Here is a 57,671-nt window from a genome sequence, read left to right on the forward strand (position 1 = left end):
TACGAGCCATCGCATCGATGATGATTACCTCATCAACGCTCTGTGGTTCGCGCAATTCGAGGTGTTCAAGCACCGCCAAATTAATGGCCGCAATATCAGTAAAGCGAATTTGCCCCTCAAGGAAAGCCGCAACCGAAACCTCGTTTGCCGCATTCAGTGCGGTGGTCGCCGCTTGCCCTTGCTCAAAGGCATCCATCGCCAGTTTCAAACAAGGATAACGAGCATAATCCGGTTCACTAAAACTCAGAGAACCCATCTTGCAGAAATCCAACGGCTTCGCCCCAGAAACCACACGATGGGGCCATGCCATAGTGTTGGCAATTGGCGTTCGCATATCGGGTTCACCCAGTTGCGCCAGCACACTACCGTCCTGGTATCGCACCATTGAGTGAATAACCGACTGAGGATGAATCAGTACTTCCATCTGCTGCGCGGATGCATTAAACAGCCAGCGGGCTTCGATGTATTCCAGACCTTTATTCATCATAGTGGCCGAATCGACAGAGATTTTACGCCCCATCGACCAATTCGGATGACGACAAGCCTGATCCGGCGTCATTGCGCTCAGCTCAGAAACGGGCGTCTCACGGAACGGGCCACCAGACCCGGTGAGCAGAATGGAAGACACTCCATGCTGCGACAGGTCAGCGTACCCTAAGTCGCGCTGAAAACTTTGCGGTAAACTCTGAAATATAGCGTTATGTTCACTATCAACCGGCAATAACTGCGCATTATTCTGCTTCACGGCTTCCAGGAATAAGCGCCCGCAGGTCACCAGCGACTCTTTATTCGCCAGTAAAATCGTTTTGCCCGCGCGGATAGCCGCCAGCGTTGGCACTAAACCCGCCGCGCCAACAATAGCCGCCATGACCTGATCAACCTCGTCCAGCGCCGCAACATCACACGCCGCCTGCTGCCCGCAAAGCACTTCAGTATGGCTACCGTGCTCACGCAACGCCAGTTTCACGGCCTGTGCGCTGGATGCATCATCCATCACGGCATAACACGGCGCGAACTCCAGGCACTGTTCGACCATCCGATCGACATTTTTGCCAGCTACCAGCGCCGTTATGGCAAAACGTTCGGGGTTATGGCGCACCACATCCAGCGTATTGCAGCCAATAGAGCCTGTTGAGCCAAGAACAGTTAATCGCTTCATGAGAAATCCAGAATAGATAAAAAGCAAAACGCCGCCAGCGAAGCGGTTACGCTTCCTGTACGGCGTTTATCACACAGCCTATACAAGCTTAGAACTGCATCAGCTCAGCTTCTTTCTCTGCCAGCGCCGCGTCAACTTTCTTCACCGCAGCATCCGTCAGTTTCTGAACGTCGTCCTGGGAACGGCGATCGTCATCTTCGCTGATTTCTTTGTCTTTCAGCAGTGCTTTTACTTTGTCGTTTGCGTCGCGACGAACGTTACGCACGGAAACGCGCGCCTGTTCTGCTTCACCACGAACGACTTTAATCAGGTCTTTACGACGCTCTTCCGTCAGCGGAGGCAGCGGAACGCGGATGTCAGTACCCGCAGAGCTTGGGTTCAGACCGAGGTCAGACGCCATAATTGCTTTTTCAACGGCCGGGCCCAAAGAGCGGTCGAATACGTTGATTTTCAGGGTACGAGTATCTTCTACGGTTACGCTCGCTAACTGACGCAGCGGCGTTGGCGTGCCGTAATATTCAACGACAATGCCGTCCAGCAGGCTGGGAGAAGCACGACCCGTGCGAATTTTGCTGATTTGGTTTTTGAACGCTTCAACGCATTTTTCCATGCGTACTTCAGCATCTTTTCTGATATCGCTAATCACGTTACGAATCCTTGAAAACTAGTCTCAGTCAGACCAGACGGTCACACACTACACGTTCTCCTTCAAGCAACCTCTCGCGGCAGCTCGAAGGTTTTCGTGTATATCAAGTGTGCTAAGTATAGTCTCGTTTAATTCATGCCACCGAGTATATCACTCACCGGATAAAGGCGAATCTTACCCGTATTTGGCGCTCACGGAAATTATTCCGTAATTAAAGTGCCTTCTTTTTCGCCCATGACAACGCGACGCAGTGCGCCAGGCTTGTTCATGTTGAATACGCGAATCGGCAATTTGTGGTCACGGGCCAGCGTAAAGGCCGCCAGATCCATAACTTTCAGTTCTTTATCCAGTACTTCGCTGTAGGTCAGCTGCTCGTACATGGTTGCAGTTGGGTCTTTCGCCGGGTCAGCGGTGAACACGCCGTCAACTTTGGTTGCTTTCAGCACGACGTCGGCTTCGATTTCGATGCCGCGCAGGCAAGCTGCGGAATCGGTGGTAAAGAACGGGTTGCCAGTACCGGCGGACAGAATCACGACGCGGTTATTACGCAGCAGGCTAATCGCCTCTGCCCAGCTATAGTTATCGCACACGCCGTTCAGCGGAATAGCCGACATCAGGCGAGCGTTCACATAGGCGCGATGCAGTGCGTCACGCATTGCCAGGCCGTTCATTACCGTAGCCAACATGCCCATGTGGTCGCCCACAACGCGGTTCATACCGGCTTTCGCCAGACCCGCACCACGGAACAGGTTGCCACCACCAATGACGACACCCACCTGAATGCCCAGCTCTACAAGTTCTTTAATCTCTTGCGCCATGCGGTCGAGAATACTTGCGTCAATACCGAAGCCTTCAGTCCCCTGCAATGCTTCACCGCTAAGCTTAAGCAGAATACGTTTGTAGACAGGTTTTGCGTTGGTAGCCATTTTCTTTCCTGAGAGTGTCACGAATGGGATGGTAAAAATTCAGGTGACATCATGCGTTCCTTGCCCATAAACCCCTATAGGAGCAGGCTGATATCCACATGACGATTTTTTCTTTACGACACAAAAGAGAGCCGCCCTCAGGCGGCTCCTTTACAGCAATTAAGACTGCTTGGACATTGCAGCAACTTCTGCTGCGAAGTCAGCCTCAACTTTTTCGATGCCTTCGCCCACTTCAAAGCGGATGAAGCCAGTCACGTCAGCGTTGTGCTCTTTCAGCAGCTGGCCAACGTTTTTGCTTGGGTCCATAACGAAAGGCTGACCAGTCAGAGAAACTTCGCCGGTGAATTTCTTCATGCGGCCTTCAACCATTTTCTCTGCGATTTCTTTCGGCTTACCAGACTGCATCGCGATGTCCAGCTGTACCTGGTACTCTTTCTCTACCACTTCAGCGGATACGTCTTCTGGTTTAACGAATTCTGGCTTGCTTGCAGCAACGTGCATTGCCAGGTGTTTAACCAGCTCTTCATCAGCGCCTTTAGCAGCAACCAGAACACCGATGCGCGCACCGTGCTGGTAGTTACCCAGAACGTCGCCTTCCAGGATTGCAACGCGACGGATGTTGATGTTCTCACCGATTTTAGCAACCAGTGCAACACGTTCTTCTTCGAACTGCGCTTTCAGGACTTCAACGTCAGTCACTTTACCAGCAACAGCTGCGTCCAGAACTTTGTCTGCGAACGCCTGGAAACCACCGTCTTTAGCAACGAAGTCAGTCTGGCAGTTAACTTCCAGAATCACGCCGAAGTTGCCTTCGATTTTGGTTTTGATCACGCCATCAGCAGCAACGTTGCCTGCTTTTTTAGCTGCTTTGATCGCGCCAGATTTACGCATGTTTTCGATTGCCAGCTCGATGTCGCCGTTAGCTTCAGTCAGTGCTTTTTTGCAATCCATCATGCCTGCGCCAGTACGTTCACGCAGCTCTTTTACCAGGGAAGCGGTAATTTCAGCCATTCTAAAATCCTCGGGAGGTGTTACCTGCCTGGCCTAAAACCAAACAGATTTAAAAGTAAAAAAGGGGGCCATAAACAGGCCCCCTAACCAAACTTGATACTACCTGGTTTATAAGGGCTCTAACGAGCGTGCCTTATTACTCAGCTTCTACGAAGCTTTCTTCTGCCTGGGAAGCCAGATCAGAAGAACGGCCTTCGCGAACGGTAGCCGCTACAGCGCTCAGGTACAGGGTCACAGCACGGATTGCGTCATCGTTACCCGGGATAACGAAATCAACGCCATCTGGATCAGAGTTGGTATCAACGATAGAGAATACTGGGATACCCAGGTTGTTCGCTTCTTTGATAGCAATGTGCTCGTGGTCAGCATCGATTACGAACAGTGCGTCCGGCAGGCCGCCCATGTCTTTGATACCGCCCAGGCTGTTTTCCAGTTTCTCAAGCTCACGAGTACGCATCAGCGCTTCTTTCTTGGTCAGCTTGTCGAAAGTACCGTCCTGAGACTGAGTTTCCAGATCTTTCAGACGTTTGATGGACTGACGAACGGTTTTCCAGTTAGTCAGCATACCGCCCAGCCAGCGATGGTTCACGAAGAACTGGTCGCAGCTGTTAGCAGCTTCTTTCACAGCTTCGCTTGCAGCGCGTTTAGTACCAACGAAAAGGATTTTACCTTTGCGAGAAGAGATCTTGTTCAGTTCAGCCAGAGCTTCGTTGAACATCGGTACAGTTTTCTCAAGGTTGATGATGTGAACTTTGTTACGTGCGCCGAAGATGAAAGGCTTCATTTTCGGGTTCCAGTAACGGGTCTGGTGACCGAAGTGAACACCAGCCTTGAGCATGTCGCGCATGGAAACAGTTGCCATGGTTTAAAACCTCTATAGATAAAGTTGGGGTTAAGCCTCCACGCATCCCATATTACCGACCCCTAAGGGCACCCCGGAATATGTGCCGATACGTGTGTGTTATTACACAAAGTGAGATTTGTCGCTTCCGACCAAAACAATGAACGGAAGTTCGGCGCGCTTTATACCATAAATTCACCGCAGACACCAACAGTTGTTGTCATATCCTGCGAGGCACGAAAGGCGAAGTTATGAATGATTCTCAGTTTGGCAGGGGATGCTCCTGGCTGTTAACATTGACATCACTAATACTCAATTATTGTCGAAACAATCGACACTGATGGACAAAATCCATGGCTATTTCTCTTAAAACACCTGAAGACATCGAAAAAATGCGCGTTGCTGGCCGTCTGGCGGCAGAAGTGCTGGAAATGATCGAACCCTACGTAAAGCCAGGTGTGACCACTGGCGAGCTGGATCGCATCTGTAACGACTATATCGTTAACGAGCAGAAAGCGATTTCCGCCTGCCTGGGCTACCACGGCTATCCGAAATCGGTCTGCATCTCGATTAACGAAGTGGTTTGCCACGGCATCCCTGATGATGAAAAACATCTGAAAGACGGTGATATCGTCAACATCGACGTGACCGTCATCAAAGATGAATTCCACGGCGACACCTCCAAAATGTTCATCGTCGGCAAACCGACTATCCTGGGCGAGCGTCTGTGCCGCATCACCCAAGAAAGCCTGTATCTGGCGCTGAAAATGGTGAAACCAGGCGTGAACCTGCGTGAAATTGGCGCGGCGATTCAGAAATTCGTCGAGGCCGAAGGCTTCTCTGTGGTGCGCGAATACTGCGGTCACGGCATTGGTCGCGGATTCCATGAAGAACCGCAGGTGCTGCACTATGACTCGCGCGAAACCGACGTAGTACTGAAACCCGGTATGACATTCACCATCGAACCGATGGTGAACGCGGGCAAGAAAGAAATTCGCACCATGAAAGACGGTTGGACGGTAAAAACCAAAGACCGGAGCTTGTCTGCACAGTACGAGCATACTATTGTGGTGACAGACAACGGTTGCGAGATTCTGACCCTGCGCAAGGATGACACCATCCCTGCGGTTATCACGCACAGTGCATGAATTGCCTGATGGCGCAGCGCTTCGTTAACGCAAGCCGGATAAAACCGGTAAAGGCTGATGAAGCCGCACCCTCATTAAACTTAAGCCGGCGCTCGCCGGCTTTTTTTATAGGTGATAGTTTTTTCTTATGGGTGGCACGATGACAAATCCCTTACCTGAACTGGCTTGCACCTCCCTTCCCGCGCTGGCAGGCCAGCCGGAAAACCCGGTCACCTGGCCGCAAAGCAGCCTGAACTGCGCTGAAATAAAAGCCCGCCTCGATGATTTTCAACGCTGGCTGGGCGAGGCGTTTGATAACGGGATATCTGCCGAACAGTTGATTGTGGCGCGCACCGAATTTATCGACCAACTCCTGCAACGCCTGTGGCTGTTATACGGATTTGGTGATGTCGAAGATGCCGCTCTGGTGGCGGTTGGTGGCTACGGACGCGGAGAGCTACATCCGCTTTCAGACGTTGACCTGCTAATTTTAAGCCGCCAAAAACTATCCGATGAACAGGCGCAAAAAATTGGCGAGTTGCTAACCCTACTGTGGGATCTCAAACTAGAAGTCGGCCACAGCGTGCGCACGCTCGAAGAGTGCCTGCTCGAAGGACTATCGGACTTAACCGTTGCCACTAACCTGATTGAATCGCGTCTACTGATTGGCGACGTGGCGCTATTTCTTGAGTTGCAAAAGAATATCTTCAGCGAAGGCTTTTGGCCGTCAGAAACTTTTTTCCCCGCCAAAGTGGAAGAGCAAGAAGCGCGCCACCAGCGCTATCACGGAACCAGTTATAATCTGGAGCCGGACATCAAAAGCAGCCCCGGCGGCCTACGCGATATTCACACTATTCAATGGGTTGCGCGTCGCCACTTTGGTGCAACGTCGCTTGATGAAATGGTCAGCTTTGGTTTTCTTACCGAGGCCGAACGTAACGAGCTAAATGAGTGTCTGCATCTGCTGTGGCGGATTCGCTTTGCACTGCACCTTGAACTGACCCGTTATGACAACCGTCTGCTGTTCGACCGTCAGCTAAGCGTTGCCCAACGGCTGAAATATGCCGGTGAAGGCAATCAGCCCATCGAACACATGATGAAGGATTTCTACCGCGTCACCCGACGGGTCAGCGAGCTGAATCACATGCTGTTGCAGCTATTTGATGAAGCCATTCTCGCGCTCACCGAAGATGAGAAACCCCGGGCGATTGACGATGATTTCCAGTTGCGCGGCACGCTTATCGACCTGCGGGACGACACCCTGTTTATCCGCGAGCCGCAGGCGATTCTGCGCATGTTCCACATCATGGTGCGCAACAGCAGCATTACCGGTATTTACTCCACCACGCTGCGCCATTTGCGCCATGCCCGACGTCATCTCAGCCAACCGCTGTGCTATATCCCGGAAGCGCGTGAGCTGTTTCTGAGTATGCTTCGCCACCAGGGCGCCGTCAGCCGTGGCCTGCTGCCCATGCACCGCCACAGCGTGCTGTGGGCATACATGCCGCAGTGGTCATACATTGTGGGGCAAATGCAGTTCGACCTGTTCCACGCCTACACCGTGGATGAACACACTATTCGCGTGATGCTCAAGCTGGAGAGTTTTGCCCACGAGGAGACGCGTCCACGCCACCCGCTGTGCGTCGATTTATGGCCGCGCTTGAATCATCCAGAGCTGATTCTGATTGCCGCGCTGTTCCACGATATCGCCAAAGGGCGCGGCGGCGATCACTCGATTCTGGGTGCGCAAGACGTGCTCAAATTCGCCGAGCTACACGGGCTAAACTCGCGCGAAACGCAGTTAGTCGCCTGGCTGGTACGCCAGCATCTCTTGATGTCCGTCACTGCTCAGCGCCGCGATATTCAAGACCCGGAGGTGATCAAGCAGTTCGCCGAAGAGGTGCAGACCGAGCACCGTTTGCGCTTCCTGGTGTGCCTGACCGTAGCGGATATCTGCGCCACCAACGAAACGCTATGGAATAGCTGGAAGCAGAGCCTGCTGCGCGAACTGTACTTCGCCACCGAAAAACAGCTTCGCCGTGGGATGCAGAACACCCCAGACATGCGCGAGCGTGTGCGCCACCACCAGATGCAGGCGCTGGCATTGCTGCGCATGGACAATATTAATGAGGAGGCGCTGCACCAGATCTGGAACCGCTGTCGCGCCAACTATTTTGTCCGCCACACACCAAACCAGCTCGCCTGGCACGCCCGCCACCTGCTCAAGCACGATCTGGCGCAGCCGATGATCCTGCTTAGCCCACAGGCAACGCGCGGGGGGACGGAGATCTTTATCTGGAGCCCGGACAGGCCATATCTGTTCGCCGCCGTCTGCGCCGAGCTTGACCGTCGTAACCTCAGCGTTCATGACGCGCAAATTTTCACCACCCGCGACGGCATGGCAATGGACTCCTTTATTGTGCTGGAGCCAGATGGCAGCCCGCTCTCCGGCGATCGCCATGAAGTTATCCGTTCAGGTCTTGAGCAAGCCATTACCCAACGCAGTTGGCAGCCGCCGCAGCCACGTCGTCAGGCAGCAAAATTACGTCACTTCTCGGTCGATACTGAGGTGAATTTCTTGCCGACGCATACCGACAGGCGCTCATTTCTTGAGCTAATCGCACTCGATCAACCCGGCCTGCTCGCCCGCGTAGGCCAGGTGTTCGCAGACCTCGGCATTTCGCTCCACGGGGCGAGAATTACGACAATTGGTGAACGAGTAGAAGATTTATTTATAATCGCCACCGCCGACCGACGTGCCCTTAATAATGAGCTACAACAAGAAGTGCAACAACGGTTGACAGCAGCCCTCAATCCAAACGATAAAGGGTAACGAATTTTTTTAAGTGAATGGAAAGAGTTAACAATGCAGCAATTACAGAACGTTATTGAGTCCGCTTTTGAGCGTCGCGCCGAAATTACTCCGGCCAATGTGGATACCGTAACTCGCGAGGCGGTGAATCAGGTTATTTCTCTGCTGGATTCCGGTGCGCTGCGTGTCGCTGAAAAGATTGACGGTCAGTGGGTTACTCACCAATGGCTGAAGAAAGCGGTTCTGCTCTCTTTCCGTATTAACGATAACCAGGTTATCGACGGTGCGGAAAGCCGCTACTTCGATAAAGTGCCAATGAAATTCGCCGACTACGATGAAGCGCGTTTCCAGAAAGAAGGTTTCCGCGTGGTTCCGCCTGCGGCTGTTCGTCAGGGTGCATTCATTGCCCGTAACACCGTACTGATGCCGTCCTACGTCAATATCGGCGCTTACGTTGATGAAGGCACGATGGTAGACACATGGGCTACCGTGGGTTCCTGTGCACAGATTGGTAAAAACGTTCACCTGTCCGGCGGCGTTGGTATCGGTGGCGTTCTGGAGCCATTACAGGCGAACCCAACCATCATCGAAGACAACTGCTTTATCGGCGCGCGTTCTGAAGTCGTTGAAGGCGTTATCGTTGAAGAAGGCTCCGTCATCTCGATGGGCGTTTACCTGGGCCAGAGCACCAAAATCTACGATCGCGAAACCGGCGAAGTCTTCTACGGTCGCGTTCCGGCAGGCTCTGTAGTCGTTTCCGGCAACCTGCCGTCGAAAGATGGTAAATACAGCCTGTACTGTGCGGTCATCGTGAAGAAAGTTGACGCCAAAACCCGTGGCAAAGTGGGCATCAACGAGCTGTTGCGCACCATCGACTAACAAGATGCAAAAAAGCGGGGGCAACCCCGCTTTTTTTTATTCACAGGCTGGCGGAAATAGATTTTTTCGTTAATTATTCAATAGTTAAATTAGATCGGGGATACCGCTATGTACGACAATCTGAAAAGTTTGGGCATTACCAATCCTGATGAAATCGATCGTTACAGCCTCCGGCAGGAAGCCAATAACGATATCCTGAAAATCTATTTCCAAAAGGATAAGGGTGAGTTTTTCGCCAAGAGCGTGAAGTTCAAATACCCACGCCAGCGTAAAACTATTGTCGCTGACGGCGTAGGTCAGGGCTTTAAAGAAGTACAGGAAATCAGCCCGAATCTGCGTTATGTGATTGATGAACTTGATCAACTCTGCCAGCGCGATCGCACAGAAGTTGACCTGAAACGTAAGATCCTCGACGATCTGCGCCATCTGGAAAGCGTCGTCACCAACAAGATCAGCGAAATTGAAGCCGATCTGGAAAAACTAACGCGTAAATAACCGCGCGTGGATACATTCGTAAGCCGGGTAACGCAAAGCCGCCACCCGGCTTTTTTGTCTGCTGGCGGCGTTGTTTATCAAGACTACAGAATTTATCTCGCCAGGCGATGTGCCTATGCACTAAGCGCAGTAGCAATCTATGGCGTTGTGGAGAGCTTTATCTTACGGCGGGAGAAACCCTTTCCCCGCCTGGGGAAAGGGTAAGGTCACACGATTACTGCATCAGCAGGTAGATAGAGCTATCACCACGCTGAATATTCAGCGCCAGCACTGACGGCTTGCTGTCGAGGATTTTGCGCAGCTCAGCAATGTTTTTCACTGCCTGCTGGTTCGCCCCAACAATGACATCCCCTTTCTTCAGGCCAATTTGAGCGGCAGGAGAACCGGCTTTAACGTTGTTAACGACAACGCCTTTTTCCTGGCCTTTATTGCTCATTTCCGCCCCTTCAATACCATTGAAGATGCTGCTGGAATCTACCTGATTCTGGTTACTCTGTTGCAGTTCCAGGTTCACCGTCAGCGGCTTGCCATCACGCAACAGACCCAGGCTCAGCTTGCTCCCCACCGGCATTGTGCCTACCTGCGCACGCAGCGCAGCGAAACTGCTGATCGGTTTGCCATTCAGAGCAGTAATTACGTCACCGGCTTTAATGCCCGCTTTCGCCGCAGAAGAATTTGGCATCACCTGGCTTACAAACGCCCCGCGCTGTGCATCGACTTTCATCGCTTTCGCCAGCTCAGAGTTCAGCTCCGTACCCAGAATCCCCAGCTCACCGCGTTTCACCTGGCCAAATTTCACCATCTGTTCGGTCAGGTTTTTCACCATGTTGCTTGGGATAGCAAAGCCGATACCAATGTTACCGCCGTCCGGCGCGAGGATAGCGGTGTTAATACCGATAAGCTCGCCGTTCAGGTTAACCAGCGCGCCACCGGAGTTACCACGGTTAATTGCTGCATCGGTCTGGATAAAGTTTTCATAGTTTTCAACGTTCAGCCCACTACGTCCCAGCGCCGAAACGATACCGGAGGTCACCGTTTCACCCAGACCAAATGGGTTACCGATGGCCACGGTGTAGTCACCTACGCGCAGCGCATCGGAGTCTGCCAGCTTAATCGCGGTCAGGTTTTTCGGATCCTGAATCTGGATAAGCGCAATATCAGAACGCGGGTCTTTGCCGACCACTTTCGCGTCGAACTTACGACCATCGCTCAACTGCACTTTAATGACGTTGGCGTTATCCACCACGTGGTTGTTGGTCACAACGTAGCCTTTCGCCGCGTCAATCACCACCCCAGAACCCAGGGCCATAAATTTCTGTTGCTGTGCGCTGCCGTTACCGCCATCCGGGCCTGCGCCCTGGCAGAAAGGCGAGCCCTGGAACGGTGAACCGTCCTGGCAGAATGGCGAATTATCGCCGAAGAATTGCTGGAAGTTACGCGGCATACGCGGCGTATTTACCGTTGTGCTGCCTTCAACATTAATGCTGACGACAGACGGCATCACTTTTTCCAGCATAGGCGCCAGACTTGGCATAGGCTGCGCGGCAGATGCGGAAGAAGATGCCGTCTCGGCCGCGCTAGCGGACAACGGAGACAGAGCCAGACTTAAACTAAGAGCCAGTGCACTCATTGCTAACGTGGTTTTTTTCATGTGTTTCAATCTCAATTTCAGATTATGCAAAGTTACGGTGTACGTGACTATCAGAGTCATTTTATTGCACTAAGTTCCGCCCAACTATACTTTGTAAAAGTAAAAATTTATTGAGCGTCTTTACAAAACTTCTGATTATTCCACCGCCATCAGCCGACGATATTCATCCCATGCGTAGAGGTCAGTCATTCCGCTGATATAATCCTGAAGCAAGCGGCAACGATAATAATACTCCATTATCGGGAACTCGACGGAATCACGCGAAACCTTATTAACCGCCTCAACGTAAGCTAAACGATGGCGCGTTGAAAGCTTGCAAAACAGCCGAGATTCAATCGGCAAGTGGCGCACTCTCTCCCGCTCCACCAGCTCGCTAAAATCACTCAGCGACAATTTTAGCAGTGGCGCGTAAATATCCAATAACCCACCAATAACCCGATAGCCTTGCAATTCTAATTGCTCGACCTCTGGATGACTAAATACATGTTTTATTGCTATATTTTTATAAAGCTCCAGCAATCGACTACAGTCGCTTTCATCTTCAAGCAGTGCATGATTAAAATCACCGTCGTAGATCTGCGACAAATTATCAATAAAGCGCTGGGCTGCATACGGTACTAGTTTATTTAATGTATTGACTCGCAAATACATAAAGAACTGATCTTCAGTGCTTCGGCTTAATGAATTAGCGCGCGATTTATCCCATGCGTTCTCGACCACCTGGCTGAACAACGAACCTTTGCTGTGATCCGGCCAGGCATCATATAAATGCTGGTATAATTGCTCAACACTGAATATGTGTTTTTCTACGGCATCTTCAAGGTCAGCCACACAATAAGAAATATCATCCGCCGCTTCCATAATCCACGTTAATGGGAATCGATTGTAAGGGGCTAAATCAAGTTCTTTACGTAAGCGCGCAATATAGTGCTCTTCGGCCAAGTAGTAGCCGGGTTTTTTCATTAAATAACTGTGCGTTGCCGGTGGCTCATCAGCCCACCAGGCCGGGCGGGTATATTTTAAAATGCAGCCCACCTGCGCCCAGGTCAGGTTCATGCGCATCAACGTATGCACCAGACGAATACCTTGCGCGTTACCCTCAAAGTGGCACAAGTCCTGGCGCACCTTACTGCGCAGCGTGTTGAGCGCCTCCTCCCCTTCGCGTAGTTGTAGGGCGATAACTTCGCAGCGATCGTGGCTGAGCGGCTGACGTAAGGCGTCTTTTGGTGCCAGACGCTGGCTAAACCAGTCGTTGATTGCCGCCTCGCCAAAATGCCCAAACGGCGGGTTGCCGATGTCATGCATCAGGCACGCCATTTCAACAACGCTTTCAAACGGCCCGGTTAGCTCATCCAAACCGTAGGCCGCCAGCAGGTTCTTTTGCTTCAAGCGGCTGAGAATTTCTTTGGCGATATAGCGCCCAACTTGCTGAACTTCAAGAGAGTGGGTCAAGCGCGTGCGCACGGCGGCGTTACGTTCCAGTGGGAAGACCTGCGTTTTCTGCTGCAAGCGGCGAATCGCCGGAGAGTTAATGATACGTCCGCGATCGCTTTCAAAAATCCGCAGGATCTCATGCTCGGAGCTGACCCCCTGTGGTGAACGATAGCGCCGACGCCAGTTAATTTTGTTGCGAAAATCAATCTTAGCCATAGCCTCTCCGTCGCGAGAAATGCGCTTCCCCTGAACCGCATGATAGACTATGCCTTTAAACATGGCATATCGCGAGTAAATCTATGAAAATCGGCATTATTGGCGCAATGGAAGAAGAAGTTACGCTGCTGCGTGACAAAATCGAAAATCGTCAGACTATTACGATCGGCGGCAGTGAAATCTACACTGGCCAGTTGAACGGCGTTGACGTCGCGTTACTGAAGTCCGGCATTGGTAAAGTCGCAGCCGCTATGGGCGCAACCCTACTGCTGGAACGTTGCCAGCCAGACCTCATCATCAACACCGGCTCAGCGGGCGGCCTGGCACCAACGCTGAAAGTGGGCGATATCGTTGTCTCCGATGAAGCGCGTTACCACGATGCCGACGTCACTGCATTCGGCTACGAAATCGGCCAAATGGCGGGTTGCCCTGCGGCGTTTAAGGCAGACGACAAGCTGGTAACAGCGGCGGAAGAGTGCATCAAAGCGCTGAATCTGAACGCCGTTCGCGGCCTGATTGTCAGCGGCGATGCCTTCATCAACGGTTCCGTTGGCCTGGCAAAAATCCGCCACAACTTCCCACAGGCGATTGCAGTAGAGATGGAAGCCACGGCGATTGCCCACGTTTGCCACAGCTTCTCCGTACCATTTGTGGTAGTACGCGCTATCTCTGACGTTGCAGACCAACAGTCGCACCTGAGCTTTGACGAGTTCCTGGCGGTTGCGGCGAAGCAATCGACCCTGATGGTTGAAACGCTGGTGCAGAAACTGGCACGTGGCTAAACGGTTCATTACAGGGCTACTGGCCCTGCTGCTTAGCGCCCCGGCGTGGCTTTATGCCGCGCCGAGAGTCATTTCCCTTTCCCCTGCGAATACCGAACTGGCCTTTGCCGCTGGGATCACCCCCGTTGGCGTCAGCGCCTGGTCTGACTATCCCGCTGAAGCGAAAACCATTGAGCAGGTCGCCTCCTGGCAAGGCATTAACCTGGAACGTATTGTCGCGCTGCATCCCGACGTGGTGCTGGCGTGGAAAGAGGGCAACGCCGAGCGTCAGGTAAATCAACTACGCTCACTGGGCATTACCGTGCTGTGGATTGATACGCACAGCATTGAAGACATTGCCGCCACGCTACGCCAACTGGCGCAGTGGAGCCCACAGCCACAAAAAGCGGAACAGGCGGCTGCCGCCCTGCTGCACGATTATGAGCAGCTTAAGGCGAAGTATGCCAAAGCAGCCAAAAAGCGGGTGTTCATGCAGTTTGGCTTCAACCCTATTTTCACCAGCAACAAAGCGGCGATTCAAAACCAGGTGCTGGAGATTTGCGGTGGTGAAAATATCTTTGCCGACAGCCGCGTTGCCTGGCCGCAGGTTAGCCGCGAACAGGTGCTCACACGCCAGCCACAGGCCATTGTTGCGGCGGGTGATAAGAGTCAAATTCCGAAAATTCAACGTTACTGGGCAAGCCAGCTCACAATCCCTATCATTCCTCTCAATAGCGACTGGTTTGAACGGGCAAGCCCACGTATTATCCTCGCCGCTCAACAACTCTGTACTGCGTTAGCGCAGATTGATTAACTGGATAATTCGTCATGCTTGTCTATTGGCTGGATATTGTAGGCACTATTGTTTTCGCCGTTTCTGGGGTGCTATTAGCGGGAAAGCTGCGTATGGACCCTTTTGGCGTGCTGGTGCTGGGCGTGGTGACCGCTGTGGGCGGCGGGACGATTCGTGATATGGCGTTAGCGAATGGCCCGGTATTTTGGGTAAAAGACCCCACTGACCTGGTCGTGGCGATGGTGACCTGTATGCTAACCATCGTGCTCGTGCGTCAGCCGCGTCGTTTGCCGAAATGGGTACTGCCCGCGCTGGATGCCGTGGGATTGGCGGTGTTTGTCGGTATCGGCGTCAACAAGGCGTTTATTGCCCACTCCGGGCCGTTGGTTGCGGTCTGTATGGGCGTTGTCACTGGAGTTGGCGGCGGGATTATCCGCGACGTTCTGGCACGAGAAGTGCCGATGATCCTGCGTACCGAAATCTACGCCACCGCCTGTATTATCGGCGGTATTGTCCACGCCACGGCTTATTACACCTTCAAAATCCCGCTGGAAAACGCCAGCATGATGGGAATGGTAGTGACGCTGGCAATTCGTCTGGCGGCGATTCGCTGGCGGTTGAAACTGCCGACCTTTGCGCTGGACGATAACGGTCGCTAAAACGCTGGATGGCAGCGTCGCCTTCTCCGGCCTGTTATCAGTAAAAAAATGGCCCGCCAAACGGCGGGCCATTAAATTTATCGCACCCGGCTTAACGCATTAGATGCTGAACGACGAACCACAGCCGCAGGTGCTGGTCGCGTTCGGGTTGGTGACGATGAAACGAGAACCTTCCAGCCCTTCGGTATAGTCAACGGAACCGCCCACCAGATATTGCAGGCTCATCGGGTCAACCACCAGGCCTACGCCCTGTTTTTCGATGGTCATATCGCCTTCGTTGATCTGGTCGTCAAAGGTAAAACCATACTGGAAGCCGCTGCAACCGCCGCCCGTGATATACACGCGCAGTTTCAGGTTTGGATTCTCTTCATCCGCAATCAGGTTTTTCACTTTTTTGGCTGCGGCGTCGGTAAACTCCAGCGGCAGCGCTACGTCATCACTCATTTTTTGCTCCCATTAATACAGCAAGCCTGGGTATAAATTAACCCGACTGTTTGAGGCATTATCTAATACCCTGGTAAATCGTTCAAGTATTCTCCGGTGCTGCAGATTGGGCTTTTGCCTGTTGTTCGGCTTCTTGCCTGGCGAGCGTTCGCGCCAAAATCGTCGCATAGAGCGGCTGGCCGCCGAGGAACTGAGCTAATAGCGTGGCACCGAGTCCGGTAATAATCATTGGCAAAATGAGCTGATAATTATCGGTCATCTCCAGCACCAGCACGATACCGGTGAGCGGCGCACGTACCGATGCCGCCAACAGCGCGCCCATTCCGGCGATGGCAAAAGTCCCTGCCTCTAAATGATAGGCCGGAAACAGGTTCATCGCCGCCATCCCGAACGCCGTCCCCAGCAGCGTACCCAACGCCAGCATTGGCGCGAAAATCCCACCCGGCGCACCGGATGAGAAGCACAGCAGCGTGGTGATGACGCGGGCGACAAACAGAAACAGCAGCGCACCGACGCTGAAATTGCCCGCCGCCGCGATAGGAATCAGGTTAAACCCACCGCCAGAGGCCGCCGGTTGAATAAGGCCTAAAATGCCACAGCTACCGCCAATCAGCCCGCCGATCAGCACCCATTTTTTTATATCACCGCCATGAATGCGAAAGAACATATCCTGGGTTTTCAGCACCAGGGTATTAAACAGCGGCCCGACGCAGCCAAAAATAATCCCCAGCACCAGATACAGCCACAGCGTATTGACCGGCGCATTGGTCAGCTTGCCGACTTCAATCACCGGCGTTTCACCGTTAAAGATGCGAAACACGATGCTCGACATAATCACACCGGTAAACACCGCTTTGATGGAAATCAGGCTGTAGCGGAACTGCGGGCGCATCTCCTCGATGATAAATAAAATGCCGGCCAGCGGGGCATTAAACGCCGCCGACAGCCCCGCCGCCGCGCCGGTCGCCAGCAGCGTATGGCGGGCTTCGTCGCTGCGCAGACGGAAAATATCCAGCACCATGCGCCCGATATTGCCACCAATCTGTACCGTTGGCCCTTCGCGCCCCAGCACCATTCCCGCGCCTAACGTCCCCATGCCGCCGATAAATTTCACCGGCAGCACGCGCCACCAGCGTACTGGGCGTAAATCTTCCAGTGCGCCTTCAATTTCGGGAATACCGGAACCACCGGCCTCTTGCGCAAAGCGGCGCACCAGCCAGTAGCCAAGCATCGCCAGCAGCGCAGAGAGAATAAACGCCAGCGGCCAGACGATAAACCAATGGTTAGCCACCTGAGCCAGCGTGCCGATACGCGCGTTCTGCACCCAGCTCACCGCATGTTCAAATGCAACGCCAACCAGCCCAACCAGAATGCCGACGACCGCCGCCATCAACAGCACTATCAGCGGTGTTTTATCCCGATTCAGCAATTTACGCACCGTATCACGACGACGCAAACGGACGATTCGTTGTGCTTCTAAAGGAGGTATTTCTGCTTTCATACCGTCATCACTAATTGGTAGTACAAATAGAAAGGGGGGCATTTTACTCGCCCTCACCCGCTTCGTCGCCAAAAAATTGTCCAATAAAGGTACTGTTGCAATTAGGCAAACATTTCATAACCTCTACGGAATAACTTAGAATAACCGGCAAAACATTTTTCACGGACCAGGACTCTACCCATGAGCAAATCTGAAAATCTCTATAGCGCTGCGCGTGAACTTATCCCCGGCGGTGTGAACTCACCGGTACGAGCCTTTACCGGCGTGGGCGGCACGCCGCTGTTTATCGAACGCGCCGACGGTGCGTATCTGTATGACGTCGATGGCAAAGCCTATATCGATTATGTCGGTTCCTGGGGGCCGATGGTGCTGGGTCACAACCACCCGGCGATTCGCAATGCGGTCATCGAAGCCGCAGAGCGTGGTTTAAGTTTCGGTGCGCCAACCGAAATGGAAGTCACGATGGCGAAACTGGTCACCGAACTGGTTCCGACGATGGATATGGTGCGGATGGTGAACTCCGGTACTGAAGCCACCATGAGCGCCATTCGTCTGGCACGCGGCTTTACCGGTCGCGATAAAATTATCAAGTTTGAAGGCTGTTATCACGGCCACGCCGACTGTCTGCTGGTGAAAGCAGGTTCCGGGGCACTGACCCTCGGCCAGCCAAACTCGCCGGGCGTACCGGCAGATTTCGCCAAGCACACCCTCACCTGCACCTATAACGATCTGGCTTCTGTGCGTGACGCTTTCGAGCAGTTCCCGCAGGAAATTGCCTGCATCATCGTAGAGCCGGTTGCGGGCAACATGAACTGTATTCCACCGCAGCCAGAGTTCCTGCCAGGCCTGCGCGCGCTGTGCGATGAGTTCGGCGCGCTGCTGATTATCGACGAGGTAATGACCGGTTTCCGCGTGGCACTGGCGGGCGCACAAGATTACTACGGCGTTGTCCCCGATTTAACCTGTCTGGGTAAAATCATCGGTGGCGGGATGCCGGTGGGCGCATTCGGTGGACGTCGCGATGTGATGGATGCTCTGGCTCCGACCGGCCCGGTTTACCAGGCGGGTACGCTCTCCGGTAACCCAATCGCTATGGCGGCAGGTTTTGCTTGTCTGACCGAAGTCGCCCAGCCAGGCGTTCACGAAACGCTGAGCGAGCGCACGAACCAACTGGCGCAAGGCCTGCTGGATGCGGCAAACGAAGCCGGTATTCCGCTGGTTGTGAATAACGTGGGCGGCATGTTCGGTATTTTCTTTACCGACGCCAAAGAAGTGACCTGCTATCAGGACGTACTGAAATGTGACGTTGAGCGCTTTAAACACTTCTTCCACCTGATGCTGGAAGAAGGCGTGTACCTTGCGCCATCGGCGTTTGAAGCAGGCTTTATGTCTATCGCCCACAGCGAAGAAGATATTAACAACACTATCGACGCTGCGCGCCGAGCGTTTGCCAAACTGTAATCGGTTTTGCCGGGTAGCAGTTTCGCCCTACCCGGCAATTCTGTAGGCCGGGTAAGGTGTAGCCGCCACCCGGCTCATTTTATCGGCTCTGTTTTCTCAGCAGATAGATAAAGTAAGGTGCACCGATAAAGGTAGACAGCAGCCCCGCCGGAATCTGATACGGGAACATCATCATTCTTCCCGCCCAATCAGCAAACACCAACAGCAGCCCGCCGATCAGCGCCGACATCACCATGTGTGGCATAGTGCGACGGAACCCCAACATGCGCGCAATGTGCGGAGCCATCAGCCCGACAAAGCTCAACGGCCCAATCGTCAAGGTGGCCACTGCGGTCAGGCACGCCGCCAGCAGTAACAGCACAATACGCGTCGGCGCCAGCGCCATCCCCACCGCTCGCGCGGTATCTCCGCCTAAAGGCAGAATCGTCAGCCAACGGCGGCACAGCGGAACCAGCAGGAACAACACACCCATTGCCGCGCCGGACTGCACCACCTGAAGCCCCGTGGCGTTATAAGTCGAGCCAGAAATCCACGTGAGGATTTGTGCCATGCGGGGGTCGCCGCTGGCCTGGAGCATCATCAGCAACATGGTAAACGCAGTGCTCAGCGCCATCCCCGCCAGCAGCATACGGTGCGGTGAAAAGCCGCCGCGCCCCGCCGCCAGCAAAATCACCAGTAACGTCACGGCAGCGCCAATACTACCGGCAGGCAACAACCACCCAAAGGCATTGCCAGGCACGATAAAGAGCATCAACACCACGCCAAACGCCGCGCCGGAGCTAATACCCAGCACTTCAGGGCTTGCCATCGGATTACCGGTCAGACGCTGAATAATACAGCCCGCTACCGCTAACATCATTCCGGCAATCATCGCCGACATCACGCGCGGCCATCGCCACTGAAGCAACTCATCCAGCAGCGTACCCGACGCCCAATGCCAGCCCTGTGCATCTCGCCCAAAGGAGAGCGCGGCAAACATCACCGCCAGGAGAATGGCAAGCCCCGCCAGCGCAAACCACTGCACATGGTAACGCTCACGGGCGACGCTCTCGCCAGCGTTCATCGACGGCGCACTCATGCTGCGCAACCGTGGCAGCAGCCACAGCAACAGCGGTGCGCCGATTAACGCAGTCACCGAACCGGTAGACACTTCCATCCAGACACGCGCCAGCCACAAAATCAGTTGGTCAGAAAGCCAGAGGATCAGCGCGCCAATCAGCGGAGCCAGCATCAGGCGCGCCAGCAGGCGGCGAGCGCCGAGCATTTTCGCCAGCAGCGGCGCGAACAGGCCGATAAAACCGATAATCCCGACCGCATTCACTAACAGCGCGCTGATGACAATCGCCAGCGTTAGCGCCGCCAGACGCGCCAGCGATAGCGCCAGACCCAGATTGCGCGCCACGCCATCATCCAGCCCCATCAGAGTGAGAGGACGCAGCAGCAGCAGCGTCAGCATCACGCCGCCCAGCAGTTGTGGCCACAGGCGCTGGACAATGCTCCAGTCGGTTTGCGTCAGTGTGCCGGTGCTCCACAGGAACATACTTTGCAGTTGGTCGTGGTGGAAAATCACCATTAACTGGTTGATAGCCCCGCAGTACAAGCTCACCACCAGCCCTGCCAGAATCAGCGTTACCGGCGACAGACGTTTCCCCCAGGCGACGCCAAACACCAGCGCACCGACGATACACGCCCCCGCTAAGGCAGCAAACTGTGAGGTTAACACACCGGGAATCGCCCACAGCGCGGTCACCGTCATACCCAACTGGGCGCCCGTCGCCACGCCTAACGTGGTTGGCTCCGCCAGCGGATTACGCAGCACCTGTTGGAATAGCACGCCCACCAGCCCTAAACCCGCTCCTACCAGCAACGAGATAACCAGGCGCGGCATCAGGCTGTAGTGGAACAGCATTTGGTCGATAGCGTCGATATTCGGCTGGCGCAGCGCCGTTAACCACTGTGCGCTCGGTAGTGCAACGTTGAAGTTAAACCAGGTTAGCGCCAGCGCAGCCATAAACAGCGCCAGCAGCAGCGCGGCGGCGAAAGGTGAAATCTTGCTTTTCACGCTTTGCCTCCCAGAGCGTTATCCAGAATGCGGCAAAAATGCATAGCCGAGAGCGTCGCGCCGTAGAACCACGCGGCAGGTACGCGATGCACGCGCCCTGCACGTACAAAAGGCATCGCCTGCCACAACGGCGTAGCCATCAAGCTGCGCATCTCCTGGTCATTACCGTGGTCAAAGCACAGCACATCAACGTCTTTGTATTCCGCCAGCCGGTCAATGCCCACTGCCACGCTGCCCCAGAAACTGGTTTCACCATGCCAGGCGTTTTTAATGCCGAACTCGTCCAGCACTTCCTGGAACAGGCAGTTAGGGCCAAATACCAGCATGTGGCGCGGGTCGAGCAGCGTAATCATCAGCAAGGGTCTTTCGCCGCGCCCGGCAAAGCGCGGTTTCAGGCGTTCTATCGAGGCGTCAAACTCATGCAGATGGCGTTGCGCCTGCGGCATTTTATCCAGCAGTTGCGCCATCTCCAGCAGTGATTTCCGAGCCTGAGCCAACGGTTTTTTGCCATCGCTGAACGCAAATCCACGTCCCGGCGCAATCTTCGCCAGCGTCTTCTCCGACGGGCCATAGCCTGCCGACCAGAAGAGATACGACGGTTTCATTTGGGTCAGCAGTTCAAGGTTCGGTTCCGTGCGCAGGCCGACATCAATCACCGAGTCCGGTAGCGCTGGCTCGTTCACCCACAGTTTGTAGTTGGGGATGTCTGCCACACCGTACGGCGTTACGCCCAGCGCCAGCAGCAGCTCAATCGGCAGCCATTCCAGCGCGACCACGCGGGTGGCATCTATAGCGACGGCCGCCTGCACCTGACGCATTTGCCAGAGCAACGGTGAAAGCGCCATCGCCGTTAATAAACGGCGACGGCTAATGAAAGGAGAGGAACCCATCAGTAGACAAAACTTACCGGCGCAGCACCCGCCGGATGTGGAAGGATGCCCATTGGGATGCCGTAAATCTGCTCCAGCGTGTCGCTGCGCATCAGTTCATCCGGTGTGCCCTGAGCAATCATCTCACCACCGCGCAACGCCACCAGGTAATCACAGTAGCGAGCAGCCATGTTGATATCATGCAGGACGGCAATAACCGTTAGCCCGCGCTGCTGGCTTAGGCGATGCACCAGCGCCAGCACGTCAACCTGATGCGCGATATCCAGCGCGGATGTTGGCTCGTCGAGCAGCAGGCAGCGGCTGTCTTGCGCCACCAGCATCGCAATCCACGCGCGCTGACGTTCGCCGCCAGAGAGGCTATCAACCAGACGATTCGCCAGCGGCTTCAGGCCGACCAGGTTAATCGCCTCTTCGACTTTTTCCCTATCTGCCGCGCCAAAACGGCCTAACGCACCGTGCCACGGATAGCGACCTATCGCCACCAGTTCACGCACCGTCATGCCTTCGGCCTGCGGCAGTTGCTGGGGTAAGTAAGCCACTTTTCGGGCAAAGGCTTTGCTGTTCCAGCTTTCCAGCGGCTGGCCATCCAACAGGATGTCACCTTCCGACGGCGGCTGATGACGCCCGAGCATTTTAAGCAGTGTCGATTTGCCCGAGCCGTTATGGCCGATAAGCGCGGTCACTTTTCCCGCCGGGAAAGTTAAAGAGAGTGGATGTAACAGGGTGCGACCAGGCACGCGGAAAGAGACCTGATCAAGAGAAAAGGTGGTATCGGAACGAGTTGTGTTGTCCTGCATAACCGTCAACATGTCAAAGGGCGCGGAAAATCCGCGCCCGAGAGGTGGTTAGAAACGGAACGTTGCGGTGGCAACAACCTGGCGCTCAGCGCCCCAGTAACATGCATATTCGCTATAGCAACTGGAGACGTATTCGCGGTCAAACAGGTTATTGACGTTAACAGCAACAGACGATCCCGGCAGGCCAAAGCGCGCCAGATCGTATTTCACCATTGCATCCGCCACGGTGTAACCGGCGACGTTAAACTGCTCGTTTTTCTTGCCAGTCGATGTGTCGTTTTTGTAGTAGCTTACCGTTGAACCGGTATAACGCACGCCAGCCCCGAAAGTCAGGCCGCTCAACGCCGTGTCGTAGAAGGTGTAATCCGCCCACAGGGAAGCCTGGGAACGCGGAACTTCTGCCGGACGTTTGCCTTTAAAGATGGTGTCGTGAGTATATTCCGCGTCGGTGTAGCTGTAGGCCGCCGTAACGTTAATATTTTCGTTAACCGCCGCTTTCGCTTCCAGTTCAACACCACGAGAACGGATTTCGCCGCCCTGAATGCTGTACAAGCCGGTTGAGTCGCTCGGATCCGCCGTCAGGTTCTTGTTCTTGGTCAACTGGTAGACCGCACCTGTCAGAACGACTGGCATATCTTTCGGTACATACTTCACGCCAGCTTCATACTGTTTGCCACGAGAAGGGTCAAACGGCTTGCCGTCTTTTGTGGAACCAGAGGTCGGCTCGAAAGACTCGCTGTAGCTGATGTACGGAGAAACGCCGTTATCGAACAGGTAGTTAAGACCGCCACGCCATGTAAACTGCTGATCGTGGTTCTGTGCCAGCGTATTGCTGGAGCGGGTCAGCGTTGATGCCATCGCGTAATCGTAGCGGCCACCCAGCGTCAGTACCCACTTATCCCATTCCATCTGATCCTGTGCATACAGGCCAGTCTGTTCCATACGGTTAAGTACCGCATACGGGAAGGTAATATTGATATTTGGATTGCCATACTGAGGATTCTGCATGCTTAATGCATCAGCATCACCATATTTGGCATCAATATCGTTGCGCAGGCGAGAATAGTCCACGCCGGTCAGCAGGGTATGCTGCACATCACCGGTGGCAAACGCGGATTGCAGTTGCGTATCAACGGTAAAGGCATTGAGGTTTTCGTCAGAGCGAACGTACTTGCGCGTGATTTTACCCGGCGCTTCGTAGCCAAAACCATACACCGAACGATACAGCGTTTTCACCTGGTCGTAGCGCAGGTTCTGGCGCACGGTGAAGGTATCGTTAAATTCGTGCGAGAAGCTATAGCCCACCATCTGCTGACGGCGCGCCATCTTGTTGTCTTTCTCACCTTCGTTGAAATCGGTCGGCAGCTTGTGCGCGTTACCGTTCGCATCAATGTACGGCACAACCGTACCTTCGCGCGGCAACCAACCGTAGTAGCCCGCGTTCGGGTCACTCTGGAAGTTGCTCAGGAAGGTGAAATCCGTTTTGTCATCAGGACGCCAGCTAAAAGAGGGGGCAATAGCGTAGCGGTCAGATTTCGACATCTTCTGCTGTGTATCCTGGCTGCGGCCTAAGCCCGTCAGGCGGTAAGACCACACGCCTGCGTCATCAATCGCATCACTGAAGTCGAAGCCCGTCTGCCAAAGATTATCAGTGCCCATTTTGAACTGGATTTCACGCAGCGGTTCAGTGGTCGGGCGTTTGCTGACCATGCTGACAATCCCGCCGGGATTGCTGTTGCCATACAGCACTGAGGTTGGCCCGCGCATCACTTCAACACGTTCCAGGAAATACGGGTCCATTGAAATTTCAGAGTAGTTGTTCCCCTGAAGTTTCATGCCATCCAGATACTGGTTGGTATTGACAGTCGTCGGTGCGGTGAAGCCACGAATAGAAACCACATCGTAAGTCGTCGAGCTACCACGAGTCGAGAAAACACTAGGCGTATAGGCCATAGCTTCTTTAACGGTCGTCGGCTGGTGAATATCCATCTCCTGACGAGTGATCACCGAAATCGACTGCGGGGTCTTTTCGATCGGGGTATCCGTTTTGGTTGCCGTGGCAGAGCGCTTCGCTGCAATCGTCGGCGACGGCCCCCACGCGCTTTCCTGTGATGCAGGAGCGGCGGTGACGGTGATGGTTTCTTCTTTCGGTTGTTCTGCAGCCTGTGCATAAACAGACATGCCGCTAACCGCTGTGGCTACTACGACTGCGAGTTTACGCAGCGAGAGGTTTGGCTGAGCAGTTTTAAGACGCGCCATTGGTATATCTCTGATGAAGTGAATGATAACGTAAACGAGAATTATTATTATAACCAAAGCATGATAGGGCAGCTGATGGACGCATAGCAAGTGATATACGTCCCTACTAGAATTAAGGGGTTAAGAAATAAACAGATGCAAGAAAGGCGTTAATAAAAAGAAAAGTATTCGATAAAAAAAGCCCCTATACGAATAGGGGCTTTGTTGACTCGGTGAAGTGAGATTAATTACCGCCGAACATGTCCTTAATCCAACCGGCTACGCCATCGCTGTCTTTCTTCTCCTGCGCTGGCGGTTGTTGCTGTTGTTGTTGTTGCTGCTGCGGCTCTGAGGACGACGAGCTAAACGGATTCGCCGCCTGCTGCTGCTCAATCGCCTGCTGGCTTTGCTGGCACAGCGAATCTGGGTCAGTTGTCCAGACCGGCAGCATACGCATACCGCCATCGCCGCAGATGAAGTTACCGCCTTCATCGACGCTCATATTCACCACATCTTCCGGCGGAGTCAGATCCAGCGCGATAGGCGACTGGCTCGCCAGGTAACGCTGATAAATCGACATCGCCCCGCTCGCACCGTACAGCTTCGTCGGCTGGTTGTTGTCGCGGCCTACCCAGGTTATCACCACTTCACGACCATCAATCCCGGCAAACCAGGTATCGACGTTGTTGTTGGTCGTACCGGTTTTCCCTGCCAGATGCAGGTTCGGGTATTTCGCGCCCAACTGACGGCCCGTACCGCGTTGAATAACCTGCTGCATTGTCCACAGCGTCATATACGCCGCCTGCGCCGGAACCGCACGCTCAGCTTGCGGGAAGCTCTGATACAGCACCGTGCCGTCTTCCGCGATAACGGAACGCAGCGCGGAAAGCGTGGCCCGATTACCGCCGCTGGCGATAGTCTGGAAGGCCTGTGCCACTTCAATCGGCGTCAGGTTTAACGCCCCGAGGATCATTGCCGGAACCGGCTGTAGCTGATCTTTCGGTACGCCCAGTTTCTGCCAGGTTTCGGTAATTGCCGGTAAGCCCAGCGCCATCCCGAGGTTAACCGTTGGAACGTTCATTGAGCGCGTTAACGCATCGACCAACATCACCTGACCGCTGAAACGACGATCGTCATTCTGCGGTGACCACACCTGGCCATTCGGCTGGCGCAGAGAGATTGGCGCATCGGCAATCCAGGTGTTCAGGCGGTACTGATTCGGCTGGCTTAACGCCGTCAAATAGGTCGCGGGTTTCGCCAGAGAACCAATTGAACGACGCGCCTGCATCGCACGGTTATAGCCCGCAAACTGCGGCTCCGCCCCGCCGACCATTGCGCGGACTTCGCCGCTGAAGCGGTCAACAACCACCATCGCGGTTTCGAGGTCGCTCAATTTACGCTGTTTCTTCAGTACCGGAATACCTTCGGTTGCCGCTTTTTCAGCCGCATCCTGGGCCACCGAGTCGAAGGTGGTGAAGATCTTCACGCCGGAGAGATCCTTCACTTTATCGCCCAGTTTGGCCTGCAACTCCTGACGCACCATCTGCATAAACGCCGGCTGTGGTGAGATCACCCCACCGCGCGGCTGCACGCCGAGAGGACGCGCGCTCAGCATGTCGTACAACTCCTGGTCAATCACCTTCTGCTGTTGCAGCAGGCGCAGTACCAGGTTACGACGCTCCAGCGCCAGTTTCGGGTTACGCCACGGGTTATAAATCGACGCCCCTTTTACCATCCCCACCAGCAGCGCCTGTTGGTCAAGGCTCAGCTCTTCCACCGGACGACCAAAGTAGTACAGACTCGCCAGCGGGAAGCCACGGATTTCGTTATCGCCGCTCTGTCCGAGGTATACCTCGTTCATGTACAGCTCAAGGATACGATCCTTGCTATAACGCGCATCCATCAGCACAGCCATATAGGCTTCGTTAGCCTTACGCCAGTAAGAACGCTCGCTGGACAGGAACAGGTTTTTCACCAGTTGCTGGGTCAGCGTACTCGCCCCCTGAACCGTACGACCGGCGGTAACGTTCGCCAACACCGCACGACCAATGGAGTACAGGCTCACGCCGTCGTGCTCGTAGAAGTGACGGTCTTCGGTCGCCAGCAATGTATCCACCAGCAAATCCGGGAAGCCGTTACGCGGCACAAACAGGCGCTGTTCGCCGTTTGGCGACGACAGCATGGTAATCAAACGCGGATCGAGACGGAAGAAACCGAACTGGCGGTTGTTATCCATGTTCTCGATGGTTTCCAGATGATCGCCGTCAAAGGTCAGACGCGCGCGCACCTGCCCCTCTTTACTGTCCGGGAAATCGAACGGGCGGCGGATCATCTCGATGCTGTTAGCCTGCACGGTGAATTCGCCAGGGCGAGTCATCGCGGTGACCTGGCGATACTGCGTCGCCGTCAGTAGCTGCACCATCTCTTTTTTGCTGATGGGCATATCCGGCTCAAGGTTGACCATGCGGCCATACACGGCCGCCGGTAACTGCCAGACTTTGCCATCAATACGGCTGCGGATTTTTTGATCCAAATAGACGCCATAAATAGCAATCAATACCGCAAAAACGATGCCCAGTTTGACCAGGAACCAGAACCAGCGGTGTTTGCCGCGCGGTTTGCCTCCCTTGCCGCCGCCGCTTTTACGCGAGCGTGGTTGTGCATCGTCATATCCATCATCATCATAATCGTCGTCATACTGCTGCCGACGGCTTACCTTTTGTTTTGCCGGACGTGAAGGCTTTCCCTTACGTCCAATCGGCTCGCGGTCATTCCCCGCCATGCTCTCTCTCCGCTAAATTCAGGCGCAACGGCCTGATTTTCCGTTCTTCCGTCAGGAAACAGAAGAAGATATCTCTCAATTTTTACCGCTTTATGCCAGACGGCAGCGTACAGGCTTTATCCGGCTAATCCCCATTACGAATATTTCTTCGTGCGTCGCGTTGGGGCGGTGTTAGCCGGATCATCTGGCCACACATGTTTGGGATAACGTCCTTTCATCTCTTTTTGCACTTCCCGATACGCACCTTGCCAGAACGCGCTTAAATCGCGCGTAATCTGCAACGGACGCTGCGCCGGTGACAGCAACTCCAGCACCAATGCCACGCGCCCTTCGGCAATGGTAGGGGTACTGGCTTCGCCAAACATCTCCTGCATTCGCACCGCTAAAGCCGGTGGATTTTCATCATCATAGCGAATGGCAATACGGCTTCCTGTGGGCACAGTGTAATGAGTTGGCAACGAACTCGCCAGACGTTGTCGTAATGACCACGGCAGCCAGTCGAGCAGCGCCTGATGAATATCTAACGATTTTAATCCCCGTAGCGAATGCACGCCGCTCATGTGCGGCAGTAGCCAGTTTTCCAGTTCATCCAGCAGCGATGTCTCATCAACCGCTGGCCATGCGTCCTCCGGCAGCCAACGCGCCGCACACTGTAACCGCAAGCGTAGCTGTTCTGCCTCACGAGTCCAGTTAAGTACACTTAACCCTTTTTCACGAATACCGGTTAGCATCGCGCGATGAAGTTCATCTTCGGAGGGTTTTGCCAGAGGGCGAACGCTCACCGTCAACTGGCCGACCTGGCTGCGACGTAACGCTTTTAGCGTCCCTTGCGCGTCGTCCCACTCCACGGTGTCGGACTGCTGCAACAACTGCGGACAGCGGGCAATTAATGCGTCGATATCCACCGCACAAGCCTGCAAAATGCGCGCATCCGGCGAGGAATTTCCCTGCAACAGCAGCGGCGCAATCAGCCACTCATGGCGATTTAGTGCATCGTCAGCATCAAGCATCGCGCCCATGCCATTCGCCAACTGATAACGCCCTTCCTGCCCGCGTCGCCGGGCGATGCGATCGGGGAAACCCTGCACCAGCAGTAACGGGATATCATCGCTATTCGCCTGACCCATGCGGCGGTTTAGCCGCTTACACAACTGCTGGCTGCGCTGTTGCCATTGGCCCTGCGAGCGAGAAAACGCCTGCAATAAATCACTGCTTCCCCCGCGCGGTGGCTCTTCGAGAATCGCCGCCAGCCGCGCGGCCGTCGCCGCTTGATCATCACTTTGTGCCGCCACCAGCATCGCCGCGAGACGCGGATCATTGCCCAGCGCCGCCATTTTTTGCCCGTTCGGCGTCAGACGGTTGTCGGCCAGCGCCTGAAGCTGGCTCAGCAAACGCCGCGCCGCCGCAAGGTTGACGGCAGGAGGTTGATCGAGCCAATTGAGCTGCGCCGGGTCATGGCAGCCCCATTGCAACAGCTCCAGCAGCAATGAAGACAGGTCGCTTTGCAGGATTTCCGCCTCACTTTGCGCCGCCGCGCGCTCGGCCTGCTCTTTCGCCAGCAGATGCACACACACGCCTGGTTCCAGTCGCCCGGCGCGACCGGCACGCTGGGTCATCGACGCCTGGCTTACGCGCTGCGTCACCAGACGAGTCAGGCCGGTGCGCACATCAAAGCGTGCAACGCGCTCTTGTGCGCTATCCACCACCAGGCGAATCCCTTCGATGGTCAAACTGGTTTCTGCGATATTAGTCGCCAACACCACTTTTCGTTTTCCCTGTGGCGCGGGCAGAATCGCCTGCCGCTGTTCGCTAAGCGGCAGCGCGCCATATAAAGGACACAGCAGCACGTCATCGGCGACGCGCTCTGCAAGCTGATGTTGTACCCGCTGAATTTCGCCAACGCCGGGTAAAAACAGCAGCAACGAACCGGACTCCTGGCGTAACAGCTCTGCGGTGGCTATCGCAACGGCTTCGTCAAAACGCTGATGCGCGGGCAGCGACTGATACCGGCGCTCTACCGCAAACGCGCGCCCTTGCGAAGTTATCGTCGGGGCATCCGGCAGCAGACGCTGGAGTTTGTCGTTATCCAGCGTGGCCGACATAATCAGCAGTTTAAGATCGTCACGCAGCCCTTGCTGTACATCCAGCAACAGCGCCAGCGCGAGATCCGCCTGTAGGCTACGTTCGTGGAATTCATCGAGGATCACCAACCCGACACCGCTCAGTTCAGGATCATGCTGGATCATCCGCGCCAGAATCCCTTCCGTTACCACTTCGAGACGCGTATTGGCGCCAACGCAGGTTTCGGCGCGCATTCGGTAACCCACCGTTTCGCCCGGTTTTTCGCCGAGCAATTCCGCCAGCCGCTGTGCGACGTTGCGCGCCGCCAGCCTGCGCGGCTCCAGCAGTAAAATACGCCCGTGAATACCGCCATCGCGCAAAATTTGCAGCGGTAACCACGTAGATTTACCCGCACCGGTTGGCGCGTTAAGCAGTACCTGCGGGGCCTGCTGGAGGGCGAGAAGAAGTTCGGGGAGGACGTTGGCGACCGGCAACAAGGACACGAATGGCTCCAGAGGGTTAACATTAGACGGCGTACATTGTAGCATCGCCCTACTTCATTACCGAGTACCCACGATGTCTGAGCCAAAAAGACTGTTTTTCGCCATTGAGATCCCCGCCAAAATTCAAAAGCAGTTGGTGCAATGGCGGGCAGATCATTTCCCCGCCGACGCTGGCGCACCGGTCGCGGCCGCGAATCTGCATATGACGCTGGCGTTTCTTGGCGACGTCAGCGCCGACAAACAGCGGGCGCTCGCCGCGATGGCCGGGCGTATTCGCCAGCCGGGCTTTACGCTGCATCTGGATGATGCCGGGCAGTGGCTGCGCTCTCGCGTAGTATGGCTGGGAACCCGTCAACCACCGCGCGGGCTGTTACAGCTTGCCAGCATGTTACGCGCACAGGCCGCACGCAGCGGCTGTTATCAAAGCCCACAGCCGTTTCATCCGCACCTGACGCTGCTGCGTAACGCCGCACAGGCGGTGGCGATTCCCGCGCCGGGTTTTCATTGGGAAATCCCGATAACCGAGTTCGTGCTGTATGAGTCTCGTTTCTCCGCAGGCCGCACACGCTACACGCCATTACAGCGCTGGACGCTCAGCGACTAATCAAGGAAAGACAATGCAATTTACGCCGCCGCTCCAATCCGCCACGCTGATTAAACGTTACAAACGTTTTCTGGCCGATGTGATAACCCCCGCCGGAGAAACCCTCACGATCCACTGCCCTAACACTGGTGCAATGACCGGTTGCGCAACCCCCGGCGATACCGTGTGGTATTCCACATCAGAAAATACTAAGCGTAAATATCCACATACATGGGAAATAACGCAGACACAAAAAGGGGATTTTATTTGCGTTAATACGTTACGCGCAAACACCCTGGCAAAAGACGCAATTCTTGCGGGCGTCATTCCTCAACTAACCGGCTACAACACCCTGAAAAGCGAAGTGAAATACGGTGAGGAAGGCAGCAGAATCGATATCATGTTACAGGCAGATGATCGCCCCAACTGCTATATTGAAGTGAAATCAGTCACACTGGCAGACAATGAGTTTGGCTATTTTCCTGACGCCGTCACGGTGCGAGGACAGAAGCATTTACGCGAGCTGATGAGCGTTGTAGCAAGCGGCGATCGCGCCGTTTTGTTGTTTGCTATTTTGCACTCAGCCATTGAATATTTCGCTCCTGCACACCATATTGATGCCAAATACGCACACCTATTAAATGAAGCAAAGAAACAGGGGGTAGAGATTTTGGCTTATAAAGCGGAACTTTCTACCGATATTATAACTCTGATATCGCCGTTACCCGTTTCGTTATCACGGGATGAAACAGCATAGAAAGTGTTCGGGCTGCGGTGCAAATACGCTTTTCCTCACAGCATTGTCAAGTGTTACGTTTAGATAATTGCCATACGGAAAAGCATCTGCTATTTATAGCGGCCTGATTTTTCCCCCGAACACGGGGATCGATAGTGCGTGTTAAGGAGAAGCAACATGCAAGAAGGGCAAAACCGTAAAACATCGTCCCTGAGTATTCTCTCCATCGCTGGGGTGGAGCCGTACCAAGAGAAGCCAGGCGAAGAGTATATGAACGAAGCCCAGCTAGCGCACTTCAGGCGTATTCTTGAGGCATGGCGTAATCAACTTAGGGATGAAGTCGATCGCACCGTTACACACATGCAAGACGAAGCTGCAAACTTCCCGGATCCGGTAGACCGTGCCGCCCAGGAAGAAGAATTCAGCCTCGAACTGCGTAACCGCGATCGTGAGCGCAAGCTGATCAAAAAAATCGAGAAGACGCTGAAGAAAGTCGAAGATGAAGATTTCGGCTACTGCGAATCTTGCGGTGTTGAGATTGGTATTCGTCGTCTGGAAGCTCGTCCAACGGCTGACCTGTGCATCGACTGCAAAACGCTGGCAGAAATCCGCGAAAAGCAGATGGCAGGCTAAGCGAACTAAAATAATCATGATGACCGAAGCGCTGCGCGACCTGGCCTACGGTGTGTAGGCCAGGTAAGCGAAGCACCATCCGGTATTGAGTCATGATTGCCGGGGCGCTACGTTTGCCCGGCCTGTGGTATGCAGGTCAGATAAACGAAGCGCCATCAGGCGTTGCCCCGCGTGACGTTCAACATTCAAATACACCATGTCATCACAACCTTATATTGGGCGTTTTGCCCCTTCCCCTTCCGGTGAACTGCATTTTGGTTCGTTGATTGCGGCACTCGGAAGTTACTTACAGGCTCGCGCCCGACAGGGTATTTGGCGAGTACGCATCGAAGATATCGACCCCCCTCGTGAAGTTCCCGGTGCTGCAACCACCATTTTGCATCAGCTGGAACATTACGGCCTGCACTGGGATGGCGACATTCTGTGGCAGTCTCAGCGTCATGACGCCTACCGAGAAGCGCTGGCCTGGCTGAAAAGTCAGGATTTATGCTACTACTGCACCTGCCCGCGCGCCCGCATTCACAGCATCGGTGGAACCTACGACGGCTACTGCCGCGGGCGCAATAACGGCCCAGAAAATGCGGCCTTACGCCTGCGCCAACACCACCCAGTGACCGCTTTCACAGACCTGCTACGCGGGGTTATCCAGGCCGACGAACGTCTGGCGAGAGAAGACTTTATCATTCATCGCCGTGATGGCTTATTTGCCTATAACCTGGCGGTGGTGGTGGATGACCACTTCCAGGGCGTGACGGAAATTGTCCGTGGGGCCGATCTTATTGAACCCACCGTACGACAAATTTCACTCTACCAGCAGTTTGGCTGGCAAGCCCCGGACTATATTCATCTGCCGCTGGCATTGAATGCAGAAGGTGCTAAACTTTCTAAGCAAAATCATGCACCTGCTTTACCAACCGGCGATCCTCGTCCTGTACTCGTTCAAGCATTACGCTTTTTAGGGCAGACGATTCCGGCACAATGGCAGGATTATAGCCTTACCGATTTACTCAATAATGCGGTGAAAAACTGGACGCTGGAAACGGTTCCTGAGAGGGCGATTGTGAATCCACCATTCTCAAACGCGCAATGCTGAGCTATGATTAGCCGCTATTTTTTTGTCCCAAAGACTGATACTACCGAGGTGCACCATTTTTACCCGAGTCGCTAATTTTTGCCGCAAGGTGCTCAGCCGTGAGGAAAGCGAGGCTGAAAACGTCGTCGCCAAACCGGCTATGACGGTCATCCCACGCGAGCAGCACGCTATTTCCCGCAAAGATATCAGCGAAAACGCCCTCAAGGTTCTTTATCGTTTGAACAAGGCAGGCTATGAAGCCTATCTTGTCGGCGGCGGCGTTCGCGACCTGCTGCTAGGCAAAAAACCAAAAGATTTCGACGTGACCACTAGCGCCACGCCCGATCAGGTGCGTAAGCTGTTTCGTAACTGCCGTTTAGTAGGCCGCCGCTTCCGTCTGGCCCACGTCATGTTTGGCCCAGAAATTATCGAAGTCGCGACCTTCCGTGGTCATCATGAAGATGGCCAGGCTGACCGTGCTACGTCGCAACGTGGGCAAAACGGGATGCTGCTGCGCGATAACATCTTCGGCTCGATTGAAGAAGACGCCCAGCGTCGTGACTTCACCATCAACAGCCTTTATTACAGCGTTGCCGACTTTACCGTTCGCGATTACGTGGGCGGGATGCAGGACCTTGAAGATGGCGTGATTCGCCTGATTGGTACGCCAGAAACGCGCTACCGTGAAGACCCAGTGCGTATGCTGCGCGCGGTGCGTTTTGCCGCGAAGCTGGATATGCGCATCAGCCCAGAAACGGCTGAGCCGATTCCTCGTCTGGCCACGTTAATGAATGACGTGCCGCCTGCGCGTCTGTTCGAAGAAGCGCTTAAACTGCTGCAAGCGGGCTATGGTTTTGAAACCTATAAACTGCTGCGTGAATACAACCTGTTCCAGCCGCTGTTCCCGACTATCACCCGCTACTTTACTGAAGACGGCGATAGCCCAATGGAGCGCATCATTGAGCAGGTGCTGAAGAACACCGATAACCGCATTCGTAACGACATGCGCGTTAACCCGGCGTTCCTGTTCGCGGCAATGTTCTGGTATCCCCTGCTGGAAATGGCGCAGAAAATCGCCCAGGAAAGCGGCCTGGTCTATCACGATGCTTTCGCGCTGGCGATGAACGATGTGCTGGACGAAGCCTGCCGTTCACTGGCGATCCCCAAACGTATTACGTCTCTGGTTCGTGATATTTGGCAGCTACAGCTACGCATGTCTCGCCGCCAGGGCAAACGCGCCTGGAAGCTGATGGAGCATCCGAAATTCCGCGCCGCTTATGACCTGCTGGCGCTGCGCGCCGAAGCAGAGCACAACAGCGAATTGCAGCGTCTGACGCAGTGGTGGAGCGAGTTCCAGGTGGTTGCGCCACCGGCACAAAAAGAGATGCTTAACGCTCTGGGTGACGAGCCGGATGCCCGTCGTCGCCATCGCCGTCCACGCAAACGCGCTCCGCGTCGCGAGGGCAGCGCGTGACAGTTGCTTATATCGCCATCGGCAGTAATCTGGCTTCTCCTCTGGAGCAGGTCAATGCTGCCGTACAGGCGTTAGGCGCTATTCCGCACAGCCGCATTGTCGCTATTTCCTCGTTTTACCGCACTCCGCCACTTGGCCCCCAGGATCAGCCAGACTACCTCAACGCCGCCGTGGCGCTGGATACCGAGCTTGAGCCTGCAGCCTTGCTCGACCACACACAGCGCATCGAGCAACAGCAAGGCCGAGTGCGTAAAGCGGAACGCTGGGGTCCACGCACGCTGGATTTAGACATTATGCTGTTCGGCGAGCAGGTCATTCATACTCCGCGCCTGACGGTTCCGCATTACGACATGAAGAACCGGGGTTTTATGCTGCTTCCCCTATTTGAGATTGCGCCTGAACTGCGCTTCCCTGATGGGCAATCGTTGCAAGCCCTGCTCAATAGCCACCCATTCCCACCGCTTTCCCGCTGGTAAGTCCTTTCTCTTTTCATCCTGAATGCGCCCCGCCTCGTCGGTTTCATTTTTCTCTCTGCAAAATCGTTGCCCGCAGTCAGGACACTGCTAGAATGCCGATAATTGTACTTTAGCCATCAGGAAACGTTATGAAACCAACGACTATTTCCCAGTTGCAGAAATGCAAACAGGAGAAGAAACGCTTCGCGACCATCACGGCCTACGATTACAGCTTCGCTAAACTGTTTGCAGATGTGGGCATCAACGTTATGCTGGTTGGCGATTCGCTGGGCATGACGGTACAAGGCCACGACTCTACCCTGCCGGTTACCGTTGAAGACATTGCCTACCACACTCGTGCGGTACGCCGTGGCGCACCAAACTGCCTGCTGCTTTCCGACCTGCCTTTTATGGCTTACGCCACGCCAGAGCAGGCGTTTGAAAACGCCGCCGTAGTCATGCGCGCAGGCGCAAACATGGTCAAAATTGAAGGCGGCGCCTGGCTGGTGGATACCGTGAAAATGCTCACCGATCGCGCTGTGCCAGTGTGTGGCCATCTGGGGCTGACGCCGCAGTCGGTTAATATTTTCGGTGGTTATAAAGTGCAGGGTCGCGGCGACGCCGGGCAACAACTGCTGGACGATGCCTTAGCGCTACAGGCCGCAGGCGCGCAGCTACTGGTGCTGGAATGTGTGCCGGTCGAGCTGGCAAAACGCGTAACCGACGCCTTATCGATTCCGGTGATTGGCATTGGTGCTGGTAATGTCACCGACGGGCAGATTTTGGTCATGCATGACGCATTCGGCATTACCGGCGGTCATATCCCTAAATTTGCCAAAAATTTCCTCAGTACCGCAGGCGACATGCGCGCCGCAGTACAGCAGTATATGGCTGAAGTCGAGTCCGGCGTTTATCCGGGCGAAGAACACAGTTTCCATTAATTTCTCTGACCGTATGTAAGCCTGATAAGCATTGCGCCATCAGGCAACTCAAGGAGTCGTGTGGTGTTAATTATCGAAACCCTACTGCTGCTGCGCCAGCACATCCGCCGTCTACGTCAGGAAGGCAAGCGCGTCGCGCTGGTTCCCACGATGGGGAACCTCCACGACGGCCATATGACGTTGGTTGAAGAAGCCAAAGCGCGCGCAGACGTCGTGATCGTCAGCATTTTCGTAAACCCAATGCAGTTTGACCGTGTCGAAGATTTAGCGCGCTACCCGCGCACGCTTCAGGAAGATTGCGAGAAGCTGAACAAGCGTAAAGTGGACTACGTTTTTGCGCCGTCGGTCGCTGAAATCTACCCACACGGAACTGAAAGCACCACGTACGTTGACGTTCCTGGGTTATCTACCATGCTGGAAGGGGCTAGCCGTCCGGGCCATTTCCGTGGCGTCTCGACGATTGTCAGCAAGCTGTTCAACCTGATCCAGCCAGACCTGGCCTGCTTCGGTGAGAAAGACTTCCAGCAACTGGCGCTGATTCGCAAAATGGTCGCCGATATGGGCTACGATATTGAAATCGTGGGCGTGCCGATTATCCGCGCCAAAGATGGCCTGGCGCTAAGCTCGCGCAACGGCTACCTGACGACAGAGCAGCGTAAAATCGCGCCGGGGCTGTACAAAGTCATGAGCCGCATGGCTGAAAAACTAAAAGCCGGTGAACGCGACCAGGGCGAGATGATTGCCATTGCCGAGCAGGAACTCAACGAGAAAGGTTTCCGCGCGGATGATATTCAGATTCGTGACGCCGACACTCTGCTCGACCTCACCGACAACAGCAAACGCGCAGTTATCCTGATGGCAGCATGGCTGGGAGAAGCCCGTTTAATTGACAATATCAGCGTGACATTAGCCCAGTAGACAGGGGTTAAAAATCGGGCAATACTGCCTGCGAAATTTCTCAAAGCAGGCCGTGTTGCCTGCTTCGTTATCGCTCAGTTTTAAAGGTAGACGTTATGATTCGCACTATGTTGCAGGGCAAGCTCCACCGCGTAAAAGTCACGCAGGCCGACCTTCACTACGAAGGTTCCTGCGCCATTGACCAGGATTTTCTTGATGCGGCGGGTATTCTGGAAAACGAAGCCATTGATATCTGGAATGTAAACAACGGCAAGCGTTTCTCAACCTACGCAATCGCGGCTGAACGCGGCTCTAAAATCATCTCGGTCAACGGGGCAGCGGCGCACTGTGCCGACGTGGGCGATATCGTGATTATCGCCAGTTTCGTCACCATGAGCGATGAAGAAGCGCGCACCTGGCGTCCAAACGTCGCCTACTTTGAAGGCGACAACGAAATGAAACGCACAGCCAAAGCAATTCCGGTACAGGTTGCCTGACAGCCTTTACCCCTGCGGCTGGTTGCTGATCAGCCGCGACATGGTTTCCAGTGAATCCGTTCTTAAAATATAAAGCCTTTTCAATAAGAACGGATTATCCCCCGGCTTCACCTTTCCCTTCACCGTCGTAACCGCCAGATGAAAACCCGCATCGTTCGCGGCCTGCACTGCCGTTGCGTTATAGCTGCCAAACGGATAAGAGAGATACCGCACGTGAGGGTTGAATTGCCCCATCGCCCGACGAGAACGTTCAAAATCGAACAGGATATTGTGATAGCTACGGCTGAGCAAAATAGGCCGACGATAGCCATCAACACGGTGCAGGAAATGGGTGTGCGACTGGAAATCGAACACGTCTTTAATTTCTTCCAGTTCCGAAACACTCATAAACTGGAGCGCTTTTGGCGCCCACTTCTGTGGATGGCGTTTGATACGCGACGAGATAATAAACGCCGTCGCTTTAAAGCCATACTCTTTAAGCACCGGATACGCGTAACGGCTGACCGATTTCAAACCGTCGTCAAACGTAATCACCACCGCCCGCGCCGGGAGATTCGCACGGTTACGCACGTAATCTTCTAGCTGATACATCGTAAGCGTGGTGTAGCCCATATCGCGCAGCCAGGTCATCTGGTTGCTGAACGCCCGTACCGAAGTGGTGGTTGAGGTATGACGAAAACGGGTGTTTTCTTCATCGCGCAGAATATGGTGATAAGTCAGCACTGGGATGCCGTTATCTGGCTGCGCATCCAGGCCGCTAATATACGCCAGACGCTCGCCAATACGAATTTGATACCAGGTTTGATTCAGCCGATCTTTCAGTTTGTTGATTATCGGGTAGCGCAGGTTTTCCGCCAGCGTGCCAAACGGCGCGCTACCAATATTCGGGGCGTTGTAAACTGGCGTGTCTTTCCAGGTTATCAGGTTCTGGTTGCTCAGCGGCTTGTTCAAATCCCCCAGCCCATCCTCAACCCGCTGCTTGCCCTGCACCGGCTCCAGGTGGCCTTTATCGATAAAACCTTTACCAAAACCAAAGCTGAAGGTGTAGTAATCCTCGGCGTCGGGTTCAATCGCGATGATTTGCCCGGCGTGCAAGTTACCGACGGTGACGGTTTTATTGCCAACGCGCGCCCAAATAGCGGCATCTTCCGTCGTTTGCATATAGCGCGTGGGTGAAGCAGCGAACACACAGCCAGAGATGAAAAACAGAAGAACAACAACAGCACGTATAGCCATGAGCAATAACCGAAGCGGGAACCGACCTCACTATTGTAACAAAAGCTACATCAATACCAATGTTTAAGACGCATACAGGTCATGCAGCAGGACAAAAGGCGGATTTTTTTGCTGTTGATGCCAAAGACTCGTCACGGCGGGCTTTCCCTGCGTGACAATATGGTCACGAAAGGCGCTGCTACTGAGGTGTTCTCGGTGTTGAATCATTCGTTCAATTAATGGGTAATCAATACCGGCAATCACTTCACAACCGCTGTGTTTGTGGCTCATCAGCGAAGCCACACGATACGGAGCAGCGCCCGCGATATCGGTCAGGAAGATAACGCCATCGCCGCTATCCGTTTGATGCAGTGCGTCACACATCATGCGGCTGAGCATATTCACACTCAAACCACGCCAGTAACTCACCGCCCGACACTGCGGCAACGGGCCATGCTTTTTTTCCAGACGATCCAGCAATTCCTGTGCGCGATCGTCATGGCAGGATATCACCCAACCTAACATACTTGCCTCCTTAGCAGGCGAGTAGTTTAGCAGAGTGATAGATGAATTGCGGTGACGACTGTCAAAGAATAGATCCCGGCAGAGTTTGCCTGCCGGGAAAATCAGAAGAATCAGCTACGTAAGCCGCGTCCGCGCTGGATTAAATACCAGCAAAGAAGGTAAAAAGCGATGATAAATACGACGAGTACGCCAAACGTCGTCACCAACGGCACATCGTTTATGCCGAGGAAGCCGTAGCGGAAACCACTAATCATGTACACAATCGGGTTCAGGTGCGACAGCGCCTGCCAAAACGGCGGCAGCAACGTCAGCGAATAGAACACCCCACCGAGGTAAGTCAGCGGCGTCAGCACGAAAGTTGGGATCAGGCTGATATCATCAAAGGTTTTCGCGAAGACCGCGTTCAGAAGCCCCGCCAGCGAGAACAGCACCGCCGTCAGTATCAGCGTGAGCGCTACAAACGTCCACGAATGAACCTGGAAAGGTACGAAGAACAGTGAAATTGCCGTAACCAGCACGCCAACACACAGGCCTCGCGCCACGCCACCGCCGACAAAGCCAGCGATAATCACATGCGTAGGGACGGGAGCCACCAGCAGTTCTTCAATGTTGCGCTGGAATTTAGCGCTAAAGAAGGACGACGCTACGTTGGCATAGGCGTTGGTAATCACCGCCATCATGATTAGACCCGGCACGATAAACTGCATGTATGAAAAACCATGCATTTCGCCAATGCGTGAGCCAATCAGATTGCCAAAAATAATAAAGTACAGCGTCATGGTGATGACCGGCGGAACCAGCGTCTGCACCCAGATACGCATAAAACGATGGATCTCTTTCGCCCAGATGCTTTTCAGCGCGATCCAGTAAAGCTGCATCATGCGCGTTCTCCTTGTTTATCATTCACCAACGAAACAAACAGCTCTTCCAGTCGGTTGGCTTTGTTACGCATACTCAACACCTGAATCCCCTGCGCGCTCAACTGCGCAAAAACGCTGTTAATCCCCTGCTCACGCAGCACTTCAACTTCCAGCGTCGAGGTATCGACCAGGTTATAGGCATAGCCATCCAGCTTCGGCAGCGGGCTTTTCGGCGCGAGATCGAGAATAAAGGTTTCAGATTTCAGCTTCGAAAGCAGAGCTTTCATTGAGGTGTTTTCGACCAGTTCACCGCGCTGGATAATGCCGATGTTACGGCACAGCATTTCGGCTTCTTCCAGGTAGTGAGTGGTGAGAATAATGGTCGTGCCTTTGTCGTTTAAATCCTTCAGGAAGCCCCACATCGAACGGCGCAGTTCGATATCCACGCCCGCCGTCGGCTCATCGAGGATCAGCAGTTTCGGCTCATGCATCAGCGCGCGCGCAATCATCAGACGACGCTTCATGCCGCCAGATAACATGCGCGCACGTTCGTTACGTTTTTCCCACAAGTCGAGCTGTTTGAGGTATTTTTCGCTGCGGATAACCGCTTCTTTGTGTTCTACGCCATAGTATCCCGCCTGATTCACCACGATTTGCTGCACGGTTTCAAACGGGTTGAAGTTAAATTCCTGCGGCACTAGACCAAGCTGGCGTTTGGCGTTGACCACATCTTTTTGCAGGTCATAGCCAAAAACGCTAACGCGCCCGGAGGATTTATTCACCAGCGAACTGATAATGCCGATGGTGGTTGATTTCCCCGCGCCGTTTGGCCCCAAAAGCGCATAAAAATCGCCAGCTTCAACCTTCAGGTCAATGCCGCGCAACGCTTGTACACCGCCAGGATAGGTCTTGGTCAGTTGCTCTAATTCCAGTGCAATGGTCATAGATTTTTGCTTACCTTACATTCTGATACTTGATATTTGGTTTTAATAAATCAGGAGTTGCCCTATATTAGCCCAAAGCAATTCACTTGGTTAAAGCCTCCATGAACGACATAGATACACTCATCAGCAATAACGCACTATGGTCAAAAATGCTGATAGAAGAGGATCCCGGTTTTTTTGAGAAACTGTCGCAAACGCAAAAGCCGCGCTTTTTATGGATTGGGTGCTCCGACAGCCGCGTTCCCGCAGAACGTCTGACCGGGCTTGAGCCTGGCGAATTATTTGTTCACCGTAATGTTGCCAATCTGGTGATTCACACCGACCTCAACTGTCTTTCCGTGGTGCAATATGCCGTTGATGTGTTAGAAGTTGAACACATTATTATCTGCGGGCATTACGGCTGCGGCGGCGTACAAGCGGCGGTAGAAAACCCTGAGTTAGGGTTAATCGACAACTGGCTGCTGCACATTCGCGATATCTGGTTCAAACATAGTTCATTGCTGGGCGAGATGCCGCCAGAGCGCCGGATGGATACCCTATGCGAGCTGAATGTTATGGAACAGGTTTATAACCTGGGCCACTCGACGATTATGCAATCGGCGTGGAAGCGCGGCCAAAAAGTGATGGTTCACGGCTGGGCCTACGGTATTCACGATGGCTTGCTGCGCGATCTCGACGTCACGGCCACCAGCCGCGAGAGCTTAGAGCAGCGTTATCGCCACGGAATTTCCAACCTCAAACTCAAACATATCAATCACAAATAACGCAGTATTGCCGGATAGCGCTGTGCCTGAATGCCGGATGGCGGCGTTGCCTTATCCGGCCTACATATCAATCACAAACAACGCGGCATTGCCGGATAGCGCTGTGCCTGAATGCCGGATGGCGGCGTTGCCTTATCCGGCCTACATACCAATCACAAACAACGCGGCATTGCCGGATGGCGCTGTGCCTGAATGCCGGATGGCGGCGTTGCCTTATCCGGCCTACATACCAATCACAAATAATGCGGCATTGCCGGATAGCGCTGTGCTTGAATGCCGGATGGCGGCGTTGCCTTATCCGGCCTACATGCCAATCACAAATAATGCGGCATTGCCGGATAGCAGCAACTCCCCATTTGTAGGCCTGATAAGCGTAGCGCCATCAGGCGCTAGAGCAGAATTACTCGTCCAGCATCACCACTTTGCCGACATACGGCAGGTGGCGATAGCGCTGGGCGTAATCAATACCGTAACCCACCACGAACTCATCCGGGATAGCAAAGCCAACAAACTCAACCGGCACGTCAACTTCACGGCGGGAAGGCTTATCCAGCAGCGTACAGATAGCCAGTGACTTAGGCTCGCGCAGGCTCAGAATCTCACGCACTTTCGACAACGTATTCCCGGAGTCGATAATGTCTTCGACAATCAGCACGTCTTTGCCACGAATGTCTTCATCCAGGTCTTTAAGAATTTTCACGTCGCGGGTGGTAGACATACCGCTGCCGTAGCTGGAGGCTGTCATAAAATCGACTTCATGCGGAACCTGCACTTCACGGCACAGGTCAGCCATGAACATGAACGAGCCACGCAGCAAGCCGACTAACACCATTTCGCTTCCGCTATCTTTATAACGCTCGTTAATCTGGCGACCCAACTCGGCGATACGCGCTTTGATCTCCGCTTCCGGGATCATCACTTCAACAGTATGTTTCATTTAACTAACCACATGATTTTAAATGTAAATCACTCAACCCACTCACCCAGAGCAACCAGGTTGATCAGCAAGCGGGAAAGTATACCAGCAAAACGATTAACGCGGCTAATTCGATAATAAAGCTCAATTTGTGATTTCGATCACACTTGTTAAATCCTATAATTAAATGAAAGCAATAATTAACAAACAAACGGACACTCTTCTATGGCGGAAACAAATCATCAACAATCACGGCTGCTCGTAAGGCTTACGGCCCTATTTGCGGCATTTTGCGGGCTATATTTGTTAATCGGCGGCGTATGGCTGGTCGCGATTGGCGGTTCCTGGTACTACCCCATCGCCGGTCTGGTGATGCTGGGCATTACGGCTCAACTGTGGCGAGCGAAACGCTCGGCGCTATGGCTGTACGCAATATTGCTGCTCGCCACCATGATTTGGGGCGTATGGGAAGTTGGCTTTGATTTCTGGGCGCTAACGCCGCGCAGCGACGTGCTGGTTATCTTTGGCGTCTGGCTGATTCTGCCCTTTGTCTGGCAGCGGCTTATTGTGCCATCCAGCGGTGCGGTGGCGGCGCTATTGGTCGCCCTGCTGATAAGCGCAGGTATCCTGACCTGGGCCGGTTTTAACGACCCGCAGGAAGTGAACGGCACGCTGAGCGCAGAGTCTACGCCAGCGCAGGCGATCTCTCCGGTCGCGGATCAAGACTGGCCGGCCTACGGGCGCAACCAGGAAGGCCAGCGCTTCTCGCCGCTCAAACAGATTAACGCCGACAACGTGCATAATCTGAAGGAAGCCTGGGTATTCCGTACCGGTGACCTGAAGCAGCCTAACGATCCGGGTGAAATCACCAATGAAGTGACGCCGATTAAAATTGGCAACATGCTTTATCTGTGTACCGCCCACCAGCGCGTATTCGCACTGGATGCGGCAACCGGTAAAGAAAAATGGCACTTTGACCCGCAGCTTGGCACTGACCCCAGCTTCCAGCACGTCACCTGCCGTGGCGTGTCGTACCATGAAGCCACTGCGGATAACGCCTCGCCGGATGTCGTCGCAGACTGCCCACGCCGTATTATTCTGCCAGTGAATGATGGCCGTATTTTTGCACTCAACGCTGACAACGGTAAACCGTGCCAGTCCTTTGCCAACAACGGCATCCTGAACCTGCAAACCAATATGCCGGTAACCACGCCGGGCATGTACGAACCCACTTCCCCCCCTATTGTTACCGATAAAGTGATCGTGATTGCCGGTGCGGTGACCGATAACTTCTCCACCCGCGAACCTTCCGGTGTGATCCGTGGTTTCGACATCAACAGCGGTAAGCTGCTGTGGGCGTTCGATCCCGGTGCAAAAGATCCGAATGCTATCCCGGATGATGAGCACCACTTCACCCTCAACTCGCCAAACTCCTGGGCTCCAGCGGCCTATGACGCGAAACTGGATTTAGTCTATCTGCCAATGGGCGTGACTACGCCAGATATTTGGGGCGGCAACCGTACGCCAGAACAAGAACGCTACGCCAGTTCGATTGTGGCGCTGAATGCGACAACCGGTAAGCTGGCATGGAGCTACCAGACCGTTCACCACGATCTGTGGGATATGGACATGCCGTCGCAGCCAACGCTTGCCGATATCACCGTTAACGGCAAAACCGTGCCGGTGGTCTACGCTCCGGCGAAAACCGGCAACATTTTTGTGCTGGACAGACGTAACGGCGAGTTAGTGGTTCCTGCGCCAGAAAAACCGGTTCCGCAGGGCGCGGCGAAAGGCGATTACGTCAGTAAAACGCAGCCGTTCTCTGACCTGAGCTTCCGTCCGAAGAAAGATCTGACCGGTGCGGATATGTGGGGCGCAACCATGTTTGACCAACTGGTGTGCCGCGTAATGTTCCATCAGTTGCGCTATGAAGGCATTTTCACCCCGCCGTCAGAGCAAGGTACGCTGGTCTTCCCGGGTAACCTGGGGATGTTCGAGTGGGGCGGTATTTCGGTTGACCCTAACCGCCAGGTGGCGATTGCCAACCCGATGGCGCTGCCGTTTGTCTCTAAACTGATCCCACGCGGCCCAGGCAACCCTATGGAGCCGCCGAAAGACGCTAAATCCAGCGGGACGGAATCGGGTATTCAGCCGCAGTACGGCGTGCCGTTTGGCGTCACGCTGAACGCCTTCCTGTCGCCGTTTGGCCTGCCATGTAAGCAACCGGCATGGGGTTATATTTCCGCGCTGGATCTGAAAACCAACCAGGTCGTATGGAAAAAACGTTTGGGCACACCGCAGGATAGCCTGCCGTTCCCAATGCCCGTTCCGCTGCCGTTTAATATGGGGATGCCGATGCTCGGCGGGCCAATCTCCACGGCGGGTAACGTGCTGTTTATCGCCGCTACCGCAGATAACTACCTGCGCGCCTACAACATGAGCAACGGTGAGAAGCTGTGGCAGGGCCGTCTTCCGGCCGGTGGCCAGGCCACGCCGATGACCTATGAAGTGAATGGCAAACAGTATGTGGTGATTTCCGCCGGTGGACATGGTTCGTTTGGCACGAAGATGGGCGACTATATTGTGGCCTATGCGTTACCTGACGACGCAAAATAACCAAAACGGCCCGGATTTCCGGGCCGACATAACAGGCTAACAGAGGCCGGATACGCTCAAACGCTATCCGGCTTTTTTATACCGTGAACCCCAGCATCATGCCGGTATCTTCATGTTCCAGCAGGTGGCAGTGCGCCATATAAGCGTACTCTTTTGGCGCCTCATGGTTGAATTTGACCAGCACTTCACTCACCGCGCCTTCGACTCGTACCGTATCTTTCCAACCCGCACGGTGCGCAGCGGGCGCGCTGCCGTTTTCGCGCAGGATGCGGAACTGCGTGCCGTGAATATGGAACGGATGCAGCATCATGTCGCCTTCGCCGGAAATAACCCAGCGCTCAAACTGGCCTTTGGTCGCGGCAAACATCGGCACATCCATATTAAATGGTCGACCATTGATCCGGTTGGCATTGTGGAAATCAAACGGGCCATTGCCGCGATGCATCATATTGCCCATGCCGCCGTGGCCCATGTGCATACCGCCATGCGCCATATTGCCGAGCGCCTGGTCGCCATATTGATGCTTCAGCGCCTGCATCCCTTTCATGTCGAGAATCGGATCCATCGACAGTTGAAGTTTGCGTTCGGTTAGCCCTTCCAGCGATGGCAATGCAGGCAGCGCGACCAGCGAATCCGGCAGCATACCGGAGCCTTGAATCCCCACGGGCTGGACACGCAATACCGCTACGGGCTTATCGAACGGCGCAACCGCCATGCCCATTTGGCTAACTGGCAGCGTCAGCAGATCAAACGGTTTACCGTCACGGGCATCCACCAGCACTTCGAAGCGCTCCCCCGTCAGCATCGGTAATTCGCTCACCTGTACCGGCTCCGCCAACAGGCCACCGTCGCTGGCGACAACATACAGCGGGCGTTTGTCGCTGGCGGCCAGGGTCAGCGAGCGGGCATTACAGCCGTTAAGCAGGCGTAAGCGGAGCCAGCCGCGCGGTGGCGTATGCTGCGGATATGGCACGCCATTCGCCAGCAGCATGTCGCCAAACCAGCCTACGGCGGCACTCATCACATCGAGCTGGTAATCAATCCCCCCGGCGGCGGTAAATTTTTTATCCTGTATAATCAATGGGATATCATCAACCCCCCACTGTTTTGGCAGCCGCAGTTTTTGGCTGTCTTCATCTTCAATCAGCACCAGCCCCGCCAGCCCCATCGCCACCTGATAGCCGGTTTTGCCATGCTGATGCGGGTGGAACCAGCAGGTTGCCGCACGCTGCGTGGGGGTGAAGTTTACCGTGCGGCTCGCGCCAGGTTTGATTATCCCATGTGGCCCGCCGTCGACTTCACCGGGGACTTCCAGACCATGCCAGTGCACGGTGGTTTCTTCTGCCAGCGTATTGTTAATTTTTATCGTTGCGGGCGTCCCTTGTTGCAGGCGAATAGCCGGCCCCAGCAGACCGCCGTTATAACCCCATGTGGTCGCGGTTTTTCCGTTAAACGCGGTCTTTGCCGCCTGCACGGTCAGCAAGATTTGGTTACGCGCATCGGCGGTTAACAATTCGGGGATGGGGAGCATGGGGCGATCGGCGGCAAAAGCCGCGCGGCTCCAGAGAGGCAAGGCGCTCGCGACGCCAACAGCGGCGCTTAATTTGAGAAACTCACGACGATGCATCGTTACATCCTTTTCAGCTACGGGTGATTATTTGAGCTTAACCCTTTCCCTAACGGTAAGGTCAAGCAGAAAGCGGCGAATAATGCTCCCCGTCACTTGGGGAAGTATGTTAACGTGGAATGTCCACGATGTAAGGTAGAAGAAATGAAGACGTTTTTCCGAACTGTGCTGCTTGGGTCGCTATTGGCACTGTCCAGTTCTAGTTACGCATTAAGCGAATCTGAAGCGGAAGATATGGCCGATCTAACGGCAGTATTTGTGTTTCTGAAAAATGATTGCGGTTACCAAAACCTACCGAATACGCAAATTCGTCGCGCACTGGTCTTTTTCGCCCAGCAAAACCAGTGGGATCTCAGCAACTATGACTCATTCAACATGAAAGCGTTGGGTGAAGACAGCTACCGTGACCTTAGCGGCATCGGTATCCCAACGGCGAAAAAGTGCAAAGCGTTAGCGCGTGACTCGTTAAGCCTGTTGGCTTACGTAAAATAACCGCGCTGCACAGCCAACAAGCTCCGCTTACTCTTTTACCGGCAACGTCAGCAACACTGATTTTGCCTGGTTTTCCCCCTGAGTGACCCTCAATACCGCCAGCCCCAGTTGCCGCCCGACCTCTTCGTGATCGACGGTAAAAAGACAGCTCGACGACCCCACTCGTACAGAAAAATCGCTGCTTGCCGTGGCGCACAGCATGTTTTTTTCATTGAGTCCGCACTCGGGTATCGAGGCCAGATAATGGCTCGCCCCCATCAGTAAAAAGTCGTTGATGAAAATAATGAAATCAGGCCGCTCCGGCTGCTGTAGAAATTGTCGCGCCGCCGCTTCACCGGAAGATTCAGCAACGCTGCCAAAGAAAACCAGCCCGTCATGATGGCGAATCCCTTGCGCCGCCAACGCCTGTAAACAACCGATCAAGAACTGGCGGCCATGCATACTGTCCGGACCAAGCGTCGCAATGGCAATACGTTTCGCCCCACGGCGCAGAGCCGCACGCACGCATTGTCGGCCCATCTCTTCATGATGAAAATCGACCCAATTGAATTGCCCGCCCAGCGAGTGGCTTTGCCCCATCGTCACAAAGGGAAACTTTAGTTCATCAAGCAGAAGGATCCGCTCATCATTAATACGCGTGTCAGTCAGAATGATCGCATCAGCACGGTTCTGCTCAACAATTTTATGCAGCAGTTGTCGTTCACTTTCGCGATCGGTAGAAATATGGATAACCGGATCGATGGCACTCTCTTTTAAACTGGCCTGTAGCCCCCTGGCGATAGCCATAAAGAACGAGGCGGTATGGATATTGCCATCATCCGCCGCAGGCAGCAGCAGAGCCACAACCCCCGTTTTGCCACTACGCAAATAGCGGGCGGATGCATTTGGCCGGTAACCCAGTTTATCCGCCGCTTCCAGTACCTTTTTACGGGTATGGTTACTGATATCACTTTTATTATTTAGCGCTTTCGAAACCGTCGCCGTCGAAAGGTTAAGAAACGCCGCCAGCTCTTTTATATTCATATTTATTATGGACTAAATAGCTCTGAACAAGGATATTCCTGCCAATTTAACTGATTAGTTTTTACGTGACAATAAAAAACCATTTCGACACAGTTTTATTGTGTAGCAACGATCACAATTATGCAGGTAAAACCATTGCCACGATTATTTTTCAGATCTAGCATAAAACAATACGAAATCGATTAAGTATTAAAATAAAAACCCTAAAAAATAATCATACAAACAAAGGTACTTATATCATGACATTAGATAGTACGCTTCCTGCTGCGGCCGAAAAACATAAAACGCGCCCCCAGGTCATTTGGATTTGCCTGTTAGCGGCGCTCGCAGGGCTGTTATTTGGCCTGGATATCGGCGTCATTTCTGGCGCGCTACCGTTGATCGCCAAAGAGTATCAACTGCTGGATAGCCAGCAGGAGTGGGTGGTCAGTTCAATGATGGTCGGCGCCGCCGTCGCAACTCTGTGCAGCGGTTTTCTGGCCTATCGCCTGGGCCGTAAATACGCGTTGTTAATCGCCGCAGCCTCCTTTTGCTTAGGGGCGATTATTTGTACCTGCGCAGTCGGCCCTGGGATGCTCATCGTCGGGCGGCTAATTCTCGGCGTCGGTCTGGGGGTCGCCTCTTATGCGACACCACTCTATCTTTCTGAAATAACGCCAAAAAATATTCGTGGCGCAATGATATCCGCCTATCAACTGATGATCGCGCTGGGCATCTTGCTGGTTTTTCTGACCAACACCGCCTTTAGCTACAGCGGCAACTGGCGCGGTATGCTGCTGGTTGTCGCCATCCCTTCGCTGGTCTTTCTGTTCGGGGCACTATTCCTGCCACGCAGCCCGCGCTGGCTCATGATGCATGGCCGTGAAGAGGAGGCGCGTACAGTGTTAATCCGCCTGCGTAATAGCCGTGAAGAGGTGGAGAATGAGCTTAGCGAAATTAAAGAACAGCTCAATGTTAAGCAGCAAGGCTGGAATATATTCAAAGAAAACAGAAACTTTCGCCGCAGTGTGAGCCTGGGTATTGTTTTGCAAATCATGCAGCAGTTTTCTGGCGTGAATGTGATGATGTATTACGCGCCGCGTATATTCCATGAAATAGGCTTCACCTCAACGGCCGAGCAGATGTGGGGCACGGTGATCGTGGGCTTCGTGATGACGCTCGCCACCTTTATCGCCGTCGGCTTCGTCGATCGCTGGGGGCGAAAACCCATGCTGTACGCTGGTTTTATCACGATGGGTTTCGCGATGAGCGTTGTCGGGACGCTGCTGGGCGGCGAGGCGTTATCAGCACTGGAGAAAGGTATCACGGTTGCTATGCTGTTGCTGTTTATCGTCGGCTTCTCCATGTCTGCCGGGCCGCTTATCTGGTTATTGTGCTCTGAAATTCAACCGCTGAAAGGCCGAGAGTTTGGCATCACCTGCTCCACTTTTACCTGTCACATCGCCGGGATGCTGGTCAGCGCCACCTTCCTGTCACTGCTAAATAGTTTAGGCAGCGCCCATACCTTTTATTTATATGCGCTGCTGAATATTGTCGCCCTCGTGATCATCTATCTTTTTGTACCCGAAACAAAAAATATTTCACTGGAACGCATTGAGCAAAACCTGATGGCTGGGAAAAAACTGCGAAACATTGGACAATAATACAAGGATGCGACGAAATGAGTTTTTTTGAATTTAAAGCAGATAACTTTCATATTTCCTTCGCGTTAAACGAAGAACAACAAATTTATATCAATCAGTTTTTACTTACCGGGAACAGTGAGGTACAGGGGGCATTTCCGCTTATTCAGGTGCATGTCAGTGGCCATAATCAAAACGATCACCACGCCCGTAAGCATACCGGTAGCGAGCCAGGTTCTTCTCTGCGCTATCACGCCCATCGCGAAAGCGAAAATGCACAGGGGAAAAAGCTGGAGATCGATCTTCATAGCCCAACGGTTCACGCTCGCTGGCATCTACAGCATTTTCGTGGTCTACAGTCGGCCCGCGTCTGGTGTGATATCCGTAACGCCAGCGCCGATACTATCGGCCTGGAATATGTCAGCTCGCTGGCGTTGTTCGCCATCGACAGTCTGCCCTGGCAAAAAAATAGCGTCCTGCATCTGCCGCATAATAACTGGTACGGCGAAGCACAGTGGCAAAGCGCCACGCCGCCGGAGCTTGGGCTGGATAAAGTCAATGTCTTCTCTCTCAACCGTATCGCTATCGAAAATACGGGAACCTGGTCGAGTATCGGCTATCTTCCCACGGCGGCATTTGAAGATACGGCAGCGGGAACAACGTTGCTCTGGCAAATTGAGCATAACGGCTCATGGCAATGGGAGATCGGCGACTTCCGCGATCGTCTCTATTTACAGGTCAGTGGGCCAACGGAAAACGAAAATCACTGGTGGAAACAACTACTCCCCGGTGAAACTTTTACCTCCGTGCCGGTTGCCGTAAGCCAGGTACACGGCGGGCTGCAAGAGGCGCTACAAGAGATAACGCGCTATCGTCGGCGAATAATGCGCCCTTCCCGGGATAACGTGCAGCTACCGGTAATTTTCAATGATTATATGAACTGCCTGTCAGGTGACCCTACGACCGAAAAACTGCTGCCGTTGATTGATGCTGCCGCAAAGGCTGGCTGCGAATATTTCTGCATCGACTGCGGTTGGTACTCGGACGGTGAATGGTGGGATGGCGTCGGTGAATGGCTGCCTTCATCCGCGCGTTTCCCTGGCGGCATCCACGAGCCGCTTGAGTATATTACCGCCAAAGGGATGAAATCAGGTCTGTGGTTGGAGCTTGAGGTCATGGGCATCGCTTGTCCACTGGCGCAAAAGCTGCCCGATGAGTGCTTTTTCCAGCGTCATGGCAAGCGGGTTATCGACCACCAGCGTTATCAGCTCGATTTCCGCCACCCATTGGTACAAGAACATGCCGACCGGGTCATCACGCGTCTGGTAGAGGATTACGGTGTTAGCTATATCAAAATGGATTACAACATCAATGCGGGCAGCGGCACTGACTACCAGGCCGACAGCAGCGGCGACGGCCTGTTGCAGCATAACCGTGCTTATCTCGCCTGGTTGCAGAAAACAATGCAACGCTACCCGCAACTGGTGATCGAGAACTGCGGCAGCGGTGGTTTACGGATGGATTACGCGATGCTGCAACAGCACAGTATTCAATCCGTTACCGATCAAACCGACTATCGGCTCATGGCGGCTATCGCTGCCGCCGCTGCGTCAGCCGTCACTCCTGAGCAGGCCGCTATCTGGTCTTATCCACTGCGCGAGGGGGATCGAGAAGAAGTAGTGATGAATATGGTTAACAGCCTGCTGCTGCGAGTACATCAGAGTGGTCATCTGGCAGAGTTGAGTGAAGAACGTTTTGCGCTAGTTCAGGAAGGAATTGCGCTGTACAAAACGTTTCGCGAGAAAATTCCGCATCTACAGCCTTTCTGGCCGTTGGGTATGCCCACATTATCCTCACCGTGGTTGGCCTTTGGCCTGCGTAACGAGCATGAGGCATGGCTCGCGGTATGGCGTATGGACAGCGAACAGGAAGCGATGACGGTCTCTCTCGCGCAGCTCGCCACCATCACCTGCGTGTATCCCCAGGCCGAAAAGCCGCGCTGCCAGCCTGTACTTCAGTCGTCAGGCGCCTGCATTTTTCTGGCGAAAAAAATGACCGCAAGTTTATTTCACCTTACCTTTGCCAGCGAATACAGCCAATAACGGGACGACGAAAAAGTGCTCGGCTATCGGGTGCGCGCTGCGCGCACCCGATAGTAATGCGGAGCCGAGTGGCTCCGCGTTGATTAGCGTTGTTGCATAAACTCACGGTACGCTGCGATAACCTGCAAGAAGTCTTCTACGCCGCAGAGCGAGAGGCTCTCTTCATCGTAGTAGTTCATCCCTTCTTCCATTTCATCGCCGGAAAACTCCAGTTGATTAGCGCGAATCATCACTTCTTCGCCATCCAACCATAATGTGTACTCATGCCCGGCGCGCTGCCATGAACGTTCACTGCCTTTTACGGTGCGTGCGGCCTGTTCGACTTCATCCAGTAGCGAGAGGTTGCCTTTGACCTCTTCATTAAACCAGTGACCGACCACTTCGTGGCCCATCGACATACGTACTTTTACCCCTCCGGTAACGTCGCGCAGAAATTCATAATCCATGATCTGTTCCTCTACAAAGGCAATGCGTCACCGCTGCATTGTACCTATCACTAATTATCGCAGCAGAGCGCAATAAAAAAAGCGTGTCGGGTAGAGGTCGTGCAAATAAAAGTGCGTTCAGCGCCTGGCTGCACGCATTATCGTCAACTTTCGCGCAATAGATATGCGCTGATGGCAATCCCCGTTTTTTCGGCCTGATTGACGGGCAAAAAAAAGCCGCTTCACAAGAAGCGGCTTTTCAGTTTGAAGCTGACAACCTTACACGGCAGTCTGGAAAATCACGCCATCGGCTTTCTCGGTGTACTGAGAGAGCTGGTCGAAGTTCAGATAGCGGTAAGTATCAACCGCCGTTTTATCGACCTGGGCGACGAAGGTTTGGTACTCTTCCGGCGTCGGCAGTTTACCAATCAGCGCGGCAACCGCCGCCAGTTCCGCAGAGGCCAGGAACACGTTCGCGCCAGTACCAAGACGGTTCGGGAAGTTACGGGTCGAGGTGGACACCACCGTCGCACCGTCTGCCACGCGCGCCTGGTTACCCATGCACAGTGAACAGCCCGGGATCTCGATACGCGCGCCGCTCTTACCGAACACGCTGTAGTAGCCTTCTTCGGTTAACTGCGCGGCATCCATACGGGTTGGCGGCGCAACCCACAGGCGGGTTGGCAACTGGCCTTTATGGCTATCCAGCAGTTTACCGGCAGCACGGAAGTGGCCGATGTTGGTCATGCAGGAACCGATAAACACTTCATCGATTTTTTCGCCCTGCACGTCAGACAGCAGGCGAGCGTCGTCAGGATCGTTCGGTGCACACAGAATCGGCTCTTTGATATCTGCCAGATCAATGTCGATCACCGCCGCGTACTCTGCGTCAGCGTCAGCTTCCAGCAGTTCCGGTTTCGCCAGCCATTTTTCCATGCCCTGCACGCGACGCTCCAGGGTACGGCGGTCACCGTAGCCTTCGGCGATCATCCACTTCAGCAGCACGATGTTAGACGTCAGGTACTCAATGATAGGTTCCTGATTCAGCTTGATGGTACAACCGGCAGCAGAACGCTCTGCGGAAGCATCGGTCAGCTCGAACGCTTGCTCAACTTTCAAGTCCGGCAGGCCTTCAATTTCCAGGATGCGACCAGAGAAGATGTTTTTCTTCCCTTTCTTCTCAACAGTCAGCAGCCCCTGTTTGATGGCATACAGCGGAATGGCATGAACCAGGTCGCGCAGAGTGATACCCGGCTGCATTTTGCCTTTGAAACGCACCAGCACGGATTCCGGCATGTCCAGCGGCATCACGCCCGTTGCGGCAGCAAACGCCACCAGGCCAGAACCCGCCGGGAAGGAAATACCAATCGGGAAACGGGTATGGGAGTCACCGCCAGTGCCCACGGTATCCGGCAGCAGCATACGGTTCAGCCAGGAGTGGATAACACCATCCCCCGGACGCAGCGAGACGCCGCCACGGTTCATGATGAAGTCTGGCAGCGTATGGTGCGTGTTCACATCAACCGGCTTCGGATACGCCGCAGTGTGGCAGAAGGACTGCATCACCAGATCGGCCGAGAAGCCCAGACAGGCGAGGTCTTTCAGCTCATCACGGGTCATCGGACCGGTGGTGTCCTGAGAACCGACAGACGTCATCTTCGGCTCGCAGTATGCGCCCGGACGAATGCCTTTCACGCCGCACGCACGACCGACCATTTTCTGTGCCAGAGAGAAGCCACGGTTGCTTTCTGCGACATCTTTCGCCTGGCGGAAAACGTCACTGTGCGGCAAGCCCAGAGATTCACGCGCTTTCGCCGTCAGGCCACGACCAATGATCAGTGGAATACGACCACCCGCACGAACTTCATCAATCAGTACGTCGGTTTTCAGTTCAAAGTTTGCCAGCAGTGCGCCCGTTTCGTGGTTACGCACTTCGCCTTTGAATGGATAAACGTCAATCACGTCGCCCATGTTCAGGTCGTTCACGTCCACTTCAATCGGCAGCGCGCCCGCATCTTCCATCGTGTTGAAGAAGATAGGAGCAATTTTGCCGCCGAGGCACAGGCCGCCGCCGCGCTTATTCGGAACATGAGGGATATCATCGCCCATGAACCACAATACGGAGTTAGTGGCGGATTTACGGGAAGAACCCGTACCGACAACGTCACCCACGTAGGCCAGCGGGAAACCTTTCTGTTGCAAGGCTTCAATCTGTTTGATTGGGCCAACAACGCCAGGTTGATCCGGCTCGATCCCTTCACGGGCGTTTTTCAGCATCGCCAGCGCGTGCAGTGGAATATCCGGGCGAGACCATGCATCCGGAGCCGGAGAAAGGTCATCGGTGTTGGTTTCACCGGTCACTTTGAACACGGTAACGGTCATTTTTTCTGCCAGCGCCGGGCGGTTCAGGAACCATTCGGCGTCAGCCCAGGACTGAATAACCTGTTTCGCGTAGGTATTGCCCGCTTTCGCTTTCTCTTCTACGTCGTAGAAGTTGTCGAACATCAGCAAAGTGTGGGACAGCGCTTTGGCGGCAATCGGTGCCAGTTTGGCATCGTCGAGCGCGTCAATCAGCGGATGGATGTTGTAACCACCCTGCATAGTGCCCAGCAGTTCGATGGCTTTTTCTGGTGTAATCAGTGGGGAAGTGGCTTCGCTTTTTGCGATAGCGGCGAGGAAACCCGCTTTAACATAGGCAGCTTCATCAACGCCCGGCGGTACTCGATTAGTTAACAGGTCTAACAGGAATTCTTCTTCGCCAGCAGGCGGATTTTTCAGCAGCTCAACCAGCGCGGCCATTTGGGTTGCATCTAAGGGTTTGGCTACAATCCCTTCAGCGGCACGCTCAGCTACGTGCTCACGGTATTCTTTTAGCACGACGGTATCTCCTCGCTCTCATTGTCATATGCGGTCGGCTCTTCTTCACGCTCCTGTGAGACAGCAGTTTGTAGGGTAAACGCCGAGTACCGCAACGGGCAGAATAGCAGGATTTTATCGAGGTGTTAATCCGTTTACAAAAAAGCAACATTAAATATTTGCTGAATCGTTAATGTTGATATAAGAGATTAAAAAAACCCTTTTTGGGATAGGAAAAAACCACTCATTGAACGGGGATTAACCCATCTGGCAATGAGAAGGCGACACTTAACCCGCATCAAATTCCCCCGCTAACACCTCAAATCCCTGCTTTAATCAAAAAACAAACAACAGGCTCATTATACTCGCGGCATATCCGACCCACTGATACGGAATGTGTCGTTCCCTGGAGAACCTCCATGAATTTGCCCTTCAAGCCCCACTATATTGCATTGATATGCAGCGCCGGGCTGCTGGCAGCCGCAGGTACGCTGTTTGTCAAAAGCCGCGAGCCTGCGCCACCGGAGGCGCCACCAGCCGCCGCCGTGGCAGCACCAGTGCAAACTGCCGCACCGGCAACCTACACCGTCGCGCAAATCACGCAATGGGTCGCGCCTGTCGCACTCTACCCTGATCCGCTGCTGTCGCAGGTGCTGATGGCATCAACCTATCCCGAGAATGTTATCCAGGCGGTACAGTGGTCGAAGGATCATCCCGGCCAACAGGGCGACGCGGCGGTGAAAGCAGTGGCCAGCCAGCCGTGGGATGTCAGCGTTAAATCGCTGGTAGCCTTCCCGCAGCTCACCGCCATGATGGCGGAAGATCCGCAGTGGGTGGAAAATCTGGGCAATGCGTTTCTGGCACAGCCGCAGGATGTGATGGATGCGGTGCAAAAACTTCGCCAGTTGGCGCAGCAGACCGGCTCACTGAAATCCACGCCTCAGCAGACCGTGACCACCACTAAACGCACGGTGTCTGCGTCATCATCACACAGCACAAACAGCACCCCAACGGTGATTAAAATCGAGTCGAGCGACCCGCAAATCGTCTACGTGCCGAACTACAACCCAACGGTCGTCTACGGCAGCAGTTGGCCTTATACCTCCGCACCGCCGGTATATCTGCCGCCGCCTCCGGGGGAACAGTTCGCCGAGAGCTTTGTTAAAGGCTTCGGCTATAGTCTGGGCGTCGCCACCACCTACGCTATTTTCAGCAACATCGACTGGGACGATGACGATCATCACCATCACGATGATGACGACCACCACCACGGCGGCGGCGATTATCAGCACAATGGCGATAACATCAATATTAACGTCAACAATTTCAACAAGATCAGTGGGCAAAATATTCATGGCGAAACGATGGGCTGGCAACATAACCCCATCTATCGCGATAACGTGCCTTATCAGAACAAGGCAGTATCACCACGTTTTCATCAAACCGACGTCAGCGGTGGGTTAAGTTCAACCGAACGCACGCCCGCGACAGCGGCGACACGAGACAGCCAACGGCAGGCCGCAATGGCACAATTAAAGCAGCACAACCAGACGCCTGCGGGCAACCTGTCAGGGGAAACATCGCGTGATAGTCAGCGTAACGCCGCCTCCCGGCAATTGAATCACATTGCCCAGCGCAATAATTATCGTGGCTATGACGAAACACAAAACAACAGCCGTCGCGAGGCACTTAAGCAATCGACCACGCCGCAACAGCGCAGCGAGCTGAAGTCAAAGGCCCAGCAGCATCCGGTTTCGCAACCTCAGAGGGAAAACATTCGCCAGCACGTTGGAGCTACCCAGCCAGCCTCTCGCCAGAATACGCATTCCAACGTCTTTAGCGGTAATGATAGCCGCTCGCCGTCATGGCAATCTCAGCAGCGGCGCGGGCAGGAAAGCCGCCGTTCCAGCAATATCGACAGCAGGCAGCGCGCGGCTGCGCGTGAAAATATTTCTGAGCACCGCGAACTTCGCCATCGTTAACTGGAGCTTCTGATGAAAAAAATTCTGTTAAGCGCCCTGTTGTTGTCATTGCCATTAATCAGCCATGCTCAACAGGTATTTACGTCACCCGAAGCGGCAGCCGATGCGTTTGCCAGCGCAGTGGCGCAGCACAATGATAAGCAGCTCACGGCGCTTCTGGGCGATAACTGGCGGCAATTTCTGCCGCCGGAAGGCGCCGATCCCGAGGCGGTGGCACGTTTTAACCGCGACTGGAAAGTGAGCCACCATATTGTGCAGAAGGATA

Annotated in this window: 48 protein-coding genes (2 of these 48 only partly in view); 24 read left to right on the forward strand and 24 right to left on the reverse strand. The window is 54.2% G+C overall.

The window, feature by feature from the left end:
* From ispC to rpsB, 5 genes are all read right to left on the reverse strand, one after another.
* Positions 1 to 1,159, reverse strand: partial view of a 1-deoxy-D-xylulose-5-phosphate reductoisomerase gene (gene ispC / locus AC6I4B_RS18835; RefSeq protein ID WP_497767332.1) — the 5' portion only. The gene continues 38 nt to the left of window position 1, outside the view; 1,159 of the gene's 1,197 nt are visible here — the first part of the coding sequence; the start codon lies at positions 1,157 to 1,159; its stop codon lies off the left edge, out of view.
* Between the two features lie 88 nt (positions 1,160 to 1,247).
* The gene (gene frr / locus AC6I4B_RS18840; RefSeq protein WP_497767334.1) at positions 1,248 to 1,805 is read right to left on the reverse strand and encodes a ribosome recycling factor; all 558 of its coding nucleotides are present in this window, start codon (positions 1,803 to 1,805) and stop codon (positions 1,248 to 1,250) included.
* Positions 1,806 to 2,005: 200 nt separating this feature from the next.
* Positions 2,006 to 2,731, reverse strand: a complete 726-nt coding sequence (pyrH, locus tag AC6I4B_RS18845) for a UMP kinase (RefSeq protein ID WP_015965845.1) — start codon at positions 2,729 to 2,731, stop codon at positions 2,006 to 2,008.
* Between the two features lie 159 nt (positions 2,732 to 2,890).
* Positions 2,891 to 3,742 carry a translation elongation factor Ts gene (gene tsf, locus AC6I4B_RS18850; RefSeq protein ID WP_045439976.1) on the reverse strand — a complete coding sequence of 284 codons (852 nt, stop codon included), beginning with the start codon at positions 3,740 to 3,742 and terminating at the stop codon, positions 2,891 to 2,893.
* Between the two features lie 136 nt (positions 3,743 to 3,878).
* Positions 3,879 to 4,604, reverse strand: coding sequence for a 30S ribosomal protein S2 (gene rpsB, locus AC6I4B_RS18855; protein ID WP_497767336.1), 726 nt, complete (start codon positions 4,602 to 4,604; stop codon positions 3,879 to 3,881).
* Between the two features lie 332 nt (positions 4,605 to 4,936).
* Between rpsB and map the strand changes: the two genes are divergently transcribed.
* The 4 genes from map (at position 4,937) to AC6I4B_RS18875 (ending at position 9,896) form a co-directional block, all read left to right on the forward strand.
* Positions 4,937 to 5,731 carry a type I methionyl aminopeptidase gene (gene map, locus AC6I4B_RS18860; protein ID WP_497767338.1) on the forward strand — a complete coding sequence of 265 codons (795 nt, stop codon included), beginning with the start codon at positions 4,937 to 4,939 and terminating at the stop codon, positions 5,729 to 5,731.
* Between the two features lie 139 nt (positions 5,732 to 5,870).
* Positions 5,871 to 8,543 (forward strand): bifunctional uridylyltransferase/uridylyl-removing protein GlnD, encoded by a 2,673-nt coding sequence (gene glnD / locus AC6I4B_RS18865; protein ID WP_497767340.1) that lies wholly within the window; start codon positions 5,871 to 5,873, stop codon positions 8,541 to 8,543.
* Between the two features lie 33 nt (positions 8,544 to 8,576).
* Positions 8,577 to 9,401: a 2,3,4,5-tetrahydropyridine-2,6-dicarboxylate N-succinyltransferase gene (gene dapD, locus AC6I4B_RS18870; RefSeq protein WP_497767341.1), complete on the forward strand. Its 825-nt coding sequence runs from the start codon at positions 8,577 to 8,579 to the stop codon at positions 9,399 to 9,401.
* A 108-nt stretch (positions 9,402 to 9,509) separates the two neighbouring features.
* A complete protein-coding gene (locus AC6I4B_RS18875; protein WP_497767343.1) occupies positions 9,510 to 9,896 on the forward strand; it encodes a DUF3461 family protein in 387 nt (128 codons plus the stop codon).
* A gap of 214 nt (positions 9,897 to 10,110) precedes the next feature.
* On the opposite strand, the gene degP is transcribed toward AC6I4B_RS18875, so the two are convergent.
* On the reverse strand, positions 10,111 to 11,547 hold the full coding sequence (gene degP, locus AC6I4B_RS18880; protein ID WP_497767345.1) for a serine endoprotease DegP: 1,437 nt from the start codon (positions 11,545 to 11,547) through the stop codon (positions 10,111 to 10,113).
* Between the two features lie 135 nt (positions 11,548 to 11,682).
* On the reverse strand, positions 11,683 to 13,197 hold the full coding sequence (dgt, locus tag AC6I4B_RS18885) for a dGTPase (protein WP_497767347.1): 1,515 nt from the start codon (positions 13,195 to 13,197) through the stop codon (positions 11,683 to 11,685).
* A gap of 83 nt (positions 13,198 to 13,280) precedes the next feature.
* On the opposite strand from dgt, the gene mtnN reads away from it, so the two are divergent.
* From mtnN to AC6I4B_RS18900, 3 genes are read left to right on the forward strand one after another with little or no spacing between them, the layout of a single operon-like run.
* Positions 13,281 to 13,979: a 5'-methylthioadenosine/S-adenosylhomocysteine nucleosidase gene (gene mtnN, locus AC6I4B_RS18890; protein ID WP_497767349.1), complete on the forward strand. Its 699-nt coding sequence runs from the start codon at positions 13,281 to 13,283 to the stop codon at positions 13,977 to 13,979.
* A complete protein-coding gene (gene btuF / locus AC6I4B_RS18895; protein ID WP_497767350.1) occupies positions 13,972 to 14,772 on the forward strand; it encodes a vitamin B12 ABC transporter substrate-binding protein BtuF in 801 nt (266 codons plus the stop codon). Before mtnN ends, btuF begins: the two co-directional genes overlap by 8 nt.
* 14 nt (positions 14,773 to 14,786) lie before the next feature.
* The gene (locus AC6I4B_RS18900) at positions 14,787 to 15,410 is read left to right on the forward strand and encodes a TRIC cation channel family protein (RefSeq protein ID WP_497767352.1); all 624 of its coding nucleotides are present in this window, start codon (positions 14,787 to 14,789) and stop codon (positions 15,408 to 15,410) included.
* Positions 15,411 to 15,509: 99 nt separating this feature from the next.
* On the opposite strand, the gene erpA is transcribed toward AC6I4B_RS18900, so the two are convergent.
* Together erpA and clcA are read right to left on the reverse strand one after the other, a co-directional pair.
* Positions 15,510 to 15,854 carry an iron-sulfur cluster insertion protein ErpA gene (gene erpA, locus AC6I4B_RS18905; RefSeq protein ID WP_497767353.1) on the reverse strand — a complete coding sequence of 115 codons (345 nt, stop codon included), beginning with the start codon at positions 15,852 to 15,854 and terminating at the stop codon, positions 15,510 to 15,512.
* 82 nt (positions 15,855 to 15,936) lie between these two features.
* Positions 15,937 to 17,355, reverse strand: a complete 1,419-nt coding sequence (gene clcA, locus AC6I4B_RS18910; RefSeq protein ID WP_497767355.1) for a H(+)/Cl(-) exchange transporter ClcA — start codon at positions 17,353 to 17,355, stop codon at positions 15,937 to 15,939.
* Positions 17,356 to 17,535: 180 nt separating this feature from the next.
* Here clcA and hemL point away from each other — a divergent pair, with 180 nt between their 5' ends.
* Entirely contained in the window at positions 17,536 to 18,816 is a 1,281-nt protein-coding gene (gene hemL / locus AC6I4B_RS18915; protein ID WP_497767356.1) for a glutamate-1-semialdehyde 2,1-aminomutase, read from the forward strand.
* Between the two features lie 79 nt (positions 18,817 to 18,895).
* On the opposite strand, the gene fhuB is transcribed toward hemL, so the two are convergent.
* The 6 genes from fhuB to hrpB form a co-directional block, all read right to left on the reverse strand.
* Positions 18,896 to 20,878, reverse strand: a complete 1,983-nt coding sequence (gene fhuB / locus AC6I4B_RS18920; protein WP_497767357.1) for a Fe(3+)-hydroxamate ABC transporter permease FhuB — start codon at positions 20,876 to 20,878, stop codon at positions 18,896 to 18,898.
* The gene (fhuD, locus tag AC6I4B_RS18925) at positions 20,875 to 21,768 is read right to left on the reverse strand and encodes a Fe(3+)-hydroxamate ABC transporter substrate-binding protein FhuD (RefSeq protein ID WP_497767359.1); all 894 of its coding nucleotides are present in this window, start codon (positions 21,766 to 21,768) and stop codon (positions 20,875 to 20,877) included. The genes fhuB and fhuD overlap by 4 nt, the downstream gene beginning before the upstream one ends.
* Positions 21,768 to 22,565: a Fe3+-hydroxamate ABC transporter ATP-binding protein FhuC gene (gene fhuC, locus AC6I4B_RS18930; RefSeq protein ID WP_497772247.1), complete on the reverse strand. Its 798-nt coding sequence runs from the start codon at positions 22,563 to 22,565 to the stop codon at positions 21,768 to 21,770. Before fhuC ends, fhuD begins: the two co-directional genes overlap by 1 nt.
* A gap of 48 nt (positions 22,566 to 22,613) precedes the next feature.
* Positions 22,614 to 24,824: a ferrichrome porin FhuA gene (fhuA, locus tag AC6I4B_RS18935; protein ID WP_497767360.1), complete on the reverse strand. Its 2,211-nt coding sequence runs from the start codon at positions 24,822 to 24,824 to the stop codon at positions 22,614 to 22,616.
* 223 nt (positions 24,825 to 25,047) lie between these two features.
* Positions 25,048 to 27,585: a bifunctional glycosyl transferase/transpeptidase gene (gene mrcB / locus AC6I4B_RS18940; RefSeq protein ID WP_497767362.1), complete on the reverse strand. Its 2,538-nt coding sequence runs from the start codon at positions 27,583 to 27,585 to the stop codon at positions 25,048 to 25,050.
* Between the two features lie 134 nt (positions 27,586 to 27,719).
* Positions 27,720 to 30,149, reverse strand: a complete 2,430-nt coding sequence (gene hrpB / locus AC6I4B_RS18945) for an ATP-dependent helicase HrpB (protein WP_497767364.1) — start codon at positions 30,147 to 30,149, stop codon at positions 27,720 to 27,722.
* 73 nt (positions 30,150 to 30,222) lie between these two features.
* Here hrpB and thpR point away from each other — a divergent pair, with 73 nt between their 5' ends.
* The 9 genes from thpR (at position 30,223) to panD (ending at position 37,437) form a co-directional block, all read left to right on the forward strand.
* Positions 30,223 to 30,753 carry an RNA 2',3'-cyclic phosphodiesterase gene (thpR, locus tag AC6I4B_RS18950; RefSeq protein WP_497767365.1) on the forward strand — a complete coding sequence of 177 codons (531 nt, stop codon included), beginning with the start codon at positions 30,223 to 30,225 and terminating at the stop codon, positions 30,751 to 30,753.
* Positions 30,754 to 30,766: 13 nt separating this feature from the next.
* Complete coding sequence (gene sfsA / locus AC6I4B_RS18955; protein ID WP_497767367.1) at positions 30,767 to 31,489, forward strand: DNA/RNA nuclease SfsA; 723 nt, start codon at positions 30,767 to 30,769, stop codon at positions 31,487 to 31,489.
* A gap of 156 nt (positions 31,490 to 31,645) precedes the next feature.
* On the forward strand, positions 31,646 to 32,101 hold the full coding sequence (dksA, locus tag AC6I4B_RS18960; protein ID WP_175960549.1) for an RNA polymerase-binding protein DksA: 456 nt from the start codon (positions 31,646 to 31,648) through the stop codon (positions 32,099 to 32,101).
* A 196-nt stretch (positions 32,102 to 32,297) separates the two neighbouring features.
* On the forward strand, positions 32,298 to 33,194 hold the full coding sequence (gene gluQRS, locus AC6I4B_RS18965) for a tRNA glutamyl-Q(34) synthetase GluQRS (RefSeq protein WP_497767369.1): 897 nt from the start codon (positions 32,298 to 32,300) through the stop codon (positions 33,192 to 33,194).
* 55 nt (positions 33,195 to 33,249) lie between these two features.
* Positions 33,250 to 34,647: a polynucleotide adenylyltransferase PcnB gene (pcnB, locus tag AC6I4B_RS18970; RefSeq protein ID WP_497772248.1), complete on the forward strand. Its 1,398-nt coding sequence runs from the start codon at positions 33,250 to 33,252 to the stop codon at positions 34,645 to 34,647.
* Entirely contained in the window at positions 34,644 to 35,123 is a 480-nt protein-coding gene (gene folK, locus AC6I4B_RS18975; protein WP_497767371.1) for a 2-amino-4-hydroxy-6-hydroxymethyldihydropteridine diphosphokinase, read from the forward strand. The genes pcnB and folK overlap by 4 nt, the downstream gene beginning before the upstream one ends.
* Positions 35,124 to 35,251: 128 nt before the next feature.
* Positions 35,252 to 36,043, forward strand: coding sequence for a 3-methyl-2-oxobutanoate hydroxymethyltransferase (panB, locus tag AC6I4B_RS18980; protein ID WP_497767372.1), 792 nt, complete (start codon positions 35,252 to 35,254; stop codon positions 36,041 to 36,043).
* A 63-nt stretch (positions 36,044 to 36,106) separates the two neighbouring features.
* Positions 36,107 to 36,961, forward strand: a complete 855-nt coding sequence (gene panC / locus AC6I4B_RS18985) for a pantoate--beta-alanine ligase (protein ID WP_497767374.1) — start codon at positions 36,107 to 36,109, stop codon at positions 36,959 to 36,961.
* Between the two features lie 95 nt (positions 36,962 to 37,056).
* The gene (gene panD / locus AC6I4B_RS18990; protein ID WP_497767376.1) at positions 37,057 to 37,437 is read left to right on the forward strand and encodes an aspartate 1-decarboxylase; all 381 of its coding nucleotides are present in this window, start codon (positions 37,057 to 37,059) and stop codon (positions 37,435 to 37,437) included.
* A 6-nt stretch (positions 37,438 to 37,443) separates the two neighbouring features.
* Here the strand turns inward: panD and AC6I4B_RS18995 are convergent, their stop codons facing one another.
* The 4 genes from AC6I4B_RS18995 to AC6I4B_RS19010 all read right to left on the reverse strand — a co-directional run bounded on the left by AC6I4B_RS18995 (position 37,444) and on the right by AC6I4B_RS19010 (position 40,981).
* A complete protein-coding gene (locus AC6I4B_RS18995) occupies positions 37,444 to 38,673 on the reverse strand; it encodes a polysaccharide deacetylase family protein (protein ID WP_497767377.1) in 1,230 nt (409 codons plus the stop codon).
* A 63-nt stretch (positions 38,674 to 38,736) separates the two neighbouring features.
* On the reverse strand, positions 38,737 to 39,177 hold the full coding sequence (locus tag AC6I4B_RS19000; protein ID WP_497767379.1) for a PTS sugar transporter subunit IIA: 441 nt from the start codon (positions 39,175 to 39,177) through the stop codon (positions 38,737 to 38,739).
* Between the two features lie 110 nt (positions 39,178 to 39,287).
* On the reverse strand, positions 39,288 to 40,058 hold the full coding sequence (locus AC6I4B_RS19005; RefSeq protein WP_497767381.1) for an ABC transporter permease: 771 nt from the start codon (positions 40,056 to 40,058) through the stop codon (positions 39,288 to 39,290).
* Positions 40,055 to 40,981, reverse strand: a complete 927-nt coding sequence (locus tag AC6I4B_RS19010) for an ABC transporter ATP-binding protein (protein WP_497767383.1) — start codon at positions 40,979 to 40,981, stop codon at positions 40,055 to 40,057. The genes AC6I4B_RS19005 and AC6I4B_RS19010 overlap by 4 nt, the downstream gene beginning before the upstream one ends.
* Positions 40,982 to 41,082: 101 nt before the next feature.
* Here AC6I4B_RS19010 and can point away from each other — a divergent pair, with 101 nt between their 5' ends.
* Positions 41,083 to 41,745 (forward strand): carbonate dehydratase, encoded by a 663-nt coding sequence (gene can, locus AC6I4B_RS19015; protein ID WP_497767385.1) that lies wholly within the window; start codon positions 41,083 to 41,085, stop codon positions 41,743 to 41,745.
* A 400-nt stretch (positions 41,746 to 42,145) separates the two neighbouring features.
* Here can and hpt read toward each other — a convergent pair whose 3' ends face one another.
* Complete coding sequence (hpt, locus tag AC6I4B_RS19020; protein ID WP_182928386.1) at positions 42,146 to 42,682, reverse strand: hypoxanthine phosphoribosyltransferase; 537 nt, start codon at positions 42,680 to 42,682, stop codon at positions 42,146 to 42,148.
* A gap of 204 nt (positions 42,683 to 42,886) precedes the next feature.
* On the opposite strand from hpt, the gene AC6I4B_RS19025 reads away from it, so the two are divergent.
* Entirely contained in the window at positions 42,887 to 45,277 is a 2,391-nt protein-coding gene (locus AC6I4B_RS19025) for a glucose/quinate/shikimate family membrane-bound PQQ-dependent dehydrogenase (RefSeq protein ID WP_497767387.1), read from the forward strand.
* A 76-nt stretch (positions 45,278 to 45,353) separates the two neighbouring features.
* On the opposite strand, the gene cueO is transcribed toward AC6I4B_RS19025, so the two are convergent.
* Positions 45,354 to 46,904 carry a multicopper oxidase CueO gene (gene cueO / locus AC6I4B_RS19030; RefSeq protein ID WP_497767389.1) on the reverse strand — a complete coding sequence of 517 codons (1,551 nt, stop codon included), beginning with the start codon at positions 46,902 to 46,904 and terminating at the stop codon, positions 45,354 to 45,356.
* A gap of 144 nt (positions 46,905 to 47,048) precedes the next feature.
* On the opposite strand from cueO, the gene AC6I4B_RS19035 reads away from it, so the two are divergent.
* Positions 47,049 to 47,396 (forward strand): YacC family pilotin-like protein, encoded by a 348-nt coding sequence (locus AC6I4B_RS19035; RefSeq protein ID WP_497767391.1) that lies wholly within the window; start codon positions 47,049 to 47,051, stop codon positions 47,394 to 47,396.
* Positions 47,397 to 47,423: 27 nt separating this feature from the next.
* On the opposite strand, the gene AC6I4B_RS19040 is transcribed toward AC6I4B_RS19035, so the two are convergent.
* Positions 47,424 to 48,419, reverse strand: coding sequence for a LacI family DNA-binding transcriptional regulator (locus tag AC6I4B_RS19040; RefSeq protein WP_497767392.1), 996 nt, complete (start codon positions 48,417 to 48,419; stop codon positions 47,424 to 47,426).
* A 239-nt stretch (positions 48,420 to 48,658) separates the two neighbouring features.
* On the opposite strand from AC6I4B_RS19040, the gene AC6I4B_RS19045 reads away from it, so the two are divergent.
* Both AC6I4B_RS19045 and AC6I4B_RS19050 read left to right on the forward strand, forming a co-directional pair.
* On the forward strand, positions 48,659 to 50,062 hold the full coding sequence (locus tag AC6I4B_RS19045) for a sugar porter family MFS transporter (RefSeq protein ID WP_497767394.1): 1,404 nt from the start codon (positions 48,659 to 48,661) through the stop codon (positions 50,060 to 50,062).
* Positions 50,063 to 50,079: 17 nt separating this feature from the next.
* Positions 50,080 to 52,143: a glycoside hydrolase family 36 protein gene (locus AC6I4B_RS19050; RefSeq protein ID WP_497767396.1), complete on the forward strand. Its 2,064-nt coding sequence runs from the start codon at positions 50,080 to 50,082 to the stop codon at positions 52,141 to 52,143.
* Positions 52,144 to 52,226: 83 nt separating this feature from the next.
* Here the strand turns inward: AC6I4B_RS19050 and yacL are convergent, their stop codons facing one another.
* Together yacL and acnB are read right to left on the reverse strand one after the other, a co-directional pair.
* The gene (yacL, locus tag AC6I4B_RS19055) at positions 52,227 to 52,589 is read right to left on the reverse strand and encodes a protein YacL (RefSeq protein WP_497767397.1); all 363 of its coding nucleotides are present in this window, start codon (positions 52,587 to 52,589) and stop codon (positions 52,227 to 52,229) included.
* 258 nt (positions 52,590 to 52,847) lie between these two features.
* Complete coding sequence (gene acnB / locus AC6I4B_RS19060) at positions 52,848 to 55,445, reverse strand: bifunctional aconitate hydratase 2/2-methylisocitrate dehydratase (RefSeq protein WP_497767399.1); 2,598 nt, start codon at positions 55,443 to 55,445, stop codon at positions 52,848 to 52,850.
* Positions 55,446 to 55,843: 398 nt separating this feature from the next.
* On the opposite strand from acnB, the gene AC6I4B_RS19065 reads away from it, so the two are divergent.
* On the forward strand, positions 55,844 to 57,406 hold the full coding sequence (locus AC6I4B_RS19065) for a DUF3300 domain-containing protein (protein WP_497767400.1): 1,563 nt from the start codon (positions 55,844 to 55,846) through the stop codon (positions 57,404 to 57,406).
* Positions 57,407 to 57,418: 12 nt separating this feature from the next.
* Positions 57,419 to 57,671, forward strand: partial view of a DUF2950 family protein gene (locus AC6I4B_RS19070; RefSeq protein WP_497767402.1) — the beginning only. The gene runs 539 nt beyond the window's last position; the window shows 253 of its 792 coding nt (coding positions 1-253); it begins with the start codon at positions 57,419 to 57,421; its stop codon lies off the right edge, out of view.

The organism is Kluyvera fluvialis (genome assembly GCF_059725275.1).

Coding starts and splice junctions, on each gene's coding strand:
- clcA (WP_497767355.1), bottom strand. CDS start 17,355: ATGAAAGCAGAAATACCTCCTTTAGAAGCACAACGAATCGTCCGTTTG.
- glnD (WP_497767340.1), top strand. CDS start 5,871: ATGACAAATCCCTTACCTGAACTGGCTTGCACCTCCCTTCCCGCGCTG.
- mrcB (WP_497767362.1), bottom strand. CDS start 27,585: ATGGCGGGGAATGACCGCGAGCCGATTGGACGTAAGGGAAAGCCTTCA.
- pyrH (WP_015965845.1), bottom strand. CDS start 2,731: ATGGCTACCAACGCAAAACCTGTCTACAAACGTATTCTGCTTAAGCTT.
- AC6I4B_RS19035 (WP_497767391.1), top strand. CDS start 47,049: ATGAAGACGTTTTTCCGAACTGTGCTGCTTGGGTCGCTATTGGCACTG.
- fhuC (WP_497772247.1), bottom strand. CDS start 22,565: ATGCAGGACAACACAACTCGTTCCGATACCACCTTTTCTCTTGATCAG.
- AC6I4B_RS19005 (WP_497767381.1), bottom strand. CDS start 40,058: ATGATGCAGCTTTACTGGATCGCGCTGAAAAGCATCTGGGCGAAAGAG.
- degP (WP_497767345.1), bottom strand. CDS start 11,547: ATGAAAAAAACCACGTTAGCAATGAGTGCACTGGCTCTTAGTTTAAGT.
- AC6I4B_RS19000 (WP_497767379.1), bottom strand. CDS start 39,177: ATGTTAGGTTGGGTGATATCCTGCCATGACGATCGCGCACAGGAATTG.
- dksA (WP_175960549.1), top strand. CDS start 31,646: ATGCAAGAAGGGCAAAACCGTAAAACATCGTCCCTGAGTATTCTCTCC.
- map (WP_497767338.1), top strand. CDS start 4,937: ATGGCTATTTCTCTTAAAACACCTGAAGACATCGAAAAAATGCGCGTT.
- gluQRS (WP_497767369.1), top strand. CDS start 32,298: ATGTCATCACAACCTTATATTGGGCGTTTTGCCCCTTCCCCTTCCGGT.
- AC6I4B_RS18995 (WP_497767377.1), bottom strand. CDS start 38,673: ATGGCTATACGTGCTGTTGTTGTTCTTCTGTTTTTCATCTCTGGCTGT.
- AC6I4B_RS19045 (WP_497767394.1), top strand. CDS start 48,659: ATGACATTAGATAGTACGCTTCCTGCTGCGGCCGAAAAACATAAAACG.
- sfsA (WP_497767367.1), top strand. CDS start 30,767: ATGCAATTTACGCCGCCGCTCCAATCCGCCACGCTGATTAAACGTTAC.
- AC6I4B_RS18875 (WP_497767343.1), top strand. CDS start 9,510: ATGTACGACAATCTGAAAAGTTTGGGCATTACCAATCCTGATGAAATC.
- panB (WP_497767372.1), top strand. CDS start 35,252: ATGAAACCAACGACTATTTCCCAGTTGCAGAAATGCAAACAGGAGAAG.
- AC6I4B_RS19065 (WP_497767400.1), top strand. CDS start 55,844: ATGAATTTGCCCTTCAAGCCCCACTATATTGCATTGATATGCAGCGCC.
- panD (WP_497767376.1), top strand. CDS start 37,057: ATGATTCGCACTATGTTGCAGGGCAAGCTCCACCGCGTAAAAGTCACG.
- AC6I4B_RS19040 (WP_497767392.1), bottom strand. CDS start 48,419: ATGAATATAAAAGAGCTGGCGGCGTTTCTTAACCTTTCGACGGCGACG.
- fhuD (WP_497767359.1), bottom strand. CDS start 21,768: ATGGGTTCCTCTCCTTTCATTAGCCGTCGCCGTTTATTAACGGCGATG.
- AC6I4B_RS18900 (WP_497767352.1), top strand. CDS start 14,787: ATGCTTGTCTATTGGCTGGATATTGTAGGCACTATTGTTTTCGCCGTT.
- hpt (WP_182928386.1), bottom strand. CDS start 42,682: ATGAAACATACTGTTGAAGTGATGATCCCGGAAGCGGAGATCAAAGCG.
- fhuA (WP_497767360.1), bottom strand. CDS start 24,824: ATGGCGCGTCTTAAAACTGCTCAGCCAAACCTCTCGCTGCGTAAACTC.
- erpA (WP_497767353.1), bottom strand. CDS start 15,854: ATGAGTGATGACGTAGCGCTGCCGCTGGAGTTTACCGACGCCGCAGCC.
- cueO (WP_497767389.1), bottom strand. CDS start 46,904: ATGCATCGTCGTGAGTTTCTCAAATTAAGCGCCGCTGTTGGCGTCGCG.
- AC6I4B_RS19050 (WP_497767396.1), top strand. CDS start 50,080: ATGAGTTTTTTTGAATTTAAAGCAGATAACTTTCATATTTCCTTCGCG.
- AC6I4B_RS19010 (WP_497767383.1), bottom strand. CDS start 40,981: ATGACCATTGCACTGGAATTAGAGCAACTGACCAAGACCTATCCTGGC.
- dapD (WP_497767341.1), top strand. CDS start 8,577: ATGCAGCAATTACAGAACGTTATTGAGTCCGCTTTTGAGCGTCGCGCC.
- rpsB (WP_497767336.1), bottom strand. CDS start 4,604: ATGGCAACTGTTTCCATGCGCGACATGCTCAAGGCTGGTGTTCACTTC.
- AC6I4B_RS19025 (WP_497767387.1), top strand. CDS start 42,887: ATGGCGGAAACAAATCATCAACAATCACGGCTGCTCGTAAGGCTTACG.
- tsf (WP_045439976.1), bottom strand. CDS start 3,742: ATGGCTGAAATTACCGCTTCCCTGGTAAAAGAGCTGCGTGAACGTACT.
- can (WP_497767385.1), top strand. CDS start 41,083: ATGAACGACATAGATACACTCATCAGCAATAACGCACTATGGTCAAAA.
- mtnN (WP_497767349.1), top strand. CDS start 13,281: ATGAAAATCGGCATTATTGGCGCAATGGAAGAAGAAGTTACGCTGCTG.
- thpR (WP_497767365.1), top strand. CDS start 30,223: ATGTCTGAGCCAAAAAGACTGTTTTTCGCCATTGAGATCCCCGCCAAA.
- hemL (WP_497767356.1), top strand. CDS start 17,536: ATGAGCAAATCTGAAAATCTCTATAGCGCTGCGCGTGAACTTATCCCC.
- dgt (WP_497767347.1), bottom strand. CDS start 13,197: ATGGCTAAGATTGATTTTCGCAACAAAATTAACTGGCGTCGGCGCTAT.
- yacL (WP_497767397.1), bottom strand. CDS start 52,589: ATGGATTATGAATTTCTGCGCGACGTTACCGGAGGGGTAAAAGTACGT.